A 57,671-nucleotide genomic window follows, 5' to 3' on the forward strand; every position below is an offset into this window, starting at 1 on the left:
TTTTCTACCGATTCACTCTTGGGGGCGGACTCGGCCGCCCCCGCCGCTTGGGCATCCCCCTCCGAGAGGAGTGAGGTTGGTCTGCTTATCTAAGCAAAGTTTTTGCACTTCGATTTTGAATCTTCGTACTTATAAAAAACGCGGGTAGCGAGAGTATATTTATTGAAATTTGTTAGGATTATAGGATTTTTAATGTTACTTTTGCAACCAAATACAACAATAGAATGACAATATGATGACATCGCGTCTAAATCAGCATCACCACCATCACTTTCTCCAACACTGAGGAAGCGAAGGCTTGCGGCATTTATACAGCGATGTCTGACCCGATAAGAAGCCGGCTTCCTTGATTGGAAACCGGCTTAATTTATTTTTGCAATCAAAAACAAACAACTACCATATGGAAACAAAACTCAGAATTGCAGTTCAGTCCAAAGGTCGACTTTATGACGAGACGATGGAACTACTTGGAGAATCAGGCATCAGACTCACGGCAGTAAAACGCACGCTTCTTGTGCCGGCACGCAATTTTCCGGTAGAACTTCTGTTTCTCCGCGATGACGACATACCTGAATCCGTAGCCAACGGCACAGCCGACATAGGCATAGTGGGCCTGAATGAAGTACTTGAAAAGGATAAGGAAGTGGAGATTGTAAAACGTCTCGGCTTCAGCCGCTGCCATATATCGCTCGCCATACCCCAGCATATCGAGTACAGCGGACTGTCATGGTTCAACGGACGCAAGATAGCAACCTCCTATCCCGGCATACTCGACAAATTTCTGCGGGACAATAACATAAAGGCCGATATCCATGTCATAACAGGCTCGGTTGAGATAGCTCCGGGCATAGGTCTTGCCGATGCCATATTTGACATTGTATCGTCAGGATCCACACTTGTGAGCAATAATCTTGTCGAAGTTGAGAATGTGCTTGACTCTGAAGCCGTATTGATAAAAGCGGCGGGAAACACGCTTACAGCGACCAAGCAGGACACACTTGACGAGCTTCTATTCCGCTTCAACGCGGTAAAGGCCGCCGACGGAAAAAAATACATACTTATGAATGTGCCCAAAAACAAACTTGACGAAGTACTGTCGATACTGCCCGGCATAAAGAGTCCGACGGTACTGCCCCTCGCCAACGCCGACTGGTGCTCGGTACACTCCGTACTTGAAGAAAAGCGACTTTGGGAGATTGTAGGACGCCTCAAAGCCGCCGGCGCCGAAGGTATACTTGCTCTCGACATAGAAAAGATGATACTGTAGTCATGGAAACTATAAAATATCCCGCAAAAGACTCATGGGACTCTCTGTGCCGGCGTGCTCTCGCCGATAAAGCGGCCGAGGTGACAGCTACGGTAACCGACATAATCGCCGAGGTGGAAAAGCGCGGCGACCAAGCCCTTATCGATTATGAAAAACGATTCACAGGCGCCTCACTTTCTGCACTTGAAGTGACCGCCGAAGAACTTGACCACGCCGAAACCGCCATAAGCGACGAGCTCAAAACCGCCATAAATCAGGCGGCCGAAAACATTGAGGCATTTCACAAAGCCCAGATGATGGCGCCCGTTGAGGTCGAGACATCTCCGGGAGTAAGATGCCTGCAGCGTGCCGTGCCTATAGAACGTGTCGGTCTTTACATACCCGGAGGCAACTCGCCGCTGTTCTCCACAGTGCTCATGCTCGCTATCCCGGCACGTATAGCCGGATGCCGGGAAATAATCCTGTGCACACCTCCCGGCAAAGACGGATCGGTACATCCGGCAATCCTTTATGCCGCCCGACTGGCCGGAGTAAAACATATATTCAAGACAGGCGGCGCCCAAGCCATAGCAGCAATGTCGGTAGGAACCGGAAGTGTGCCGAAAGTCGACAAAATATTCGGCCCCGGCAACCGCTTTGTCATGGAGGCAAAGCAGCAGGTAAGCCGCAGTAATGTAGCCATAGACATGCCCGCCGGCCCTTCGGAAGTGCTCGTTATAGCCGACGACACGGCCGATGCCGAATTTGTGGCGGCCGACTTTCTGTCGCAGGCCGAGCATGGTCCCGACAGCCAGTCGCTACTTCTTACCGACTCCGCCCGACTGGCCGACATACTGCCGGAGGTAATAGACAGGCTCATGTCGACACTGCCGCGTCAGGACATGATGAACCGGTCGCTCACACATAGCCGCGTGATACTGCTCCATGACACTGACGAGATTATGGCGTTCAGCAATATGTACTCGCCCGAACACCTGATCATCAACCACCGACAAGCCGACGCACTGGCTGAAAAAGTCATCAACGCCGGGTCGGTGTTCATAGGTCCATGGTCGCCGGAAAGTGCGGGAGACTATGCCTCGGGCACAAACCACACTCTGCCTACGTCGGGATATGCACGCGCCTACAGCGGTGTGAACATCGACAGTTTCATGAAAAAGATAACATTTCAGCGACTTACACCACAAGGCATAGCCTCTATAGGACGCACAGTGGAGATAATGGCCGAAAACGAAGACCTCATGGCACATAAACTCGCCATGACCCTGCGGTTAAACGCAATTAAAAAATGACACCGATTATGAATCTGCAAGAACTCGTAAGACCCAACATACTTAATCTCGCCCCTTACACCTGTGCACGAAACGAGTACAGCGGCGAGGCCAGAGCATGGCTCGACGCCAACGAAAACAGCCGCATCGAAGGACTGAACCGATATCCCGATCCTCTGCAGCTCGAAGTCAAACGACGCATAGGCACACTGCGCAGAGTAAGTCCCGACAACATTTTTCTCGGCGTAGGCAGTGACGAATGTATCGATATATGCTACAGAGTGTTCTGCCGCCCCGGCACAGACAATGTAGTAGCCATTGACCCCACTTACGGCATGTATAAAGTATGTGCTGACATAAACGACATAGAGTACCGTACCGTACCTCTCAACACCGACTACACCCTCGATGTCGAACGTCTGCTCGCCGCCACCGATGCCAAGACCAAAGTCCTATGGATATGCTCGCCCAACAATCCGACCGGCAACGCCTTTCCACGCGCACAGCTGCATGACATAGCGCACCGCTTCCACGGCATAACCGTCATTGACGAAGCTTATGTGGATTTTTCGCCGGAAGGCTCCATGCTGCCGCTTCTTGACGAGCTGCCGCGCATGATCGTCATGCAGACATTCTCCAAGTCATGGGCTTCGGCCGCCATGCGCCTCGGCATAGCATATGCCTCACCCGAGATAATCAATATATTCAATAAAGTCAAGTATCCCTACAACATAAATATACTGACACAGCACGAGGCTCTTCGTGTACTTGCCGGCATCGACCGGATAAAAGACGTAGTCAACGAACTTATAGCGGCACGCGACATGCTTGCAAACCGACTCGCGTCGCTGGCATGTGTGGTAAAAGTACACCGGTCCGACGCAAACTTCCTGCTCGTCGAGTTTACCGACGCTGATGCCATGTACCGGCGGCTGAAAGATGACGGCGTGATAGTACGAAACCGCTCGCGCGTCAATCTGTGCGGCAACTGTCTGCGCATAACCATAGGATCTGATGACGAAAATGAATTGTTAATAGAAAAAATATCACGGCATGGAGCATAAATCACGAGTATTGTTTATAGACCGCGACGGCACTCTCATATCAGAGCCGCCAATCGACTATCAGGTAGATTCTCTCGAGAAACTCGAACTCATGCCCGGTGCTCTGAGAGCCATGCACTTCATAGCATCACGACTCCCTTATAAACTTGTCATGGTAACGAATCAGGACGGTCTGGGCACCGACAGTTTTCCTGAGCACACCTTTTGGCCCGCACACAACAAGATGCTGAAAACATTTGGCAACGAGGGCGTGAAATGGGATGACATAATCATCGACCGCACATTTCCTGAAGAAAACTCGCCCACACGCAAGCCGGGCACGGCACTTTTAGGAAAATACACGGCGGGTGACCATGACCTTGCAGGCAGTTATGTGATCGGCGACCGTATTACCGACGCCATACTTGCCCGCAACCTTGGCGCAAAAGCCATACTGCTCCGCGAGCCGACCGCCGGACTGCTTGACGAGATAAAAGCCGCCGGACTTGATGATACGGTAGATGCCGTAACCCCGTCATGGGACAAGATTGTAACCATACTTCAGGGATGCACACGCAAAGCCACCGTAAAACGCCACACAGCCGAGACCCGGATAGACATAGCCGTCAATCTCGACGGAAGCGGACAAAGTGACATCAGCACCGGACTCGGATTTTTTGACCACATGCTCGATCAGATAGCACGTCACTCGGGCATAGACCTGTCGATTAAAACCTCGGGGGACCTTAATGTAGACGAGCACCATACAATAGAGGATACCGGCATAGCTTTAGGACAGGCCTTACGCGAAGCTCTCGGCGACAAGCGCGGCATAGAGCGCTACGGCTTCGTGCTGCCGATGGATGACTGTCTGTGTACAGCGGCTCTCGACTTCGGAGGACGTCCGTGGCTCGTATGGGATGCGGAGTTTCACCGCGAACGCATCGGCGACATGCCTACGGAGATGTTTTTACACTTTTTCAAGTCATTGAGCGACAACGCCATGATAAATCTATTCATACGGGCCGAGGGCACAAACGAGCACCACAAGATAGAGGGCATATTCAAGGCTTTCGCACGTGCTCTGCGGCAGGCAGTCAAGCGCGATCCGCTCCACTTCACCCTGCCGAGCACCAAGGGCATGTTATGACCGGAAATAAGCCGACATTTTCCGCCTTATGGCGGCGATATTGATCACAGTCACTACAGACACAGCCGCCACACCCACGATGACCGACACCCACGGCGACACGGGCGCCACTCCGATAGCATCGAGCGGTCCGCGCCACATGGCTCTTACACAGAACATGGTAACCAATGACGCCACAAGCACCACGGCATTTACCGCCATGACTATGACCGAATAATAACGCGACACCATGACGGGAGAGTAACCCAGCTGCATGAGGTCGTGCAGTTTCGCCCTGTTCTTCTGCAACAACAGGTATATGCTCAGCATAAGTATGAAAAAGGCGAGCAGACTTATGACCGCTCCCACACCGATGACCACTGCCGTGACGACGGCGAGAAAATAAGCGGCCTTACCGCGGTCGGCACCATCATCGGCGCTTTCATAACCGTTAGCGTCAAGATACTCCTTTATCGCCGGATCGCCGGGTCTGCTCACCTCGACGATGAGCCTAGACGGAGCAGGCTGCGCTGTATCGCCGTACAATCCGTTGGCCCAGCGCATAAACTCTTCAGGCACCGCAATTGTATTAAGACGCGACGAAAAACCGACAATGCGAGCCGGAAGCCACTGCTGGTGCCCGTTACCGCTTATCGACACCCGAAGCGGCACCAGCCCCATCATGGCCTCGCTAAGGCGCGGAAGTCCGCGTGAGGAAGCAAATCCGAAATTGTAAAGCGACAGATAGTCTTTATTTAATATTATAGGTATCTCCGGATGTTCCGGATCAAATGTCCAGTCCTGCGAAGGCACATCAAGAAACTCGTCGGGTATGGCTTCAAAAAACAGCGCGGTCGACATGCTGCCGGCACCCATATCTATCGCTGCCGATACGTTGAAAGTGGCCGGTGTGAACTCTCCCACCCGACGCACCCACGGCCGGCTCTCCATGTCGGCCACCTCATCGGAAGAAAATCCACGTGACGCACCGCTGCCTACGAGTCCGCCAAGGCCCGTGACCTTATGTGACACCACAAGATAGTCACGCGACATAAAACTGTCGTCGCGCCCCATAACCGTATTAATGTCACGATAAAACTGCAGCGCGGTAATCACTATGGCGAGTCCGGCAAAATTAGCCAGAGCATAGCCGGCAAGCTGCCCTATGCTTATGTTGCGGCGGAGAAGTCTCCATATGACATTTCCCATCATAATCATCAATCAGCGTCTGAATTATGCATTACATACCGACCGCTACAGCCTCAATGTGCGGTCAAAGTCAAGATTTATATTGTATCCTACCGAGGTAGCTATTATGCCGGCGCCCTGCACTGCCGCCTCGCCTGCTATCACGTCAGCCACGATAGAGTTGTTGCGCATGTCGAGATGACTTACCGGCTCGTCAAGGAGCAAAAAGTCAAACGGCTGACACAATGCCCTCACCACGGCCACCCTCTGCTGCTGACCTATGGAAAGCCGACGTACCGGTTCATCGGCTTTGTCAGCAATCTCCATACGCTCAAGCATCGACAAGATGTCCTTGCGTGTCTTCCACGAGGTAAGGCGATTTTTTATATCGATGTTTTCCATCACCGTAAGTTCCGGAAACAGCCGCATCTCCTGCGGCAGAAGCGACACATTGTGCACACGCATGTCACACAACCGCCCGACAGTAAACCGCCGCATGTCCTCGCCGTCGACCGTTATGCTCCCGAGGTAATCATGACGCGAGCCGTAAATAAAGCTGCACAGCGATGATTTGCCGACTCCCGACTCCGCCTCGACAAGGCATGTCTCTCCCCGACGAAACACCACTTCCTTAAGCCACACCTGCGACTCACGGCCTGATATCCCGGCAAAAACCGACGGCAGCACACCGTGTAATACTATATCCCCGATATGCTTCATCTTATGGTATCTACAGGAGTAAAGCCCATATCATCGGACACCGAGGACGGGTCGGGACTATTGTCAGGCGACATAATCAATGCCAACTGCTCCATTATAGGGGCAGCCTGACCGTTAAACATGAACTTGGCTTCAAAGTCTTTATTTAGTTCGGCCGTAAGATTGAATCCGTATCCTCCATACACGGCTTCGCCAAGTGAGTCGGGGATATTGGCCCACAATGCGAATCCGTTGCCTTTCATAGCCTTGCGTGCCGCGTCATTGCCGAGTTGCTGCAACGGACGATTAGTCAGCACGATGCAGTTGCCGTCGACGGTTTTAAGTATGACAGGAGCCATGCCGGGCACCTGTATCACATACTCTTCGCCGCGCTTCACCATAGGAGCACCGAGCATCGACAGCATATCACCGAAGTCGCGCATTGTTTTTGCCACCTCGCTCTTTTTCATCTGCACGGCCACGATAAAATTTATGTCGTTGCTGAAATCGGCTTTTGTCAAACGCTGGTCAAGAGTAGGTCCGGCGGCTATCATCAGCGTGCCGTCGATACGCTTCAGGTAAGGCACGACCATGCCTATCATCGCCCTCTGCCTGTAGTCAAGCGGCTGTACCGCCTGCACATACTGCATAAGTCCGTCCCAGTCGGTGTCGGGGCGCAGGCCCACCGCCATCACAAACACGTCGGAGGGCATCGTATAGTCCATCAGATCAAGGTCGACAGGCTCCAGATACTTGTCCATTGCCGGTTCCTTGCCATTTATATCGATATATTTGCCTTCAATATCAAGCGCACGTCCGTTATCGTCGACTTCAACCGACGCACATGTCCATCCTTTGTCACCGGCCAGATCAGTTGCTACCGCCACCCGTATTATATCGTCATTCTCATCAAGATAACGCCCTACACCTTTAAGCGACAAAACCGATGTGTTGGCGGCCCGCTGCAACTGCTCGTCAAGAAGCCCTGCATTGTCTTGCGGATTTCCGGCCATAATCCAGCCCTGACGGTTTCTGATGAAAAGAGTAGCGCCGTCAAGAGCGTAAGTATCGTAACCCTTCACTGCGTCTGCCGACGAGCACCCGAGCTGATCCAAAAGCTTCTTCTCGTCGGCTATCGTGAAGGTATACACATAATTGCCGCGCTTCATCATATCGACGACAGAAGTCCCGGATACTCCGACAGCGTATCCGGCAATGAAGCCGCGGTCCACGGCATCGGACGTAACAAGAGTTTTCAACTGCACCTTCGTCGTCTCCGAAGCATGCGACAGAAACATATCAAGAGTTTCGTCGGCAGTGAGCCGGCCGCCGTAACCGAGGCCGTTCAACGACTTCATAAGCTCACGGGTGTTGATTGTCACCACACCCGAAGCATCGGCAGGCACCGTATCGAGCAAATTGTCGTTTCCGCCACACGACGACACAATCCCCATCGTCAGGCCGCATACCATTACGGCAACCAAATTCCTTATACTCATATCTTAATCGATTAATTATTATCTAATATATAACAATTTCATTGACGCAAAGATAAAAATTTTCCCGTAAATTAATCAGTCATACGGTCACAATCAGGTCGGCGGAATAAATTTCATATACAATAAAGATGAAAACAGCAAAAATACCGGCAAGCCATGACCATGCCGGCAATGGCATCGGTATTTACGGCAAGTCTAAAAACATGTCTGCTTTATGACAACAGATTTTTCCGTTACGCGGAAAAAAACTGCACAAAACAAGAATTATTGCCATTTACACATATTAACTGTTTTAACATTTGAAATGTTAAAAACAAAGTGTTCATCAAACACTAAACTCCGTAAAATTCTGACATATAAGAAATTGCCCCCCCCTCCATTAACACTTGTTAATTAACATATTATTTGCTAATTTTTGTTGATTCTGTCAAATAATATTTATAATTTCGCAACGAATAATCATCGCAAAACGCTTGTGGTATTTACCGTTAGACTTTGAGACTCCGCATTTTTTGTACAGAGATTCAAAAGGGAGAATATACTAAATGAGGTGTGCCGAGGAATAACGGTATTCCCACAAGCCCTAATCCATCCGTAAAACATCAGGTTGCGCGCAATACCCGCCAACCCGTATGAACATATATGAACATAAGTAATTATAGTATTATAACGTAGTATTCTACTAATAACGATGAAAACAAAATTTACTATTGCCGTGATACTTCTGATACTGTTAATGCCGTTCAGAAGCGACGCGCAAGATGTGGCCCTGAAGACCAATCTTCTTTATGACGCCACACTCACCGTCAACATAGGCGGAGAGATTGCCGTAGCACCACGATGGTCAATCGACCTGTCGGGCAACTTCAACGGATGGACATTAGACGATGCGCGCCGCTGGAAGCACTGGCTTGTGCAGCCCGAATTGCGTTATTGGCTATGTTCTGCAATGGGAGGCCACTTTTTCGGAATACATGCTCTCGGCGGGCAATACAATGTAGGCCACATCCACAACTCCGTAAAGTTTCTCGGCACCGACTTCTCGGGCCTTACCGACCAAAGGTACCAAGGTTGGGCTGTAGGCGCGGGCATAGCTTACGGTTACTCATGGATGCTGGGCAAGCACTGGAATGTCGAAGCCGAAATAGGCATAGGCTATGCTTATACGAAGTTTGACGTATATGAATGTGCAGGATGCGGCAAAAAGACACAGACCGACCGTCATCACAACTACTTCGGCCCCACCAAAGCCGCGGTCAACATCATTTATGTGTTTTAACCACTACAATCACTACCGACGATGAAAAAGTTACTTTTACTCGGAACAGCCGCTTTAGCCGCTTTAGTCTGCCAAGCCGCCGACATCGACATACTTGACGGCAGCGCCAATGTCAGCAATCTCAACATAGAGCGCTCCGAAAGCTCATTGATAATAGATATGGCGATTGACGTCACCGACCTCCGTCTAAAAAGCGAACGTGAGGTGACACTCACCCCCGTACTGAAGCACAACGACATGTCGCAAGCGCTGCCCTCCGTCATAATAGCCGGACGCAACCGCTACATACGCAACCGCCGACACGACGTAGACAAGACCGCCGCTCTTTACCGCAGCGGCAAGACTTCGGTAATACCCTACCACGCCATAATACCGTATGAAGACTGGATGATGACAGCCGAGCTGTCGATAGGCGAGGACCTTTGCGGTTGTGCAGGTACAAAACTCATGACAAGCGCCGACATGCTCACCACTCTCGACTACACTCCCAAAGTGTTTGAGCCCGAATATGTCTACATCACTCCCGTGGCCGAGGCAGTCAAGATACGTGAAATACACGGCTCGGCCTATATAGACTTCCCTGTCAGCAAAACACAGATATTTCCCGACTATCGACGCAATCCTGAAGAATTAGCCAAAATACGCGCCACTATCGACGTAGTCAAAAATGACCCCGACACCCGTATCGTCGAACTGAACATAAAGGGATACGCCTCGCCGGAGGGACCATACGAGCTAAACGAGCAACTCGCCAAAGGCCGTACGGAGACACTTGCCCGCTACGTACAAAATCTGTATACACTGCCCTCCGACCTCATGAAGACGTCATGGGATGCCGAGGACTGGGCCGGGCTTATAAAATATGTACGCGGCAGTTCTATCGAAAATAAAGATGCCATACTCGCTGTGATCACAAACGAAACTCTCGCTCCCGACGCACGCGAGTGGAAACTAAAATCGACATATCCCGACCAATACCGCTTCCTGCTCTCGCAGGTGTACCCGTCACTGCGCCACTCCGACTACTCGGTGCGATACACGGTGCGAACCTATACAGAAGTATCGGAAATAATAGAGGTAATGCACACCGCACCGCAGAAACTCAGCCTGAGCGAACTCTTCCTCGTGGCACAGTCACTCCAACCGGGCACCCCCGAGTACAACGAAGTCTTCGACATAGCCGTGCTGATGTTTCCGACCGACGAAACAGCCAACCTCAATGCAGCCGTCAACGCCCTTAGACATGGCGACCTCGACAAAGCCGAGGCATATCTGCTTAAAGCCGGCAAGTCGCCCCAAGCCGACTATATACGGGGCATCATAGCCGCCAAGCGCGATGACTACCGTACGGCGTCCACACTGCTGGATGCTGCAGCCGGCTCAGGACTGCCACAGGCCGCCAAAGCCCTTGAAAGTCTGCGCGACATGAAACTCATACCATAAACCATATTGCACTACAGAGCATCAAAGAACATAAGTATTTTCAAAACACAATCTCAAAATTGCATTTCACAATGAAAAAGACTAAGTATTTCTTCGGAGCCATTGCCGTCCTCATGATGGCAAGCTGCTCATCAAACGACGAGCCTAAGCCGGAGACGCCCGACGTCAACGGCACAGACAACTACGTGACGGTCAACATACTCGCATCAGGAGCAGAAAACGGACGTGCGGCCTCGGACTTCACCGACGGCGACGATGCCGAGAGCAAAGTCATCAACGCACTGTTCATGTTTTTCGATGATACCGACCAACTGGTCGACTACTCGACCCCGGCCATAGAGTGGAAAGAAAACAGCTCGAATCCTGAAAACCCGGCCGTGACCAAAGTAGGCTCGGTTGAAATCAATCTCAAAGAAGGACTCATTTATAAGAAAGTGGTAGTGGCGCTCAATCCGTCGGCCGAAGGCATAGCCCAGCTCTACGGCGACGTGAGGACAATGGCTGACCTAAATAAATTCTACAAAGACTACGCCTCTCTTGCAAATGCCAAAAACAACGCGCAGCGCTTCGTTATGTCGACCTCGTCATACTACGCCGACGCTGCACGCAATCAACTCGTCAACGCTACTCCCATCACAAACGAAAACATCTACAAGGCCTCTGAAAAGGTTGACGGCAACCCGCCCGCCACAGCAAAAACGGTAGACATGTACGTAGAACGCACTGTAGCCAAAATCGAACTTACAAACTCTGTAAACACAGACAACTTCGAACTTAACGCCAATGACGAGACCGACAAGACAAAACTCATACTCACCGGCACCGACGGCCAGCCCAAGACCCCGATCGTAATCAAGCCCGTACTGCTCGCAATGGCTGTAAACGTAGACTGTAAAAACGCGTATCTCGTTAAAAAGATAGACAATCTCGACAACTTCGGTTACGGCAACGGCGAAGGAGGATGGAAAAACTTTGAATGGAACGACCCCGAAAACCACCGCTCATATTGGGCCAACACCATCATAGAAGGCGCTACCAAAAAGCAGCAGAATTATCTAACGTGGGCCCAATTGACAGCCGATAAGTACAAGATACATGACAATCGCCCCGTGGTGCAGTACATCAATCCCAACACCTACGACTATGCCATACGTGATGATGCAGGCACACAAAGCACCAAGGTCATGATTATGGCCCGTCTTTGCGAAGACGGAGATCCCGACAAGCCTCTCGACCTGATAAAATGCGGCGATGTCTATTATACCAAGGATGACTTCCTCACACTTGCTGCTGACAAAGTGAATGCCGCAATCAAAAATATAGAAGGCAGCCCCCGATTCACGGCCGCCGACATGAAGCTGAAACAATCGGGAGACGTCAATCCACAGACCGGCGCACACGACATGGCTTACGCGGTGAAGGTGATGCTAAAGCAGGATGTGCCTGACAAGACCGTGGCATCGGCGATAGAATCGTGTCTCAAGAGTAACTTCAACGACTTTGCTCCACGTTTCTGGAACAAAGGCAAGACATATTACTTCACAAGCATACGCCATCAGGGCTTCACAGGCTTGTCAGGCACAGGCGAAGAGTATCTGTACGGAGTAGTGCGCAACCACCACTACAAAATCAACATCAGCTCCATATCCGGACTCGGCACACCGGTATCGACCGACCCGGACGATCCCGACAACCCCGATGAACCGATCGACCCCGACCGTCCGAAAGGCGACCCGACTTACATGAAAGCCAACATAAAGATACTCAAATGGCGCATAGTCAGTCAATCGCTTAAACTCGAATAACGCACATCATACCGCCTTATGCGAGGCGAAAAGTCCGGGGATTCAGTTCTTCCATTCTTGAGTCTCCGGATTTTCACCCGCAAATAAAATATCGTGAGCCTCACTCCGTCAAGGACACATAGAGGCCTCACTCATCATCATCATTTTGCTATGAGAATTTCTTGCATAACCCGCCGGCTGCTCGCAGCAGGAGCATTATTACTTGCATTCGCATCACTTACGTCGTGCGACAACGCCATATATGACGACGAGGGCGACTGTTCAGTCACTTACCGGGTCAGGTTTCGTTACGACCGCAACATGAAATATGCCGATGCCTTCAAAGCCGAAGTCAATGCCGTATCGCTATATATCTTTGACAAGCAGGGCAGTCTCGTCTGGTCAGGCACCGAGAGCGGACCGGCCATAGGCGCCGAAGACTATGCCATGACAGTCGACGTGGCTCCGGGCACCTACGACATGGTGGCTTGGTGCCACGGCATAAAAGAACGCGCATCGGGTTTCACCCTGCGCGGCGGCGACACTCCCGCAAGCAAGAGCGACCTCGAGTGCAGCCTTGTGCGCAAGACCGACTCGGGCAACGCCTACACCGACACCGACCTCCACGGTCTTTACCACGGCGCGAAGCAGGGAGTGGTTCTCGCCGACTCCTACGGCACCCATGAAGTAACCGTCGACCTCACCAAGAACACCAATGTGGTGCGCGTTGTGCTCCAGCACATCGACGGCTCGCCGCTCGACAAAGACCTCTTTGACTTCAGCATCACCTCGGCCAACGGACTCATGGACCATAACAACAGACTTATGGCCGACGAGACTGTCACTTACAAGGCATGGGCCAAGACCTCTGGCACGGCACAGATGCCCGATAGCGAAGGCAGGGCCATAACTTCGGTGAGCGCACTGCTCGCCGAGATGACCACGGCGCGGCTGACGACCGGCACCCCGGCCACACTCACCGTGACCCGCCGCGGCGCAGGACGCCCCATAATACAGATACCGCTGACCGACTTCGTGCTCATGATCAAGGGTGAGTACAACCGCATCATGGACGATCAGGAATACCTTGACCGTCAGGACGAGTACAACTTGACTTTCTTCCTTGACGAAAACAACGACTGGCACATGACTTCAGGCATAATAATAAACTCATGGCGCATAGTACTTCAGGACACCGGCATGTGACACAGTCCATCATATCCGGGACATAAATCAACGGTAAAGCAATGACACGGTTTGCAAAATACATATACATACTGACTGCACCGATAGCCGCGGCGGCAATACTGACGGCATGCTCATCGTCAGACGACGCACCCGACAAGGGCGGCTCATCGCTGTCGGAGATATCGCTGTCGGTAGTCTTTTCGGGCAGCGAAGGCTCACGCGCCGGTGAAAACAAGTGGGAAGTCATAGACAGGCCTCACGACGCTGACGCATTCGAGACACGCATAGCTCCGGCCACAATTAAGGTAGTCGTCTACGAGAGCGACGGCCACGGCGGCTACACCCACTTCGAGACCCTCTCGGGGCCGAGAATACGCGCCCTCACTTACATAGACAGCGATACATACCGCCTCGTGGCGGCGTTTAACAAAAATATCGCCCTTCCGAGCGAAGGCACCGAAATAAAAGTCATGGTCTATGCCAACGACGACGTAGAGCCCGACGACCCAATGGCCCTGCCGGCCGAGCTGAAGGCGATACCGATGTGGGGAGTGACCACAGCACGGCTCATGCCCGGAATGACATATCAGAACATAGGCGACATAAACATGCTGCGTGCATATGCCAAAATAACCCTTGACCTCGATCCGGCTCTTCAGGACAGTTACACCATAACAGCAGCCACAGTCGAGGGAGTGAACTACGCCGGCCATACTCGCCCCAAGCATTACGAAGAGGTGGAACATACGACCGACCTTATCTATGCCCCGGCGACTTCGCCGCTATACTGCTTCAATCCGGTGAGCCCGGCGGTAAGCGGTTCGGGAGTCAATTTTAAAAAGTCGCAAGGCAAGGCGCCGCACTACTACGCCTACGCCCCCGAGACAGCCAACAGCGTCACGGAACCGATAACCCTGACCATCGACATAACGGAAACCGGCAGCGGCACATCGCACACGTTTACAGCGACCGCCGACAATGACGGCTCACCGCTTGCCGACCTCGTGCGCAACCACATCTACGACTACACCATAACATCCATCAACATCAACGCCGACGACGGCCTGCGCTTCAAGGCCACCATCCGCGACATGGAGAAAGGAGGAGAATATAACTATGAATATTAAAAACATGAACCATATAGCCGTCAGCATTGCACTTGCCATAGCGCTTATAGCTCCGTGGCTCGTGTCATGCTCCGACCAGTCGGCCGACACCCCCGACCCCGCCGCCGGCTCACTCTCGCTGCGCTTCGCTGTCGACCCCATCTCCACAGGCTCACGCGTAAGTCACGACGGTTACAAATCCTCATTTGAACCCGGCGATAAAATCGGCTGCATAATCATCGACACAAAAAAGGCAGGCGATGACCAATACATGGCAAACACCTGCTGGAGCTACAACAATGACGGCTTCCTTATACTTGAAAAAGTATTTGACAGCAGCAACGTACAACAAGATGCGGGCAGCAACACCATAATAACACCCGATGCCGACAAAGTCGACGAAGGCAATGAATGGGTTAAACTCATAGATGGAAATGCAGACTACAAATTGCTGTTTTATTATCCATATACAGGGATTGCAGAAATTAAAGAAGAATTACAAACGGCAACAGATCCATCAGACATAAGTTATCCCAACGTCATCAAGGGAGATCTAAATACAGATAACAATTTTGTTTCGCAAAATTATATCATCTTTCCGGTGGGCAAAACTGATGTTTTATGGGGTTCCGGCTTATCGCTGAGATGGAGTTGCTACCCCGCTTTTGTCAATATCGACCAATCCGACAAAGCCAAATTCAATAGAAGCGAGTTCATGTACGAGACATCAACTCCGTCGAACTCGTCAGGAACAGTCAGCCTTAAATTCAAAAAGAAAACAGCAGACATTGAAGTCGACTCCGATATTGAGCTTAGTGACGTATACTTCCAAAACGCCGCCAACGGCCTGATACGAGGACGCGCATTTGACTTCTCGTCCGACACTTTCATCCCGATTGAATATGTCCAACAATGGGAAACCCCAATATTCCGCAGGGAAATCGTTGTCATGATAAAAGACAAATTCATGCCTTATCACGACAACGGTAAATACCGTATAATACTGCCGGCTCAGGACAATTTTGATTGCGACCTCTGCTTCAACATCGGAGAAAACGCATATACCATAGCTCTTGAGCAAAACATAACCGAACTGAAAGAAAATCATCTATACATCATACACATCAATAAAGCCGGAGAGTGCACAATCAAGATCAACGACTGGCAGGATGACGGCAGCGGAGTTATCGTGGATAAGGATGAAACAAATTAAAGTCACCGCACTATGAAGCCAATTAAATTCATTATTATATTGTCAGCCCTGATTATAGCGGGCTGCAAGGATGACATCGATGTCAGTTACGGATATGACTATGACGTGGTTGACGGGGAGTATTTCGTAATTGCAGGCGAGCCCCGGCTACAGTCGCGAGTAGTTTATGACGACAACAAATCCGTGTTTGAGGACGGCGACCGCGTAGGCATGTTTGCGCTCACGGCAGAGAACACACTTATGCCCGCAACGGTAGAAAACGCATGCTATTACGTAGCATCAATAGCAAATGTAAACACAGAAAAACCCAATCGTCAGGTGCTTAAGCCTGTGGACCAAGAGAAAGCCGTGCCTAAAAATGCGGCCAAATATCTTGTATATTATCCCTATATAGACGGATTGACATTAGAACAAGCCAAAAACCTAAGCCACATCGTAAAATCAGATCAATCTTATATCGCAGACTATGAAGAGTCGGATCTGATTTGGGATGTTGCAATACCGGATCAGTCCAAGAACTGTGTCAATATAGCTTTTGACCACGCCATGGCCAATTTTATCGTTAAAATTGAGCGCGAACTGCTCGACCCGGACAAAGGCGTATACCTGTTGAGCTCGGCAACCTCTGCGAAAAGCATCGACCTCACATCATCCGATATCGGGAGCATGCTTTATACACCGGGAAATAAAACCCTCGCCGACGGCATAGCCATGTGTCCGTTCGGCTTTGCCAATAACGGCGAGCTAATATTTCGCGCTGCAGTCCCCGCGTACCAGACCCGGTTCACAAAGGACAATAACATAATAAAGATATATCGAACCGACGGTTCGGAAAAAATCTATAAACTCGCTACCGATATAGAACTGAAACCGGGTTATAATTATACACTTACAATCAGAAAAGGGTCGAATATACTGATCATACCGGAAGCCGGCGATGAAGACTCATGGGTACTCGAAGTGACCGATCCTAACGACGGCGAACTCGTAGGCTACCTATGCCGCGAATATATCTACTGGGCTCCGGCCGAATACGCGACCAACTACCGCAGCGCACCTATAGATGATCCTGATTACGTATTTACAATGTCGGAAGGAAATCTCGGAAACACAGGTCACAGTACCTATATGATTTCCACCAATCCCGCTACAGAAGATCTAATAAAACAGTTGAATGTAGACGGAGCTCCTGAAGTCACAGCCGAAGGAATGACGCAGGCTATAAATTCACAAGCATGGATATTCTATAATCTTAAACCCGGCACAAAAATTCCGGATTTAACAAAAGGGTCTATCCTACGGTTTGTATACGACATAAAAGGCGGTGGTGGCCTTCCCGGATATACTCCTTTTATCCATCCCAAATATGCAAATTTGCCGGAAGCTCGAGACATTGTTATGGCTGTATGGCCGAAACCGCATACATCCGCTTTACAGTCGGCTAATTTCCAAGGTATTTTTAAAGTAAAACACGGACACGAAAGAGTCAATACGATTGCATTAGAAGGCGGTACTACCGGATATGCTTACGACTCACCTGAATGGCTGGAGTTTTATATGCACGGAGGCACAATAACATGGAATCCACATAACAATATTGTCGATCATTTTTTCATGCCGAAAGAAAAAATCACCAACCAGATTGCGCATGATAACGGACACATTGCCATTAAAACAGAAAATGGCGTCAAAACAGCATCCATTTCATATTCAGCCATGACTTCACTGACTGAAGATGAAGACGGGAATAACGTAGGTCAACTTATTGTAAAAAATCTGTATGTAAACGGAGTTGCGTACCCGTTACGAAAAGTTGGCTTCAATCAATTCTGGTCGGCAAAATCGCTACATAATACCGCAGACAACAATGGCCATCAATTGCAGTGCTTCAACACCGATGGTGAAGTAGGCGACGTAAACTATGATCCTTGGAGCGGAGAAGCCAAACCCGCATCAAGTGACAAAATTAAGTTCAGAGCCAACCAAAAATTACCGGCGGGATATATATATCCTACCGCTAAGGGAGGAGATACATTTGAAGGTTATACTTACGATGAGGATTTTAATCCATATGCAAATGAGGCAGATAGAGCAGAAATCGCAGTACTCTATAACCTGACAGCATTTACCGAAGGAAAACTTAAGCCCAAAAATACGATTGAAGAATCATTTAGATTTCCGACATGGAAAGACATGATTCACCTAAGAAGATATGGAGGAGTATTATTTGCAGCAAAATGGATAACTGACCATATACGGACCAAAAACGCAGATGAAAGCTACCTTGAAAGTACGACAGAAGCACTTAGAGAAGGTATGCTGTTAGGCAACAGTGCTTTCTGCGCCAACATATCGGGTCTTGACTTCAGAGCTTTTGGAATGAAATGGCCGGAATACAATAATAACGGAAAAGTATCGGACTTTGGCGTCAGAAATTACTTTTTTATAGACGCAGTAAACGATAATCCATTTTATACAGGCACAGGAGACCAATGGGACTTAGAGGCTGATGTAATGAACTGGGTGGAAATATTTCGATTCAGTCCGTGGGACTGCTGGGGCTCCAATCGAATCTCAAACTACAGGCACTTCGGACATTCAATAAATGAGGCACAAAAAAATCGGCCCATAGCCCATAGCCGTATATTCGCACCTGTACGCGTAATCATGAGCTTCAATGACCCAATAGGCAACGGAGCAAGGGAAGCCGTAGCCGCACACTCACGTGCATCGTTTATGCAAACGCAGCCTACACACGGCGAGTCGCGCAACGTCTATGTACCCTTGGCCGAATGACATCCAGAACCAGACACATCTATCTGACATAAACACGCTGCCGGGAGCGGTACACTTACGGGTGGCCGCTCCCCGTATTTTTTACAAAGTTGAATTATACGAATCCCTTTTTTGAAAAGCTGCAAACCCGGTTTAGGTATAAAATGCAGCAGATTGGTAGGGCGCCAGTAGTACGGCGCCCGCGAATCCGGATGGACATAAGGAATATGGTCGGTTAGCAATGCTCGTTCAACCTGCGAGCCTGTAAAAGGCTCACGCCAAATGGTAGCCGGGCACGAAGTGTCCGGAACGGGAGGTTGTCACCAAACATATCGAGTCTGACAAGACTCGTGCTTATTGCGATTAGGCATGAGTCTTTGCAGACTCATCAATGATGGTACCGCATACCGGAGACTGCGCCGTCCGAAGGCCGGCTTGTCCCCGGCTACCGTCGGGCATGAGCCTTTGCAGTCTCTCGCAGTACCGGCACTTTTAGTTCGTTCGGTAAAAGGATAGGATACAGACCGGTAGGGGCGCCGGTAGTACGGCGCCCGCGAATCGGGATGGCCATACAGGTCGTGTGGTTGTGGATGGCCGTGCGGCATGGCGGTTGTAGAAGGCCATGCGGGGCGCAGCCAGACGCCGTGGTACCGGCGTCCCTACCGACATTGGCAGTTTAACAACCGGTTTTTTCATTGAACACTTATACGGATAGCCGTGCGGCATGGTGGTTGTAGAAGGCCGTGCGGGGCGCAGCCGGACGCCGTAGTACCGGCATCCCTACCGACATTGGCGGTTTAACAACCAGTTTTTTACATTGACCGACAAAAATCTCGCGATTTTTCGCTAATTTTGTGCATAATAATATGCTTAAAATGAAGAGACTTTTCATAGTGCCGGTAGCAGTGGCCGCCACTCTCGCCGGAAATGCTCAGGTCAATGCTCCGTCGCCGCAAGGCTATATCGAACGGGGTACATTGATGTACAGTGACCAAAATTACCAAGGTGCTATTGACCAACTTACTAAAGCACAGAGTTCTACACTTACACCTTCGCAGCGCGAAGAAGCCCGGTGGTTCACCGCCATGAGCCTTCTGCACTCGGGCGACATAACCGAGGCACGACGCATGCTCGAGGACTTCGCGGCCGACTATCCGACGTCGGCACACCGTATCGACGCTGCCATGGCTATCGCAGACTGTGATTTCTATCAGGGCCACTACCTTGAGGCGCTTGACCGCTACGAGTCAGTCGACCCGTCGGCTCTCGACCTTTATGCCGCTGAGGATTACAGCTACCGCACGGCCTACTGCATGATGATGCTTCATGACTATGACAAAGCCATGACGGGTTTCCGCTCGCTTGAAGGTGTAAAACGCTACGCCGATGCTTCAAAATTCTATCAAGGCTATATATATTACGCATCGGGCGACTATGCCGAAGCCAAACGCATGCTCACATCGGTAGACATATCGGCCGCTCCGGGCAACCGCGCCTCCTACTATCTGGCGCAAATAGCCTATATAGAGCGTGACTACAGCCGCGCCCTGTCGCTTGCCCGCACCCACATGGATGACATTGCCGAATACAGACCGGAACTGCAGCGCATAGCCGGAGAGTCGCTCTACAACCTCGGTGAAGAGAGTCAGGCCATCCCCTACCTTCAGCGCTATGTAAGTGAAGTTGCCGACCCGCAGCTGTCTACGCTCTACATACTCGGAGTGAGCCGATACAAAGAGGGCGACACCGAAGGAGCCATCAAAGACCTCACACCCGTGACGGCATGCAACGACGCCATGGGACAGTCGGCTTATCTTTATATAGGCCAGTGCTATCTTCGTCAGGGCAATGTCAACAGCGCTCTTCTCGCTCTTGAGAAGGCTTACCGCATGGACTATGACCGCAACGTACAGGAGACGGCCTTTTATAACTATGCAGTGGCCCGTATGGAGGGCGGTCGCACACCGTTTGGAAGTTCGGTCACCATGTTTGAGGACTTCCTGCGACGCTACCCCGACTCCCGCTATGCCCCCGAGGTACAGGAATATCTCGTCACCGGCTACATGACCGACAACAATTTCGAGAAGGCTCTCGCGTCGATCAACAAGATAAAACGCCCGTCAAAGGCTATACAGGCCGCCAAGCAACGCGTGCTCTACATACTCGGATCGCGCGACCTTGCCGCCGGACGTGTCAATCAGGCCCTCGACCGCTTCAAGGCATCCAAGACCCTTGCCGACAACAACCGCGCTATAGCCAACGAGTGCGACCTCTGGATAGGCGACTGCTACTACCGTCTCGGCGACTATGCACGCGCCTCGTCATCGCTCAACTCATATCTTAAGAATTGCGGCGCCACAGCCGCCAACCGCCCGTTGGCCTACTATGACCTCGGCTACTCACGGTTTGCCGAAAAGCGCTATGCCGATGCCCGCACCGATTTTGAGCGCGTGGTCAAGACTCCCGGCGACCTCGGCGACCAGCTCGTGGCCGACGCCTACAACCGCATCGGCGACTGCTACTATTACTCATCTGACTTCGGCAAGGCGGCTGCAAACTACGACCGGGCCTACGACCTGAATCCATCGGCCGGCGACTATGCACTGTTCCAAAAGGCCATGATGCGCGGACTTACCCGCGACCATAAAGCCAAGCTCCAGCTCATCGACGACATGATGGCCCGCTACCCCGGCTCAGGATTGCTACCCGCCGCGCTTCTCGAAAAAGCGGAGAGCTATGTGGCCCTTAACCGCGATGCCGAAGCGATAGACACCTACGAAACTCTCGTCAAACGCTATCCGTCGACCTCACAGGGCCGCAACGGATATCTGCAGCTTGCCATAACCCTCATCGGTCAAGGCAACAAGTCGCAGGGCATCAACGCCTACAAGACCGTGATAAAGGACTATCCTACCAGCGAGGAAGCGCGAGTGGCCTCTGACGACCTCAAGCGGCTGCTCGCCGACGAAGGACGACTGAACGAATACACCAAATTCATAGCATCCGTGCCCAACGCTCCCAAACTCGAAACCTCAGAGCTTGACGAACTGACGTTCAACGCGGCCGAAAAAGCATATCTCAATGACCACAGCAAGACCGACCGTCTAAAAGACTACGTGGCACAATACTCCGGCGGACGCTTCGAAAGCCAAGCATTAGGCTACCTTACGGAAGCATCGGCTGCCGAAGGCAATGAAGCCGACGCACTCCGTTACGCATCGGCCATCGTAGAACGCTATCCCGACTCTGAAAACGCAGAGGACGCTCTTGCCGTAAAGGGCAACATAGAGTTTAACCGCGGCGAAGGAGAGAAAGCGCTCTCGACATTCCGCTCTCTCGAGAAGCGCGCGTCGGCATCGCGCAACATACATGCCGCCCGCGTAGGCATAATGAGAGTATCACGCGAACTCGGACACTACGATGACGTCATAGCCGAAGCCGACCGCATGCTCGCCTCGACCGTCATACCGGCCGCCGACAAAAATGAGATAATCTATTCGCGCGCCTACGCCATGTCGATGACCGGCAAACCGGCAGAGGCAGTGAAAGCATGGGAGACTCTCGCCAAAGACACCGACGACCTGTATGGAGCAAAGTCGGCATTCTACCTTGCCCAGCACTACTACGACGCTGACCAGCTCAAGAAAGCCCGCACCTCAGTAGAGAAACTGATTGACTCCAATACTCCTCATAACTACTGGCTCGCACGAGGTTATATACTCCTCAGCGACATATGCCGCAAACAAGGCGAGACTTTCGAAGCCAACGAGTATCTCAAAAGTCTTAAAGAGAACTACCCCGGCACTGAAAGCGACATATTCATGATGATTGACGAGCGTCTTAAATAAACCCTTTAACGCATCCACATGACAATGAAACGATTTGTATATATCACCATATTGGGCGCAGCTCTCGCCATGCCGGGAGCCATGACCGCCGACGACCTCAACAAAGAGATTACCGTCGAAAAAGACATTGTGCCGCAGGAGCGCGAAGCATCGCGCCTGAACAGGTTGCCGCAACTTTCTCTGTCACCGGTACAGGCTAAAAAGCTCTCTTGGACTGACCGGGCCATAGCAGCACCCGTCACAAACGATATTTCGGTGCTCGCTCCGGCATCATACGCAGCATCGATAGCACGCAGCCCATACCGCGGCTACATCGACTTGGGCTACTTCCCCGCCATGCAACTCGGCCTGTCGGCCGGCTACCGCTTCATAGACAGCGACGCCACACGACTCGGGGCTTGGCTGCAATACGACGGCAGTCAGTACAAACGTGAGAATGTGCTCGGCAACAAACTCTCATACCGCGACCATAGCGGCGCGCTCGGACTCAGTCTGACCAATGACTTCGAGGATATAGGCACGCTCAAAGCCCGTCTAAGCTATGGAATGTCGACATTCAACTTCCCCACTCTTGAAGACAAAGGACTGTCGCAAAGCACCAACCGCGTGGACTTCGGTCTTGGCTGGCACAGCACTCTCGGAGCATTTTCATACAATATCGGTCTTGATTACGACTACTTCGGGTTCTCTAAAGCGGTCAACGACGAACTGCCCGGGCTGAAAGCGCTCAACGAAAACACAGCGCGATTGTCGCTGGGTGGCCTCTACAGCTTTGATGAGTTCAACAATGTCGGTCTCGACCTCATTGGAGCCGTAAACGGCGTCAATGACTTTGCCGGCATCGGCTCACATACATTCGCTTACATACAGGCGTCACCTTACTATCTCAATCGCGGCAAAAACTACTCGGTGCGTCTCGGCATAGAGTTTGACTACATAAAAGGACTTGAGAACAAGACCCGCATTTACCCCGACGTTCGCCTCGACTGGTCGCCGTCATCAAGTTTCGCTCTCTATGCCCGTTTTTACGGCGGCAACCCGAATCTCAATTCGGCATCGGAACTTTTTGACCAGAACCACTACATCAACCCCTCAATGAGTTTCGGCCCATCGTGGGACAAATACACCGGACGTCTGGGCTTTATCGTAGGCCCGTTTGCCGGAGCCTCGTTTGAAATATGGGGCGGCTATGGAAAAGTATCATCGCTTCCGCTACCGGCACTCGTCGATGAAAACACATCCATCTCTGCCATGGGTTACTACGCCACTTTCAATATGACTTCCGTCAATTACGGCATAGCATTCAATTACACATACCGTGACCTCGCCAAACTGCGGCTGTCATACGAAGGGGCCCCGCAGGACATCGACAAGGGCTATGCACTATGGCTTGACCGGGCACGCAATGTGTTCGACGCCACAGTCACCGTAACCCCCGTAAAAGCACTTGATCTTGAACTTGCATATCGGCTTCGCTCCGGTCGTTCGGTCTATGCGCTTGACCTGTCCGAGGAAAATCCGTTTGATCATATCGCATACACCAAAGTCGGGCTCGGAAACGCCGGTTCACTTGACTTCGGGGCCGCTTACCGTATAACCCCGCAGTTCAGCGTATGGGCACGCGGTGAAAATCTGCTCAACGGCAAGTGGCAGGAAGTATACGGCATACCCAATAAAGGCATAACCGGCCTCATAGGTATCGGCTACAAATTCTAAAATACCTAAATACAAACAACTTAAATGAAACTATCTAAATTTATAGCCTGCGCGGCTGTTTGCGCATTCTCTCTTCAGGCAAGTGCCGTCGAGCCGGTCATACCGCGCGACGACGCCATGGAAAAACGCATTGACCAACTGCTCAAAACACTTACACTCGAAGAAAAGATAGGCCAGATGACCGAGTTGACCCTCGGAGTGCTCGACGGGCCTTACGACCCTGCCCAGCGCGACAATCTCACCATACCTCCCGCCGCGCTCGAACGTGTCATAGGCCAGCACAAGGTCGGCTCCATACTTAATGTAGCCGACATAGCTCTCACACCCGAGCAATGGTACGAGATCGTATCGCAAATTCAGGACTATTCGATGAAGACCATCGGCGTACCCTGCATATACGGCCTTGACATGAACCATGGTGCAAGCTATACGCTCGGAGCCACCCTCTTTCCCCAAAACATAAATATGGGAGCTACATTTAACCGCGACCTCGCACACCGAGGAGGCGAAATAACAGCTTACGAGACACGTGCCAGCGATGTACCGTGGACCTACAACCCCACGGTAGACCTCGGTCGCGATCCACGTTGGCCGCGTATCTGGGAAAACTACGGTGAAGACGCCTACCTGAGCGCACAGATGGGAAGCGCAACCGTGCTCGGCATGCAGGGTCCCGATCCCAACCGCATTGACCGCTTCCACATTGCCGCCAATCTCAAGCACTTCATGGGCTACGGTGTTCCGGTAAGCGGCAAAGACCGCACCCACTCGTCAATCGGCGAGCAGGAGATGCGCGAAAAGCACTTCGCCCCCTATCTCGAAGCCATAACGAACGGCAAGGCTCTATCGATAATGGTCAACTCCACTACCAACAATGGTGTGCCCTTCCATGCCAACGCCCGCTACCTGACCCAATGGCTAAAAGATGAACTCAACTGGGACGGCCTTATCGTGACCGACTGGGCCGACATCAACAATCTCTACCAGCGTGAATACGTGGCTACCGACAAGAAAGACGCCATACGCATAGCCATAAACGCCGGCATAGACATGGCCATGGAGCCTTATGATGTCGACTTCTGCACTCTGCTCAAAGAACTGGTAGAAGAAGGCGAGGTGTCGATGAGCCGCATAGATGACGCTTGTGCCCGCGTGCTTCGCATGAAGATGCGTCTCGGCCTGTTTGAATACCCCAACACCGTTTATACCGACTACCCGCTGTTCGGCTCTGAAGAATTCGCCGCCGCATCCCGGCTGGCGGCCGAAGAGTCAATGGTGCTTTTGAAAAACGACAACGGCATCCTGCCCATAAAATCAGGCACAAAAATACTTGTCACAGGACCCAACGCCAACTCGATGCGTTCGCTCAACGGCGGATGGACCTACACATGGCAGGGTCAGTTTACCGACGCCATAGCCGACCGATACAACACCATCTATGAGGCTCTTGTAAACAAGTACGGCGCACAAAACATAATCTTCGAGCCCGGAGTAAAATACCTTGACTACCAATGGGGAGGCAATTTCGGTCCTGAAGACGCCTCAGGCATACCGGCAGCAGTAGAAAAAGCCAAGGATGCCGACATAATAGTGGCCTGCATCGGCGAAACAAGCTACTGCGAGACTCCCGGCAACATCAACGACCTAAACCTGTCAATAAATCAGACAGCACTTGTAAAACGTCTTGCCGCAACCGGCAAACCTGTCGTACTCATACTCAACGAAGGCCGTCCGCGACTGATCAACGACATAGTACCGCTGGCTGACGCCATTGTCGACATAATGCTGCCGGGCAACTACGGCGGTGACGCACTGGCCGACCTTCTTGCCGGCGACGCCAACTTCAGCGGACGCCTGCCCATCACATACCCCAAGCACAGCGCCGGCCTCATCACCTACGATTTCAAAAAAGGCGAGAGCAGCCAGACAATGTCGGGAGCATATAACTATGACGCAGTGGTTGACGTTCAATGGCTCTTCGGCACCGGCATGAGCTACACCACGTTCAAGTACGGCAACCTGCGCGTAAACAAACCCGAATTCAAAGCCGGCGACCAACTGATATTCAACGTCGAAGTCACAAACACCGGAAAGGTAGCCGGCAAAGAGAGCGTGTTGCTCTTCTCAAGCGACGTGGTGGCATCGACTTCTCCTGACGTGCGCCGCTTGCGACAGTTCGAGAAAATCGACCTGCAGCCCGGCGAAACCAAGACCGTCAGCCTTAAAGTACCGGCCAACGATCTTGCCTTTGTAGGCTACGACGAAAAGTGGATTCTCGAAAAAGGCGACTTCCGCATTCAGGTAGGCGACCAAGTCATCACAGTCCGCGCAACCGAGACCAAAAAGTGGGACACCCCCAACCGCAACTGACCAAGCCATACAGCGGCAATGCAAAGGCCGGCTGAACCGTTAAACACAGTCTTTCCCTGATTACGGGTCGCAGTCAGACGCCGTGATACTGGCGTCCCCACCACAAACACAGCCGCATATACAATAAAGAACAGGCTCATGAAGCAACTTTCATGAGCCTGTTCTTTATATATACTTTAGCCTTTAGAGCCGGTCAACAGATCGTACATCCTGCCATAAGCGGCGGCATGCAACAGTGTCAGCAAAGCGTCCCTTTCAACAGGAATGTGTCCGCGCCTTGCATCCCAGTATGTAGATATATCAGGATAATCACCATACATTGTTCTGACTGACTCACTTATTATATTTATACAGTCGTTTACGGCAGAGTCTGATTCGCCAAGATGATCATCGGCTATCTCCAGCTTATCGGCAGGGACATCATCATATATAACTGCATTAGGATCGATTTTTAAATCCAGATACTTCCTCACCGTTTCAATATCATAATGAAGCACACTCTTGTACAGCTCAACTTCCGCTCTGTCATAGCCTAAAGCCACTATGTCGTCTACGACATCCATTTTATCATAACGTACCGACATCGCATCCACATCAAAAAAATCGCCCATATAAGGAGCGAAATCAAAATCGGCTAAATCATAGCCGTATTCAGATGACCAAAAATCGGCAAGCTCGCGACACTGCTTAAGATTATCCTTATAAACACAGTCATCCAAAGGCAAGAAACCGCCACACTTGTCAAGCAATATCAAATTACAGGCCGTAACGGCGTAAAGAGGCAGAGGCACTGAACAAAATCCTACATTTTCCAGTATAGCCTTATCGAACCGCCCGTCGCGTAAAACCTCAATCGCACGCTTTGAAAGATTCTGCATCACATATGACATCAACCAGCCCGTGTTGTTGACTATGTATCGCTCTTTTCTTGTCATGACACAACTTACATCACTTCCGTGGGGATATTGTGCCCTTCACCGTTATCGCGCGATGTTTAACAATTGCAGATTATCGAGCACCGTCTGCTGCGCCACCTGCTGCAGGTATTCAGCCAATTCAGCGTCAAGTCCGGCAAAATAGGAGCTTTGATAAGGACACTGCACGATTGTCGTGTAAATTACATTTGCGGCCAGATAGCTGCCCGCTTTGGACGGATGAGAGCCATCAGGCCAGTAAAGCGTGGTGTAAGGCCTCTCCTTGCGAACCCTCATCCAAGCCAGTCCGACCGGAGCACACCATGCGTCATTTTCATAAGCCATTTCCAGATAACTTGTAGCAAGCCGATGCTGCATTCCTTCGTAAGTATCTATTATGGGGTAATTTTTAATCCGGTGCAGAGTCCCGTATTTATGGCCCCATGTCATATAGAATATGACTTTCGCATCAGGGTTATAACGCTTCACAATGCTGTCGAGGCGTGCGGCATCGAGATAGGTATTTTCAGCGACTACACGGGTAGGGCCGGCAGGAGCCGTACTTTGTTCCTGAAGTATGACATAATCCCAGTTACCACGCTCAATGGCCTTCACAAGTTCGCCATTCTGCAGATGCCTTTTAAGCGTACATCCCCCGGGTGCAAAAACAGTGGGAGATATCGCTATCTTCTGATCCTGACCGACATGAGCGGCTATTTCACGGACCATATTGTACATCTCGCGGTAATACGTATAACTGTTACCTATAAAAAGCACCTGCAATGAATCGGGTTTCTGATTGGCCGAAAGCGATAGATTGACCAGTACTATGGCAAAAAACAAAAAAACTCTCTTTCCCATAATCAATTTTATCATATACAAATATAAAGATTAAAAATCATTCTATCTGAAAAATTGTTATCAAAGGAAATGTTATTTGCAAAATAGGCGCATTGTCGTTATCTTTGACAAAGTCTTAGATACTCCCGCTCGGCAAAACCCAAATAAATTTGGTTTTGCGCTCGGCTTGTTCGTATCTTTGACAAAGTCTTAGATACTTTCGCTCGGCAAAACTCAAATAAATTTGGTTTTGCGCTCGGCTTATTCGTATCTTTGCTCATAATGCTTTATGCACTTTAAATTTTAATTTAATCTCTTTGTACTCATGGGAACATTAGCCATCATCAAGAATGACCCTTGGTTAAAACCGTTTGCCGCCGCCATTGAAGGACGACATCAGGACGCAATCAATAAGGAACGGGAACTGATTGCCGCCGAAGGCTCGCTGAAAGCGTTTGCCAACGCTTACAATTATTTCGGGCTTCACCGTACCGACACAGGATGGGTATTTCGCGAATGGGCGCCAAACGCCACAGGCATCACCCTTGTAGGCGACTTCTCAGGATGGAAAGAATACCGTAAGTACGCCCTTAAACCCAAAGCCGGAGGCGTATGGGAGATTAAACTGAAAAAAGATGACCTGCACCACGGCGACCTATATAAAATGGTCGTATGCTGGGAAGGAGGATGCGGAGAGCGCATACCGGCCTATGCCACCCGCGTCGTGCAGGACGAACAGAGCAAAATCTTCTCCGCCCAAGTATGGGCACCAGAAACACCCTACAAGTGGAAAGTCAAAAAATTCACTCCCGATACCAAGCCCCTGCTTATATACGAGTGTCACATAGGCATGGCACAGGAGCGCGAGGGAGTGGGTTCGTACACGGAATTTAGAGAAAAAGTGTTGCCGCGCGTAGTAGCCGACGGCTACAACACCATACAGATAATGGCCATACAGGAGCACCCCTATTATGGCTCGTTCGGCTATCATGTGTCGAGTTTTTATGCTCCGTCAAGTCGCTTCGGTACACCCGAGGAGCTGAAAGCCCTTATCGATGCGGCCCACGAAGCCGGCATAGCCGTAATCATGGACATCGTACACTCTCACGCCGTTAAAAATGAAGTCGAAGGCCTCGGACGCCTTGACGGAAGCTACGACCAGTACTTTTACGGCGACAGCCGCCGCGAGCATCCGGCTTGGGATTCATTGTGCTTCGACTACGGCAAAAATCAGGTGATTCACTTCCTGCTGTCCAACTGCAAGTACTGGCTCGAAGAATTCAAGTTTGACGGCTTCCGATTCGACGGCGTCACGTCCATGTTGTATTACAGCCACGGACTCGGACAGGCATTCGGCTCTTATGACGACTACTACAACGGGGGTCAGGACACAAATGCCATAACCTACCTGACACTCGCCAACAAACTCATACATGAAGTAAACCGCCGCGCCATAACCATAGCAGAGGAGATGAGCGGCATGCCCGGCCTCGCGACTCCGTTCAAAGCGGGCGGCATAGGCTTCGACTACCGCATGGCTATGGGCATACCTGACTACTGGATCAAGATGCTCAAAGAGAAAAAGGACGAGGACTGGCATCCGACATCCATATACTGGGAGCTCACCAACCGACGGGCCGACGAAAAGACCATCAGCTACGTAGAGAGCCACGACCAAGCCCTTGTAGGCGACAAGACGGTAATATTCCGCCTTATAGACGACCAGATGTACTGGCACATGACCAAAGGCGATGACAACGCCACCGTAAACCGCGGCATAGCCATGCACAAGATGATACGCCTCGTCACCCTCGCCACCATAAACGGCGGCTATCTTAACTTCATGGGCAACGAATTCGGTCATCCGGAGTGGATTGACTTCCCCCGCGAAGGCAACGGCTGGAGCTACAAGTATGCCCGCCGCCAGTGGGATCTCGTAGACCGCAAAGAATTGCGTTATTGCGAGCTCAACGACTTCGACAACGCCATGATACGACTTGTGGGCGATGTATACGACTTCCAAGCACTCCCTGTTGAAAAACTGTGGGACAAAGATGACGACCAAGTACTTGCGTTCAAACGCGGTGACCTCGTATTTGTATTCAACTGGGCTCCGTTCAAGTCCTACGACGGCTACGGGTTCCTTGCTCCGGAAGGTGAATATGAGGTAGTATTGTCAAGCGACAGCAAAGAGTTTGGCGGCTTCGGCAACATTGACGAAGGCATACACCACTTCACACAGCCCGACCCGCTATATTCCCCCGACAGCAAAGGATGGCTCAAGCTATACCTGCCCGCACGCACGTGTCAGGTACTCCGCCTTATAAGTCACAAAAAATAACAATTAATTAACGATGGACCGACGTCACTTCCTTAAAAGCACGGCTCTCGCCGCCGTTGCCATGGCCACTCCGCGATGGCTGATATCGGCTCCTTCGTCACCTACCAAAGAACGTAATTTCACAGGCCGGCTACAACTTTCGTTTGTTCCCTATGAACTGAAATTGCGCCATTCATTCAATCTTGCACGTTCAAGCCGCACCACAACGCCCGACGTTCTGGTGCGGCTCCAATACGACGGAGTCACCGGTTACGGTGAGGCCTCCATGCCTCCTTATCTCGGCGAGAGCGTCAAGTCGGTCACTGATTATCTGGCGTCACTCGACCTTTCGCAGTTCAACGATCCGTTTCGAATGGATGATATACACGAATATCTCGATTCGGTAGCTCCCGACAACCGTGCCGCCAAAGCTTCGGTCGACATAGCGCTACACGACCTTGTAGGCAAACTTGTCGGCGCGCCGTGGTATAAACTGTGGGGACTGTCGCCCGAAAAAGCTCCTGACACCTCTTTTACAATAGGCATCGACATCCCCGATATAGTAAGAGTAAAGATATCGGAAGCCGCCCCTTACAACATATTAAAGGTAAAAATGGGGCTTGACCGCGACATGGAGACAGTAGAGATAATACGTGAAAGCACCGACAGGCCCATATGCGTGGATGTAAATCAAGGATGGACCGACAAACACAAGGCTCTCGAGATGTGTAACTGGCTTGCCGAACGCAACTGCCTTTTCGTAGAACAGCCCATGCCCAAAGAAATGATCGACCAGACGGCATGGCTGCGCGAACGCTCGCCGCTGCCCATCGTGGCCGACGAGTTTCTGCAACGTCTTGACGACGTACGTCGTGCTTACGGAGTATATGACGCCATAAATATCAAGCTTATGAAGAGCACAGGCATGCGCGAGGCAAAACAGATGGCCGAGCTGGCCCGGGCTCTCGGCATGGACGTCATGCTCGGATGCATGACCGAGACATCATGCGCCATCTCGGCCGCATCACAACTGGCGCCTCTTGCCAAGTGGGCCGACCTCGACGGCAACCTCCTCATAACCAACGACTGCTTCGACGGCGCCAAAATCATCAACGGCAAAGTCACCATCCCCGCCGACCGCCCCGGCATCGGCGCTCTTCCCGTCTGAATTGACGCTCCAAACCGACCGAGAAGAAATGCAATTGCCGAATGTAAGGTGGCCAAATTGCCGAATAGAAAGCAGCCAACTTGCCGAACAGAAAACGGCCAACTTGCCGAACAGAAAGCAGCCAACTTGCCGAACAGAAAGCAGCCAACTTGCCGAACAGAAAGCAGCCAACTTGTCGAATAGAAAGCAGCCAACTTGCCGAATTGGAAAATATTCATTACCTTTATGCCAGATAATATTCAGAGATATGGGAACTTACAAACCTCGGATAGCCGATAAAATATTAGCTGACAAATTAGAGTCAGCCGGCGGCGTACTTATACAAGGGCCGAAATGGTGTGGCAAAACCACGACCGCCGAACAGCACGCACAAAGCGTGCTTTACATGTCCGATATCGAGAATATGGAGATGGCTCAGGTCGGAGTCAAAAACCTGCTACAAGGAGCGACTCCGCGTCTCGTAGACGAGTGGCAGGTAGCGCCACAATTGTGGGATGCGGCACGCCATGAAATCGATCACCGCCACGAAGAAGGACAATTCATATTCACGGGCTCGGCCGTTCCTGCCGATTCATCTAAAATAGTACACACCGGGACAGGACGATTTTCCCGTATGAATATGCGCACCATGAGCCTCTTTGAATCAGGCGACTCCAACGGCGGTATATCGCTTGAACAACTGTTTGATAACGCTGGAGAAGACATTTTCGCACAGACTGACATTGACATAAACCGGCTCGCCTATCTTACTTGCCGAGGCGGTTGGCCATCGTCAATAAAGATGACCGAGCGCAACTCTCTTACCCAAGCTTATGACTACGTAGATGCTGTAATATCGTCAGATATAAGCCGGGTTGACGGGGTAAACCGTGATCCGGCCAAAGCGAGCCGCATACTGCGCTCTCTGGCCCGTAATCAGGGTTGCCCGTTATCAATCAGCTCAATACGCGACGACATAAAAGGCAATGAGACATCAACTATCAGCGATGACACGATAGCCTCTTATATAAATGCGCTCAAAGAGATATTTGTCGTGGACGACGTGCGCGCATGGAATCCCAACCTCCGTTCACGGACGGCAATACGCACTTCCGACACCCGATATTTCGTTGATCCGTCGATAGCCACAGCCGCCCTCGGCATAGGCCCAAAGGCACTGCTGAAAGACCTGAGCACATTCGGCCTGATACTGGAAACATTGTGCATAAGAGACCTGCGCGTATATGCGTCGGTGATGAACGGGGAAGTGTATCACTACCGCGACAAATCAGGACTTGAATGTGACGCGGTGGTTCATCTTCGCGACGGACGCTACGGCCTTGTCGAGATAAAACTCGGCGGCGAGAACGCCATAGAATACGGGGCATCTACATTGAAAAATCTATGTGCGAAAATCGACACCGACAAGATGTCGGCTCCGGCATTTGCAATGATACTTGTCGGAGTGGGCAAATATGCCTACCGGCGTCTCGACGGAATATTGGTAGTGCCTGTCGGCACTCTGCGCGAATAGGTTTTTCATGCCGTAACTGCATGCAGTTAACATCAGCTACTATAATTTGTTACAATCGTTCATCCACGACATTGAGAAAATGCGATAACTTTGCATCAGAATTAACAAATTACGTAATTAACCAAGACCTGAAAACCAATGAAAAAGTTTTTATTAGCCGTCGTGGCGGCTATGGTTATCGGCTCTAATGCCGATGCCTTGATACTGCGCACGACAGTAACACAAGGTGAGATTGAGGGAGTAGAGCATGAAGGAGCGGCTCTATACAAAAAAATCCCATATGCAGAGGCTCCCGTAGGAAATCTGCGCTGGAAAGCACCTGTACCCAAAAAGCCGTGGGAAGGCGTGTATAAATCAGATTCATGGGGCAATCGTCCGCCACAGCACACCGATCCAAACCAAAGCGGCGGCGACATACCCATGAGCGAGGACTGCCTGTACCTGAGCGTGACGACACCGGCAAAAAGCAAAGACGAAAAACTTCCGGTATTTGTAATGATACATGGCGGAGGCTTTGTAAGCGGTTCATATATCGGCACACAGGAGAGTTTTGTCAACGAAGGCATAATCTATGTGAGCATCGAATACCGTCTCGGAGCGCTCGGCTTCATGAGCCATCCCGAACTCGGTAAAGAATCAGGCAACGGTCTGTCGGGCAACTACGGCATACTCGACCAGATAACCGCACTCAAGTGGATACATGAAAATATCGGTGCATTTGGCGGCGACCCGGAAAAAGTCACCATAGCCGGCGAGTCGGCCGGAGGCATATCGGTCAGCATACTGTGTGGATCGCCTCTGTGCAAAGGCCTGTTCAGGGGCGCCATCTGTGAGAGCGGAAGCTCGTTCTGGCCCGTGGCCGAAGAGCGCAACGGCAACACGGCCATGTGCACTCTTGCAGGAGCTGAAAAAGCCGGAGTGGAGTTTCAGAAACGTTTCGGCAAGAAAAACATCAAACAGATGAGATCGGTCGACGCACAAAGCATAGTCGACAGCACAAAGATGGAAGACTTCTGGCCTATAGTCGACGGATATGTCATAACCGACGATCAGTACAAGCTCTATGAAGCCGGCAAGTACAATGACGTAAACGTCATAGTGGGCAGTAACTCCGACGAGGGCTCGATATTTGCCTTCCCCATGCCTGTTGAGTACTATCAAAACCGCATACGCTCTATATACGGCGACTGGGCCGACAGACTTCTCAGCCTATACCCCGCTACCAATCCCGAAGAGGTGTACTTCGCACAGTCCGACATATTCCGCGACGGGTCGTTTGCATGGGGCACCTATGCGTGGGCCAATCTTCAGAGCCGTACCGGTAAAGGCAAAGTATATGTATACTACTTCGATCAAGACTCCGAAAACACCATAATGCGCAGCCGACGCGGCGGAGCAAGCCATGTAGCCGAAATGCCGTTTATATACGGCTACACATTCCGCGGCAAGATGAGCGAAATCGACAACCACATGCTACAGATTATGTCGCGCTACTGGATAAACTTCACAAAAACGGGAAATCCCAACTCCGAGGCACTCCCCTACTGGACTCCTTACGAGCAAGACAAGAGCACGGTCATGATCATGCGCAACGGCTTCTACCTCGACCAAGTACCCAACAGACCGCAGATAGACTTCTTCGAGGAATTCTTTAAGAGCAAGCGCAAATAATAATACTGCGTTACCATAAAAAGATGTCCGGCACATCGCGTTTGCGATATGCCGGACACTTTTTTATACTTCGGTGCAGATCACCGTTTAGGCATAGTCTTGGAAAGGGGCTTCTCGTGGCGCAACATGCGTGCCGCCTCACCCGTGAGCCATAGATAGTGGTCGCTCGGCTTGCCGTCCATGCCGACAAACTCAATCTCCTTGCCTACCGGAGGATTGTCGGAGCACTTAAATATAGCGGTGCCCTCGTTGACCTCGTCAAACATGGCCACATACAGCATCGTGGCGCCGGCATTGAGCGCCGTGTATATCTGTTGCCAGTAGAAGCGTCCGCCCTGACGCGGTATAGAACCGGATGGCTTCACATCATCAGGAAACTCGAAGCGGCTCAGATTATGCCAGCTGAAACCGGGAGTAACAACAGGCACATATCCTATACCACGCTCGGCGCACCACTTCATATCGCCCATTATTACGTCGCGATAGCGGTCCATATCATTATGCAGCAGCGGAGTGAATCGCTGAACCATCCACGGCAGAACAATGTCGCACTTGGCAATGAGTTCATGCAGGTAGGGGTCGTTGACGCAATCGGCATTAAGGTCGCGCCAAAATGTAGGCACACCCACCATGACACTGCAACCGCCGTACTCAGGGTCATTTTTCAAGAAATCAATAAACCGTTCAAGTCCTATATTGCGTATGTTGTAGGGACGGTCGGGGAAACCGACACCCCATATGGTCACCAACGGCTTGCCGTTGTAAAACACGTATGTATTGTCGCCGTCAGGATTTGTGACACGCAAAGAGTCGACAAGATACTTCCAGTCATCGACAAGCATGGAGCAGTTGTCGGTGGCGGGGTTCAGTCCCGACAGGTCATACATGACACCTATTGCCCGGTCATATTTGCGGGCCGCCTCCATAGCATTGGCCAGTACATGGCTGCGCTTACGCGCATCAGGCTTTGCCGCACCCCAGAAACGCTGCATGAACACACCGTCGAGCCCATAGTCTTTCATCCATTTGAAGTGCAGGTCCACGGTACTTTTGTCATCAGACGAGAAAAAACGCGCACCGCTACCATCGGCATGCTTCAGCCCGGTAGGATATGTCTTCTCATATTCGCTGACATCAGGCCACATGTCGATGCGCACCTGTTTCTCATCTCCGAACCAAGTGCCTTTCTTAGGCTGATGAAACCAGCCTTGATAACCGGCCATAACAAGCCCGTCATATGACGGATACTTGGTTGTCCGGGAATGTTTGGTGCCGGCACAAAGTCCGGCCACAAACAACATCCCCATAAATAATGCGATTGCTCTCTTTATATTCATTTGCCTGTACGTTTTTCAGTTTCGAAACTCAATGTGAAATTCTCTATTGATATATCGCCGCGTTTTACGCGAAGTTCAAGGAAATGCTCTCCTGCCTGAAGAGGCAGCTCGAGCACCATATCCTGCCAACCGGTGGATGCCTTGTCGGGAAGATACTCGCCACGCATCGAGGTAAGATACTCTGCATCCTCCATCACGGCCAACCGCGAATTGGGTATACTCTGACGCAGCCTTATGCTGACTTTATATGTGCCGCGCTTCTCGACATTAATGCTGAAACGCAACCACTCTTCGGCGCCGAGTGTAACAAAATCGGCATCACGGGCCGGAGCCTTCTTGGAACAGGTGAAATAGCCCTTTGAATTCTTGCCTCTGTTATAATTGACCGCCGGCACAGTCAACGGAGCCGAAGCCAAAAGCGTGATAGGCGTCGACAGATAAGGTTCGCCCCATGTATTGACCATGGCTATGGACCCGTCGGGGTTATAAACAAGTTCGTCGAAGCACACCGAGCGCAGATTGCCGCGTCCGGAATAGTCGGCAGTATGGTAGAACTGGTACCACTTGTCTTTAAACTTGACTATAGACCCGTGGGTGGTATCGTGACCGTGGGCAAGCATATACACACCTTTGGGAGTGTAAGGTCCGAGAGGATCGTCGGCCACAGAATAGCGCAGATGATTGTTCTCGAAGTTATTGTCGGAATGGCTGAGATAATACTTGCCGTTGTACTTGTGTACCCACGGCGCCTCATGGAAGTCTTCAAACGCGCCGAGCTGTTTCATTTCACCGTCAAGCTTGGTCCAGTCATCTCTGCGCAGTTTACCTCCCCAACAGCCTTTGCCGCCACCGCCTACATATATATAGGGCTGACCGTCATCGTCGACAAACAGACAGGGGTCTATGACCGAGGGCACACCTTTGATGTAGCCTTTCGGATCAAAGGGTCCGGCCGGAGTGCGCGATGTAGCCACAAATATGCCCCATACATCCTCTACGTTTGACAGTTTGTGAGGATAGATGAAGTAATACAGACTGTCGGCAGGATTGTATCCGCAGTCGGGAGCCCACATAAAGCCGTCGGAACCGATGCCGGTAACGGCGTTGGATGTGGCAGCGTTCATGACCTCGCCGTGATCAGTCCAGTTGACAAGATCTTCAGTCGAGAAGATATGATAACGGTCCATGTAGTCGCATCCGCGCGGCGGCTCAAGGTCATGCGATGCATAGACATAAAGTACGTCGCGTCCGTCGATGTTCCATACCCGGGCCGACGGATCGGCAGTATAGAGCGCTCCTACAAGACCGCAGTCCTTCATAGGCGACGTGAAGTCAAGAAACAGCGGATTGTCGGTATACACCGATGTGCGCGGATAGTCAAATGACAGAGCCGAAGCAGGCTTTTTGTAGTCACCTACGCGTTCGAGAGCAAACCAATCGAAATTGATACCGCCCGCGGGCACCCACTTTATGACATGACGGCCCTTTGTCAGATATACGCCGTCGGTTGTATCGAGCGTATATGTATCCCATCCGTTGCCAGTGGCATAGAGCATCGAGCCGGCGGCATTGCCGTCAACCTCGAAATAGTATGGCGACCGGTCGTCAGACGCCGTACTTGCCGAAATACGGTACTCTCCCGGCTGAGCCACGTCTACCGTATAGCACAGCCAGTCTTTACCGGCCGAGACATTGCCTACAGACCATCCGTCGGCGGTCTTGCTGACCGACACGGCGACCTTGTCGCGGCGATACTCGTTGTCGCCGCCGTTGTTGAACGAATAAGCCTTACCGGCAGCTCCGCCGTCGAAGTCCTCGGCCTGAATTTTGGTCAGACCGCTTTTCATCACTTTCGGCACACCATTATAAGCCTTACCGGTATAACTTTTCAGAAATTTTCCGGGAGTCGTGCCGGAGTCGTAATAATCGTAGATGTATCCGTCGGGCACGGCACAAAAGCCTCCGAGAGACAATGACAAGGCCACTGCCGACAGCACTGTACGTTTTATTTTCATTGTATTTTAAATTTTATGGTTAAGTCTAAGATTGATTTATCGTGATTCGGGATTCACATAAGCCGCATTGAGCAGAGGCATGAAGTCGGCACGGTTATCGCAGTAGAAGAAGCCGTAGAAGTCATTGTTAAGATCATCGCGACGTACTTTGACGGTTATCTTGTTCCACCCCGATTTAAGCGGCAGTTCATGGAAACGGGCCTCGTTAAGGGCCTGCTTTACAGCCACCGGCCTGTCATTCACAGCAAGCTCGGCTTTTTTGCTCTTGACCTCAAAACTCAGTTTAGGCACATTAGGCTCAATCAGCAGATCATCGAGCGGACGCGGACTATAGGCATAGAACACGAGTTCTGCCATATCACCGCCGTTTTTGGCGAAATGCTCCTTGGCAGAAGCAGGCAACATGACCTTGCCGTCGCGGTGGAAGAAAACGTCGTTGGCATCAATCTCGCGCTGACGACACTGCACTCCGGCGTTGCCAAGCAGACGCGAAAGAGTATTGAAGCCCTTTTCAGAGTTGGCAAACTCAGTAAGCGTACTTACGTACATATCGGAAGTTTTGCCGGGATAACGTACGAAGACTGCCGTAGCTTCGGGACACTCGTTCTCGCTGCGCAGTACCGACGCCGTCTTGAGTTCCTCAGCGCGCTTGTTCCATTTGCGCCAGTCGGTACGGCAAGCGTCAAGAAGCACCTCTCCGTTATCGACAAACCGGCCCGACAAAGCATTGCGTGACACATCGCCGACCTGAACCTCGCAGAAGTAGAAGTCGCTGTTGTTGAAGCCGCGGAGCCATGAACTCTGCACGGGTATAAACGACGAGCGCACGAGCGGAGTCACTTCAAGACGGTCAGGCAACAACGCCGACAGCGATTTGACAGCCTCCGGAGTCACGCCCCACAACCATACATCGGCGCCTTTGGCTTCCAGCCCCTTGATTTTCGCGATGTCATCAGCAGACACTGCCGACGATGCATCTACTATCACAAGAGCCGAAGCAGGCTTCTTGATGCGTGCACTCCATATAACACCCTGTTCGTCAAGAGTACGCTTGACATTGCCGTCGGCATCACCGAAAAACATCACCTCGCCATAAGGCTTGGCGGCATTGGCGGCCGGTGCCTCATAAACAGACTTATCAACTTCGGCCCACTCGCTCCATGCCGGAGCTCCGGGAGCATTGGCAGCACGCAATGCCGCAAAAAGCGGCCACTCCTCATACAAGGGCAGACTTGGGTCATAACCGGGATTGAAAGTTGTGCAGTAAGGGCCTACGCGCTCGGGCTGAACACCGGGAACACCCTCGACATATTCACCGAAGAATATACCGTCATCCTCAAGCGACGGAGCCACAGTTATGTCGCGTTTGCCGAGAGGGAGCGGCTTTAGACCGTACCACGCCATATTGAATATGGTGCTGAAACTTGCTCCCATATTGCGTTGGTCAGCTATAAGATTATAACACTCGTTGGCAAGACCCTCCATGCGTCCGAGCTGCGATTCATATGCGCGTTCGCCATTGTATTTCGACACCTGCTCGGGAGTACCGTAATAGGCCATACTGTGCTCACCCATACCCCACGGCTTACCGATAGCCTTCCATCCGTTCATTGAATTTGTGTCTCCATAATGACCGACTGTCACAGGAAGTATGCCGTCGCCGTCATCTTCACCGTCTGACGAAATCCACGGACGCGTAGGGTCTATGTCGCGTACTATGTCGCGCCACTCCTCCCATGCCTTGACCTGCAACGGCATAAGGTCGGGACGGTTGTATACATAAAGTATTACGGGCTTGTTTTCGTTGCTGACCGACCAACCGAATACCGACGCATGGTTACGGTCGCGCTTCACGAAGCGTGACAGGTGATCCTTCGAGTGTTCCCAGAACTTGTCAGAGTCGAGTTTCGGACCTCCGTCAGAAGCCCAGTTGGCTGTCTCGTCGAGCACACATATGCCCATTTCATCAGCCATATCGAGATAAAAACGCGGATAGACCTGTGCATGAGGGCGCACAGCATTGCCGTTCATGTCCTTTATGGCCTTAAACCAAGCCCACGCGTAACGGCGCGTCATCTGGGGTATGCCTTGGAAGTGCCATGAGTCACTACGTAGAGCATACGGTTTGCCGTTAAGACACTGCTTGTCGCCTGCCAACGTCCACTGTCGCCATCCGAAACGCTCGTACTTTTTGTCAATGACATTCTTTTTGTCAGCCACATCGAGCACAAGGCCATACAGGTTAGGATGCTCGGGACTCCATAAGTTGAGCCTGCCGTCAACTTTCACCGACAGCGTGGTCTTTACCGAAGAGCCTGCCGGTACTGACACTTTAACGGGAGTTATCGCAAGGGCGCTTGCTCCGAGCATAGACTTGGGTTCGGGAGCCGAGTTTACGTCATTGCCGGCAAGATTGATCCACTGCCGCACATCACCGCCCAATGTCACATCGGCTTTCTTGGCCGTATTATTGGTAAGTTCAACTTCGACTTCCAGCAGATCTTTGTCAACAAGAGGTTTTACAAATACGTCACTCACCTGTATCTTGGGCATGGCAAGCAGATATACATCCTGCCATATACCGTTTATATGGTAGCCCCACATAGAGCCTGCCGGCACAATACGCCGGCCCACGGTCGAGTTGTCCTCAAAGAGCTTCTGGCTCCTCACACCTACAAGTACCTCGGCTTTCTCGCCGGGAGTGACTATGTCGGTCACGTCAAACGAGAACGGGAGAAACAGGTCAAAGTTCTCGCCTACTTTATGTCCGTTGACATACACCACAGCCTCTCCGGCAACGGCCTCGAAATACAACTTTATATCCTCTCCCGCCCAGTCGGCCGGCACGGTAAAGTCTTTTTTCAGCCATCCCATCAGTATGTCGTCCCACTCTGCGGGATATGACGGATAGTTGCGGTGGTCGGGGCCTTCAAGGTCGCGGTTGGCAAAACTGTTGATGTTCCACGGCGAAGGTATCTTTATCGGAGTCTTGCTCCATCCTGACGATACCGGAGCCGGCAGCTCCGGAGCCACTCCGGCCCCTTGCCTGTAGTCGGAGGGAGTCTTCACCGGTTGAAAATCCCAGTAACCGTTAAGACACAATTCCTGACGATAAGGTTGTTCCGCCTCGTTCACTATCCCTGTCGAAGGTGCAAACCGGAAGGGATAGGTGGTCTTCGCCACTGCGGAAACTGTGGAGAAGACCAGTGCGATAATGATTGAAATCGTTACTTTATTCTTTTTCATGATTGAAATAATGTTTGGTCTGTTTTTTTCGCAAAAGTCAGTTTACGCCCTTAATACTATATTAAATATTAAGTTAATTCATAAGAAAAGTCCCGTTTCATGCTGTTAAACATAAAACGGGACTCGTTTATAAAGCTATTGTTATTATTTTTTCAAGGTAAAGCTGAGTTTTTTCAGTAAAGCGTCATCGGAAGTGCCTCCATAAAGTATCTCATAATCGCCGGGCTTAACTTTCATTACTTCCTCCTCCCGGTCAAAAAACTCAAACGCAGCCGACGGCAAAGCAAACTCAACGCCTACAGTCTCGCCGGCACGTGTGGCTACGCGACGGAAGGCGCGCAACGATTTTTTAGGACCGTAAGGGTCCTGTAGATTTCTCACATAAACCTGCACAATCTCGTCGCCGTCCATCTGCCCGGCGTTAGTCACCGGCACGTTAAGCACAGCCACCGCTTCACCACCGTCAGCCAACGGCTTTATCGTGGCATCGCCATAGCTGAACTCGGAGTAGCCCAGTCCGTGACCGAAGGGGAACAGAGGCTTGCCCTCAAAGTAACGGTAAGTGCGGTTGTCCATATAATAATCCTCGAAGTCGGGAAGATCGCTTGTCGAAGCATAGAACGTCACAGGCAGACGACCTGACGGATTGCAGTCGCCGGCCAGCACATCGGCGATAGCCGTTCCGCCGGCCTCTCCGGGATAAAAGGCAGTGAGCACAGCATCGCAGTTTTCAGCGGCCCAAGGCATGGCCACAGCACTGCCCGAACACATGACAAACACCACAGGACGACCTGTCGCTTTAAGTGCCTGAAGCAAACGGTCCTGAACTGCAGGTAGCTCTATGGCCGTACGGTCGCCACCACGGAAGCCGTCAAGATGCACTCCCATCTCCTCTCCTTCAAGATGAGGCGAAAGACCGCCCACAAATATTATAGCGTCGGCATCGGCCACTTGCGAGGCCACACTCTTATAATCAAGGGGCACCCGCTCTCCGAGGTCAAATTTAAGGTCGGCCGAACCGTAAGCCTGATAATATTCAAGTACTATGTCATAACCGCGTCCTTTCTTGGCATCAAGCACATAAGTTATGTCGGACTTATGGCCTTCGCCCCACTCGTCTATCACGGGCTTGCCGTCAATCAACAGGCGGAAGCCGTCATCGCCTTCGACATGAAATGTGACCTCGCCCGACTCAGCCGGTACATAACGGCCCTCGAAACGCGCGCTGAAATTCACCACAGGTACATCGGGAGCAAAGGCGGTCTCACCGTTGTTGGTCAGGTTGAGCGGCTCACCGAAATAGGTAACACGCATAGGATCGCCATCAAGCGTTCTATTGTTCCAGAACGAAGCCTTCATGCCCTTGCGTCCGTCAGCCGACATCTTGTCAAACTCGCTAAGGGTTACCGTCTCGTCCACATAGTCACATCCTTTAAGATACACCACCTCTGTTTCGGGAAACTTGGAGCGTATGCCGTCAAGTATCGTCACAGATGACTTCGGGAAACCGTTGTAATTGCCCCACATCATAACAGAGTCATTGGCGTTTGGACCGAGAACCGCAATTTTTTTAATCCCGCGGTCAAGCGGAAGTGTGTTGTTGCGGTTGGTCATCATGACTATACTCTTGCGTGCCATCTCCAGCGCCTTGGCACGATGAGAGTCGCAGGCCACGAGAGAATCTGAAAGGCTCCACCACGGCGTAAGTTCGTCATCAAACAGATTGCCAAGCTGAAAACGTGCGCGCAACAGACGGAATACAGAACGGTCAAGGTCAGCCTCGTTCATAAGTCCGGCTTCGATACTACTCTTTATATCGGGATAGGCTCTGTCGCCGCACTCAAGGTCGTTGCCAGAAAGGAGAGCATCGGCGGCAGTCTCGAGCTTTGACTTGTGAGTGCCGTGACCGTAAGGCTCGCGGGTGAAAAAATCGCCGAGAGCGCCACAGTCCGATACCACCACGTCGTCATATCCCCAATCGTCACGCAATATTTTTTTCAACAATTTTTTATTTGAGCAGCAAGGTTCGTCCTCATACCGGTTGTAAGCACACATGACCTCCTTCACATGTCCGTCGACGACAGCCGCCTTAAAAGCCGGCAGGTAAGTCTCCCACAGATCTTCGACCGGTATATTGGTGGCGTTGTATGTATGGCGGTTCCACTCCGGACCGCTGTGGACAGCAAAGTGCTTGGCGCAGGCATGCAGTTTATCGTATTTGCCCGTGCCGTCGCCTTGAAGTCCGCGTATCACAGCCAGCCCCATACGAGAAGTAAGGTACGGGTCCTCGCCGTAGGTCTCCTGCCCGCGTCCCCATCTCGGATCACGGAATATATTTATATTCGGGGTCCAGTAAGTAAGTCCGCGATATTGTCCGCGCCGATTGTTGCGAACCGACTGGTTGTATTTTACACGCGCCTCGTCCGATACCATGTCGAATACTTCAGCCACCGCACCGTCATCAAACGTTGCGGCAAGAGCTATCGCCTGAGGAAACACAGTGGCGGTACCTGCACGGCCCACTCCGTGCAATGCCTCGTTCCACCAGTTGTACTCAGGTATGCCGAGACGCTCTATAGCAGGTGAATGATTGGTCATCATACTTATCTTCTCGTCAAGCGTAAGCCGCGAAAGCAGGTCGCGGGCACGCTCGTCGGCCGAGAGATCGGGATTTCGGTAAGGCTCGGTCTGTCCGGTCGCGTATTGCGCCGCAACCGCAAGCCCGAGAAACAAGATCGGTCTTACTAAATATTTAAACATACAATTGAATTTTGGTTTCTACAAATATAGTCATAATATTTCGAATCAATACAGTGTTTTAATAGCGTCAATGTAAAAATCATGCAGTCTAACGGACTCCCATGCATGTAAACGGAGTGCATTGCGGTGCCGCCTGTTATTGAAAACTGTGTCGCAAAAGCAAAATCACGGATATACCATGAACAGCCTTTGCGACACATTACAGAATACTATGACTTATCTACTTTCTCTGTTCAACGACCTTTATTGTACCGTCAGGGTTATGATACAACTTATCGACGCAGATGGAGCGCAACCAGTCGTGGCCCGAAAGCTTGCTGTTGTGGTAGAAAGCAAACCACTGGCCCTTGAAGTTGACGATCGAGCCGTGATTGGTATAGCTGTCGGTTGGTTCCATGTAGATACCCATGTAGGTCCAAGGGCCGAGCGGAGAGTCACTGACAGCGTAACGCATGCGGTTGTCACCGGCCACTCCGTCATTCCATCCGTCATCATGGTTATCGGAATAAGAAAGATAATAGCGTCCGTTGTACTTGTGTATCCAAGTAGCTTCATGGGTGCACAAATACAACGGCAAGTACTACCTGTCATATGCCGACAACCATGTAGAGGATGGCCGTGGAGCCAACCGTCTGTGCTATGCCATGAGCGACTCGCCGCTCGGTCCTTGGGAATACAAAGGCGTGTATCTCGAACCTACAGGCTGCGACACCAGCCACGGCTCTATCGTGAAATACAACGGCGAGTGGTATGCATTCTACCACAATCAGGATCTGTCGGGACAGGGCAATCTGCGCTCCATCTGCGTCGACAAGCTGGAATACAACCCCGACGGCACTATAAAAGTAGTTCAGCAGACAAAAGGAAACAGCGATAAATAATCGACCTGTAAAGTGTATCATGGGAAACGGTGTCGGCCGAGAGGTCCGACGCCGTTTTTTATTTAACGTGAGGTCTACATAAGCTATAAATACCGTTCTCATACCTCTAAGGAGGTCATGGATATGCTGATTGGCCAAAAGGGATATCGGATAGATGGCATTGCCAATCTGCCTTACTTTGAGTGAGATAAATATAAACAGCACCAATGCAAAGAGCGCAAGCGTTAGAGCCTCTATGCTATCCTTGTATATACTTTTGAACCTTGTCATCCAGTCGTTGTCCCGCTCTATTGTCCAGTCATATTCGATTCAAGTCCACGTCCGACATGCAGAATTTTCTCACTTTGAGTTGCTGATTCAGAAATAATTACTATCTTTGTGGAGCAGACCGCATAAAAGCCCCGGTCAAGGGTATGAGGGCGGCGAGCAGACATTTTGAAAAGCGTTTATCCACGCTGATTCTTGACGAATCGAAATTCTCGCAAAGTTTCATATTACAGTCAAGGATTGAGCAACGGTAGATGTCGTGCGGATATGTATATCAGCAACAGCCGAAACTCTGTGAGGGAGTTTGGGCTGTAGTTACTTTACATATATAAGCGTAGGGCTTCTTCGTTGCCGTCCAACTGTAATAGGGCAATGCGAGAAGCCTCGATTCGTAGGATGGCAACAGATACAGATTCCTACGCTTTAATTATATGAACCAATCACCGCCAACGAGAGGATGACCGCGGCACAGCACACCCAATGAAAACACGATTCAAAATGAATATGGACTACGATGACGACCTCAACGCAGCGCGCCGCTTCCTAAACTCCATACAGACACGTCCACACATCAACGACATACTTCCCGGAGTATGGGTATCGGAGGATATATGCGAACAAAAATCCATATTTAACGGCGTTAAGAACGAGGACAGACTCATAGAGGGCCTTGCAATATTACGTATCAGAGACTTCAACAAAATTCTTGCGTATGACGAATCGGGTGGCGGAAAACATCTATCAGGCCGACAATATCACCGACATGGCCCTGTCGCCCATCGGAGTCATAATTGGCACAACGGAAGGCATCTACTGGCTTACCGGCCCGGACAAGGGAGCAAAGATCATAAAGGAGCCGGTGGAAGGAGTGTGGTGGGATAACTCCGATGCACTCTATTACCTTACTGACACCGGCGACCTTCTGGTAGTGACCGGCATGCAGGCGGCCTTCAACCAACGAACACCGTAAAGTAGTCAACTCCCGAAGTCCTCGCGGAAGATGCATCCGGATTTCCGAAAGTATCACAGCTTGTAGGTGAGCATCAGACGGGCGGCTATTGAGGAGGATGTAACATGCGGATAGTCGCGGTAGTGGGTAGAGCGGAGGTAGTGGGAGAAAGAAAAAGTCATATAGAGTTTGCGCCAAAGCTTCATGTCGGCGCGCAGTTCGGTGACGTTGAAAGAAGCGGCGCTGTGGTCGCCCTGCACGTCGAGAGTACGCGGATCGCTGTCGGCAAGGTCGGTATTCTTATGATAGCCCTTCCATGTAAAGAGGCGGTAGTACTCATGAGTAATACCTACGGAGAAACGGCTCTTGTCAAACACCATGTTGGCACCTCCTTTTATTGAGAAGCCGCTCGCAAGATTGTAATTGCGGCAGTCAACAGCATAATAATCTGACAGTACAGAGCCGAGTATGACCGCATTGGCATGGGCGAAGGCGTCAAACACCCACCGGTGGCGCTCTATGTCGCGGAACATGACGCCGCAGCCGAGGCTTGCCGGGATACCGAGTTTGTAGGGCACTTTGGCCGAGCGCGCCGATATAGTATCGGAATCATAAAAATCGAAGTGCTGATACAGGCCCACGCTAAGGCGGTATTTACGGTTCTCAAGCAGTTCACGCGCCATAAGGCGACCCTTTATCTCCAGCTGGCTTAAAAACGGCTGCCCCTTCATGACATTAAGACACCCGCGGAAAGTAAAATAGTCATATGGCACCGAGCTCTTTATCTCGAAGCGGTCGCCATACTCTATATTGATTTCGGCCGTGGCGCCGGCACTGATGTCATGTATCTCGTGACGATACTGAAGCAGACGTGTACCGAGCGAAAACTCCACGGCAAGCTTCGGTATGCCGAACACCCGTCCCGAGGTAGGACGCACACGCCACGCGTCGCCTGTAAGTATACGCGTAAGGCCCCTCATCGGCGATATAATGAACGCAGCGGCCTCACGGCCGAAGCGCTCCGAACCCTGCGCGCGGTCATCAAGTACAAGATCGGAAGCGCGGTAGCATACCTCACCTATGCCCATACCGCCTATAGGAGTGGCTATAATGTCATTGGTCGACGGATACTCGCATTCCATAAACAGCTCCCACATGGCGCTCCCGGCGATGGCAAAGAGCCCCGAGCGCCAGTAGTTGTAGCCATTAGAGCGTGCCGCATTATAGTAAAGGCTCCCGTTGTAAGGGTGCAGAAACATGTTGGTGCCGAGCTTGTCGTTGTCCCATTTGAAGCCCTTCTTGAAATTTTCTTTTATCGAGTGGAGCGATATGTAAGCGAAATCGCCGTGCTGTATGTAGCGGTCAAAGGCCCACAGCCCGATATTGAAGCCAAACGTCTCGCCGGCGGCACGCCAGAAGTGAGTGCGTCCGTAGTAAGCTACATCGGCCGAGTCGGGCGCCACCTCCGGCACCACCGACAACTTTATTGGCATCTGCCCCCATACCGCCACAGACGACACAATACACAAAATGCTAAAGGCCACACGGCCCAACCATCCTCTCATAATCCACACAAACTATGCAATGTCATAAAAACACTTGCAGGCGCTGATGTGTTCTTATTGCGGAATTTATGCCATGCCTGCTTCTTGCAAACGACTTTCTATATGGCGGAAAATCTTCTTATACGCCGTACATAAAAAAGTCTTGGACTTGAAATCTCCACTCCTTAAAAATCCGTCATGTAAACATCCGCCATGACATAAATCATAGTACCAGCATTCGTAGCATCCACTTTTCTTAATAAATTCAGACCGCCTATATATCAGGGATTTTTTGCGTCTTTGAAGAATAACGGCTAAAGACTCTTCATTTATATTTCCATAAGAATAACGTGTATCGGTCTCGCAGAATCTGCCACATGGAAATATATCGCCTCTTGGTGATATTGCCACAATGTCATCCTGACAATTTTGAGAGAACATGCATCCTGCACTTTTTTTCTTCGTAGATACAAAGTAGCTTGCAATGTCAGTAAATGTTGATTCTTTCAAATGATTATCTCGGTCAAAGAACCACAGGTCAAACAAATGGTTGGACATATCAGCATACTCTATCGGTGTAACTGAAATCGCGTCCGCCCTTGTCGCCTCACCCGACAAAAACAACGGATTAAACTTAAAATTCAAACGGTGCATACACAGAAACTCGTATATCTCAGCAATTCGGCCTTTAATCAATCGACTTCCTACCACTATCGCTCCAATATTTAACCCTCTCTCGCGGCACAATCTCATTTTTGGCATTAACAGGTCAAATGTACCGTCTCCATTCATATCCAATCGAAGATTATCATTTATATCTCTGACACCGTCTATTGAAAAACCGACCCTGACATCGTATGACTTAAAAAGCTCTATATAGTTATCATTAATTAAGGAAAGATTGGTCTGGATGCCATGTCTTACAAGTAAAGGCGCATCAAGTCCGGCGGTATATTCAAAGACGTGTCTGAATTTATCGTTTCCCCACAACAAGGGTTCTCCGCCATGCCAAATGAGAGTCAATTTCTTGCGATGGTTAAGACAACAATAATCAATTGCCTGCTTTACTATTGATTTGGCAACCTCAACATCCATCATAAAATCATCAGCCTTTATATCGTTGGCAAGATAACAATATAGACAGCGAAAATTACAATTGAATGTCGGTTTTATTATAATGGTCATAGTTCGTTGAAATTATCCTGACAGGTTACTTTATTATATACACCGACGCCCTCACTTTTCTCCTGACCATTGAACCAGCCTTTTTATCTCTTATTTCTCTTTCCTCTTCACATATTTTCAAACTGATATCGTCACTTACCGCTACGCGAGGACAATAAGTATGGTAACGGATATACCATGTGGCAACAGACACCAAAATACCCGATATTATCCCCGAAATAATTCCTAAAAGCAGTTCAGCCATCGGTTATTCCGCGTCATAGTAATCGCCGTGACAATCATTATAGTCGTCATAGCTTTCATTATATTCACTCCAGTTATCAAGAAATTGAGAGTCTGAAGCATCTTTCCGTTTAGCCATCTCAATTATCAGTTTTTGTGCCGGGGTCATTTCACTCTTCAATATTGAGACTCTATCTTTGTTCATAATATCATTTTTTTAGTATTATAAATGGCGGATATATTACACACTTATACATTATAATTTAAGATTCCGGTAATGGGAATACTGGGCGAAATGCATAGATATCTGTTTTAGAAAACATGAATGTCCCCCCACCAAAAAAATAAAATACAGTCCCTTTTTCATAACTTCCTTCACATGTCCAACTATAGCCGACGCCTTCTCCAGCAAATGCATTCAGTGCAGCATTAAGGGGATCAAAATATTTACAAATTAATTTACACTGCCATAAACGCGGTGCGTTATTATTACACGCATAATACCAGTCACCAGATACAGCATCACGCATCGACACAAGGAAGCCTTCTCCGTCTTCTATAATGCATACACCTTTTTTAGTATAGTCCAATTTATTGTCATCAGGTACTTTACTCCATTGCTCAACGGTCAGATAATTAACCTTCCCTTTTTTATCGACCACGCAAAGCGAAAGATGCTTTGGCCGGTCAGTGTCAACCGATGGTGTGTAAACTCCTTTCAACAGGCCATCGGCAACTTTCAGAGATAATTCAACCAACTGCGACATCGATTCTGCCGGGCCGTTTATGTCAAAAGCCCGTTCGACAAGACCGCTCTCGACATCGATCATACGTGTTGCGATAAAATACTCCGAAAATAGTTCACTTACATCGGCCACCACAACATATCTCACTCCGAATTTCTGACCCAGACGTGCAATCTGGCTGTCACGCACCTCTCCGGAAGTCTGGTAATCGTTTTCAGCCGACAATGCAGCAAGAAAGTCAGCGGTACGCTCTACCGCAGCATATTCTCCACTCGCAGTTATCGCACTTACAAGTTTTGCCCCGATAACTTTTTTATACGCATCATCAATACTTGCTCCGGTCATGTAGACCGCTACTTTCTTTTTAACTTGCTCCTGTGCATAAACCGACAGGCATCCTCCGACACCCAGAATCAAAAGCAACACAATACTAAATAACCTTTTCATATTGTAACTACTTTGATTTCTTGTTTAGTAAACGATACGCAACATTATTAGCCATTGCAGACAATACATCATGAGCATCGTACTCACGTTTCAGGCTAACCGATTTAAGGATTTTAGCGGATTCAAGTTCAATAAGACGTGCCGACATCATACACTGCCTGTCAGCAGATATGATGACATTCACCACTATCACATAGTCAACTCCGAGACGTGCACCCACCTCACGAATCTCCTTTTCGGGCACCTCGCCGGCAAGTTGATAATCTTGTTCTTTATCAAGAGTCTTGATAAAAGCTCCGTTGCGCTCAAAGGCGGTATACTCTTTATTTCCGGACATGCGCGCAAGCACCGCATCACTTACTATAGACTTATCATCGCCAATAATATCACCAACAACATAAACAGCCACTTTCTTACTTTCGGCAAATAATTGGGATGGAAAAGCCATGCATGTAAAAAACACTAAGACTAAAAATGCTAATCTTTTCATTTTAATATAAACACCGCAGGGCTCACAACATTGGCATATGATTGGTTTATACATAAAAGCGTGAGAGCCGTACTGTTGCCCGTTCCACGTTCTGAGGCCTTCGCATTGCCCACCGTAGTTGAACGAGCAAACATGCAGAAGCCTCACGCAGAATATGACACTACACCAACTGTCAACACTCACGCGCTCACAATTGGAAAAATTACATATCCACAAGGCATCTACCGTTTGCTGCATCCTTGACTACGGTTGAAATTTGCGAAGTTTCAGAACATCAAGAAAGAGCGTCAAGTAAACGCTTTTAACTATGTCTGCCGACCCGCCCGCATTTCCCTTGCAACCATAGGTTTAGAAAATCCGCACCGATGGCTTTCAGTCTTCTGCGTAATGAGGTCTGCGACTGCAAAGTTATAATTTATTTTCAATTAAACAATAGCACAGAATTTTTTAAATACGTACAACATCGAATCGACAAAACACTTGCAGGCGCTGATGTGTTCTTACTTCGAGTATCGGAAGATGATGGACACATTTATCGACATACTGAGGCAATATCCGGCGATAGCCCTGTTTCTTACAGTAGGAACGGGCTTTCTTATAGGGAAGATCAGGTACCGCTCCTTCTCCATAGGGAGTGTGACGGCGGTATTGCTTACGGGAGTGCTTGTAGGACAGCTTAGGATATCTATGTCAGGGCCTATGAAGACGGTGTTTTTCATGATGTTTCTGTTTTCGATAGGCTACAGCGTGGGACCGCAGTTTTTCAGGTCATTACGGGGAGCCGGCCTTAAGCAGGTATTATTTGCCGTAATCATGAGTTCGAGCTGCTTCGGAGTGACACTGCTGATAGCGCTATTGCTGTCGTATAGCCCGGGCGAGACAGTGGGGCTCTTCTCCGGCTCACAGACCTGTTCGGCCCTCATGGGAGTAGGCGGTGACGCCATAAGCCGGCTGCCACTGGCCGATGCGATAAAAGACCGCGAGCTGTCCATAATACCGGTGTGCTACGCAGTAACCTACATCTACGGCACACTCGGCACTGTCATAATACTCGCCAACTTCGGCCCCAAGCTGCTCGGAGGTCTTGAGAAAATAAGACGGCAGACGAAAGAGCTCGAGGCCAAACTTGACGAAAACTCATGGGAGAGCGACCCGGCATGCGTCAATGCTCTGCGTGTGGCGGCATACCGCGCCTATAGAGTCGAAAACGAGTTTTTCAAAGACGGAAAAACCGTAAAAGAAACCGAGGCCGAGCTAAAGTCACAGGGTCTGCCGCTCTACGTAGACCGCATAAAATCGGGCAAGCGGATATATGCCGCCAATGCCGACCGCATAATACACAAAGGCGACACAGCAGTGCTATGCGGCCGACGCGAATACATAGTGCAGGACCACGGGCTGATAGGACCGGAGGTATCGGACGAGAAACTGCTGTCATATCCGCTTGAAAAGATACCGGTACTTGTGACAAAACGCAGCGTCACAGGCAAAACCGCATCGGCATTAAGCGGACAACGATACATGCACGGCATAATAATCAACTCCATCACACGTCACGGGAGCAACGTCGAGATATCGGACGACACGACAATCGAGAAGGGCGACGTGCTACTGCTGACCGGACACCACAGCCGGTTGAAATCGGCAGCAGTGCATATAGGTCACATGGACCGCCCGACGACAAGCAGCGACCTGATGTTTGTCGGGCTTGCCATCTTCATCGGCGGAGTCATAGGAGCCGTCACCATAATGTTCGGCGACATACCGGTCAGCTTCGGTACAAGCGGAGGGGCACTTATAGCGGGGCTCGTGTTTGGCTGGCTGCGGTCAAAACGACCGACATTCGGTCATATACCCGACTCGGCGCTATGGATCATGAACAACCTCGGGCTTAACGTTTTTGTAGCGGTCATCGGCATCGAAGCCGCCCCGTCGTTCATATCCGGGATAAAAGAGGTAGGGCCAATGCTGCTTGTAGTCGGAGCCATAGGCACTTCACTACCGCTGTTGTTCGGGCTATGGCTCGGCCACAAGATATTCAAGTTTCATCCGGCCATCACTCTCGGCTGCTGCGCCGGGACACGCACCTGCACAGCGGCGCTCGGAGCCGTACAGGAAACCCTTGGCAGCTCGCTTCCGGCAATGGGCTACACGATAACTTACGCCGTAAGCAACATACTGCTGGTCATATGGGGTATGATAGCAGTACTGATTGTATCGTAGACCCTGCTTATAGGGCAATGGGCACCGGCCATACCAATATCAGAGCGCACGGAGCCGGAGCGTAGCGGGCTTAAGACCGGGAGAGGCAGCCTTGACGGTTATGGAGCCGGGGGTGCCGTCATTGCGTACTATCAACAATGCCTTTCCTGCCAGAGCCTTGCGTCGGTCAGACTTGAAACGCTCAAGCGATATGGGACTGCCGTTGTCGACGCCCTCATTGCGTCCGGCTCCGGTCACTTCAAAGGTCACTTCGTTATCGGCCCCGGGGCATATGTTGCCGTCCTTGTCGAGGATCTCCACGGTCACGAAGCTGAGGTCGCTTCCGTCGGCCTTTATACAATCGCGGTCAGGCACAAGGCGTATCCGAGCCGGCGCACCGGCTGTATTTATGGTCTGTTCGGCCACCACTTTGCCGTTCTTGCGGCTTACGGCCTTCACCGTACCCGGCTCGAAAGGCACACGCCACATGACATGGAAATCGTCGGGCCCCTTGCTCCGCACCCCCTGCGACCTGCCATTGACAAACAGTTCCACCTCATCGGCATTGTTGTAGTATGCCCACATGTCGACATCCTGTCCCGGCTTCCAATTCCAGTGCGGGAAGAGGTGCAACACGGTCTTGTCAGGGCGCCATTCGCTCTGATACATATAATAGACATCTTTCGGGAACCCGGCAAGATCGACGATACCGAAATAGGAGCTGCGCGCCGGCCAACCATAAGGTGTGGGCTCACCGATATAGTCAAAGCCTGTCCATATGAACTGCCCCATCACATAATCGCGGTCGCGTACCTGACGCAACGAGTTTTCATGCGTCGTGCCCCACGGCACATGATGATTATCATAAGAAGAGCAGGCAAATGACGGATCGCTCCAAGGTATATCCCATCGCAACGGAGATATCGTCATGGAGTCACTCGGCATTTTATAGTGTCCTCGGGTCATAAGAGCGGATACGGTCTCGGTGCCAAGAAAAGGCTTGCCGGGGAAGTTTTCAGGCACACCGTCGTACCATGCGTCATGGTAGTTGAAGCCTATTATGTCAAGAGCGCCGGACTTAAACAGGTGATTGCCCGGATCAGGCTCATTGTTTCCGGTGGTTATAGGACGAGTAGGGTCAAGACGGCGCACAATATCGGCCAGACGGCGTGTAAGCAGCGAATTGACCGACATCGAGTCAGACTCCTGCGCCAGCTGCTCCTTGCCGTGTCCGAAATTAAGAATAAGATTGGCCTCTTCAAGGCTCAAGGTATCGGCAGCGGCATCGCTCCACTGCTCAAGCACCTCGTTGCCGATGCTCCACATTATTATCGATGGATGATTGCGGTCACGCACTACAAGGTCGGTAAGATCGCGCTCATACCACTCGTCAAAAAAGCGTGCATAGTCACGCTCGGTCTTGCGCCGGCGCCACATGTCAAAAGCCTCATCCATCACGAGTATGCCCATGCTGTCGCACAAAGCAAGCACTTCGGGAGCCGGCGGATTATGTGAGGCGCGATAAGCGTTCACACCCATATCTTTAAGAATTTCGAGCTGCCTCTGAACAGCGCGTGTATTGACAGCCGCGCCAAGCGCGCCAAGATCGTGGTGCATGCACACACCGTTGATCTTAATATTTTCTCCGTTCAGGAAAAATCCTTTTTCAGCATCAAACGCTATCGAGCGCAGACCGGTCACGGTTTCGTAGCTGTCCACCACCTTTCCGTCCTCGACAACGTCGGTCACCACCTTGTAAAGGGCCGGATCGGTCAATGTCCATAACCGCGGGGAGTCGATGCGAAGCTGCTGGGTCAGCACCTCCGAAGAGCCGGCGGCAACAGAGAGAGGTGCCGACGAAGAAGCCACAACCGCACCGGTGCCGTCAAGAACCCGGGTATCGAGCCGGAGCGACACCGCACCGGCCGACGTATTGTCGACAGTAGTGCTGACCGAAAGGTCAGACGACTCAGATGTGACATTGCGTGGCACCACATAACTGCCCCACTGCGCCACATGCACCGGCGACAGCTCACGCAGCCACACATTGCGGTATATGCCGCAGCCGGAATACCAGCGTGAATTGGGCTGGTCGGAGTTGTCCACCCTGACAGCAATAACATTTTCACCGTCTCTTTTTAAATAAGGTGTAAGGTCGTAGCTGAACGATGCATAGCCGTAGGGACGTGTGCCCAGCTCATGGCCGTTTATGTATACCGTGGTGTTCATGTATGCGCCGTCGAAATCGACGTATACGCGCGAGTCTTTGTCAGCCCCGGGAAGGGTGAATGTCTTGCGGTACCACCCTACTCCACCCGGAAGCGCTCCACCGCCTGTTCCCGAGGGGTTGTCCTCACTGAAATCGCCCTCGACAGCCCAGTCGTGCGGCAGATCAAGACGACGCCATGAAGCATCATCAAAACCGGGTGATGACATGGCCGGGGAGTCGCCAAGCATAAACCGCCATCCGTCGTTGAAACTCACAGCCCGACTGTCGGCCGCACTGAGCGACAGTGACACCACGGCGGCAAAAACCGCCATAAGCAAGAATTTTTTCATATCTGTGTTTACTCTCAATTTTTAGTTGGTTATCAATAGGTATTTTAGGTTATACAAATTTAGCAAGTATTTTTTTAAGAGGCTGTATATAGGGCTGTAGCAATGTTGTCAATGTGGGTACCATATGTTAATCAGCTGATAAATCAGCGCAGCCCGCATCAGGAAACGGCCATACCAAATGCTTCGTATTTTCGGCATTAAGCGTCATTTTGACGCAAAAACATTGCATAACTGAAATATTAGATTTACATTTGCACAATTAAACAACACAATGACACAAGAAATGAGTCTTATCATCCCAGCCAAATACAAGCAGAAACTGCTCCCGGAGACAACGGAGATAGCAATCAAGACCATCAAGGAAGGCTTTCAGACCGAACTCGCATCGGCGCTCAATCTGCGACGCGTCACAGCCCCGCTTTTCGTGCTTTCGGGCACCGGTCTTAACGATGACCTCAACGGAGTAGAGCATGCCGTAAGCTTTACCATAAGCGACATGAACGATGCCAAAGCGGAAGTGGTGCACTCACTGGCCAAGTGGAAGCGTGCCAAACTCGGCGCCTACGATATAGCGCCGGGCTTCGGACTGTATACCGACATGAACGCCATACGCACATTTGAAGAGCTCGACAACCTCCACTCGCTCTACGTGGACCAATGGGACTGGGAAAAGACCATCACCGAGGCCGACCGCAATCTCGACTACCTTAAGACGACAGCCGAGAAGATATACAATGTGGTCCGCGAGATCGAGAAGCGCATATACCGTCAGTTTCCCCACATAACTCCCGTGCTACCCGAGAAACTCACGTTTATCCACAGTGAAGAACTGCTGCAGCGTTATCCCGACCTTACCTCACGTGAGCGCGAGGCCAAAGCCGCCAAAGAATACGGAGCCATATTTCTAATCGGTATCGGCGCACCGTTAAGCAACGGCGAGCCGCACGACGGACGCGCTCCAGACTACGACGACTGGATCACACCCAACTCCGACGGATACACGGGGCTTAACGGCGACCTGATATTCTGGGACCCTGTGCTTGAGACCTCGTTTGAGCTATCATCCATGGGCATACGCGTAAGCCCGGAGTCGTTGCAGAAGCAGCTCGAACAGCGCGGTTGCACCGAACGCAGCAAGCTTAAATTTCATAAAGCGCTGCTCGAAAACCGGTTGCCGCTGTCGATAGGCGGCGGCATAGGACAGAGCCGTCTGTGTATGTTCATACTGCAAAAAGCCCACATAGGCGAGGTTCAGGCCTCGATATGGCCGGAGGAACAGGTAGAGGCATGCAGGGCCGCCGGCATCAACCTGTTGTAATCATAACAATGACCATTAAGACCATAGCTTGTTGAATATCAGTTTAGAGTCAGGGATTTAAGGATGTCAGGATGCAGCAGTAACACATCCGCCGCCTTAAACCCCGAACTTTAAACTTTTTTTATGTATCAGGGGGAGCAGGGAATCACAGTTGCAGGGCACGGTTCAAGTGTTAGGCAACCGCGTTTTTTAATTGATTCCGCTTTACTGATTAAAGCTGATGCACAGAAGGGCCAGAGGCGCCGGTTAACAATTGGGT

37 protein-coding genes and 2 pseudogenes are annotated in these 57,671 nt (G+C 50.8%); 22 read left to right on the forward strand and 17 right to left on the reverse strand.

What is annotated here, in order from left to right:
• Nucleotides 1-400 precede the first annotated feature (400 nt).
• From hisG to hisB, 4 genes are read left to right on the forward strand one after another with little or no spacing between them, the layout of a single operon-like run.
• The gene (gene hisG, locus FW767_RS06185) at nucleotides 401-1,267 is read left to right on the forward strand and encodes an ATP phosphoribosyltransferase (RefSeq protein ID WP_121698512.1); all 867 of its coding nucleotides are present in this window, start codon (nucleotides 401-403) and stop codon (nucleotides 1,265-1,267) included.
• Between the two features lie 2 nt (nucleotides 1,268-1,269).
• Nucleotides 1,270-2,559, forward strand: a complete 1,290-nt coding sequence (gene hisD / locus FW767_RS06190; RefSeq protein ID WP_121698511.1) for a histidinol dehydrogenase — start codon at nucleotides 1,270-1,272, stop codon at nucleotides 2,557-2,559.
• A gap of 5 nt (nucleotides 2,560-2,564) precedes the next feature.
• Complete coding sequence (hisC, locus tag FW767_RS06195) at nucleotides 2,565-3,602, forward strand: histidinol-phosphate transaminase (RefSeq protein ID WP_205523842.1); 1,038 nt, start codon at nucleotides 2,565-2,567, stop codon at nucleotides 3,600-3,602.
• Nucleotides 3,592-4,731, forward strand: coding sequence for a bifunctional histidinol-phosphatase/imidazoleglycerol-phosphate dehydratase HisB (gene hisB, locus FW767_RS06200; RefSeq protein WP_121698510.1), 1,140 nt, complete (start codon nucleotides 3,592-3,594; stop codon nucleotides 4,729-4,731). The genes hisC and hisB overlap by 11 nt, the downstream gene beginning before the upstream one ends.
• Here the strand turns inward: hisB and FW767_RS06205 are convergent.
• From FW767_RS06205 to FW767_RS06215, 3 genes are read right to left on the reverse strand one after another with little or no spacing between them, the layout of a single operon-like run.
• Complete coding sequence (locus FW767_RS06205) at nucleotides 4,726-5,928, reverse strand: ABC transporter permease (RefSeq protein WP_147438716.1); 1,203 nt, start codon at nucleotides 5,926-5,928, stop codon at nucleotides 4,726-4,728. The two genes, hisB and FW767_RS06205, sit on opposite strands and share 6 nt — an antisense overlap.
• Nucleotides 5,929-5,964: 36 nt before the next feature.
• The gene (locus FW767_RS06210; protein WP_369863232.1) at nucleotides 5,965-6,609 is read right to left on the reverse strand and encodes an ATP-binding cassette domain-containing protein; all 645 of its coding nucleotides are present in this window, start codon (nucleotides 6,607-6,609) and stop codon (nucleotides 5,965-5,967) included.
• Nucleotides 6,610-6,614: 5 nt separating this feature from the next.
• The gene (locus tag FW767_RS06215; RefSeq protein ID WP_147438715.1) at nucleotides 6,615-8,096 is read right to left on the reverse strand and encodes a hypothetical protein; all 1,482 of its coding nucleotides are present in this window, start codon (nucleotides 8,094-8,096) and stop codon (nucleotides 6,615-6,617) included.
• Between the two features lie 691 nt (nucleotides 8,097-8,787).
• On the opposite strand from FW767_RS06215, the gene FW767_RS06220 reads away from it, so the two are divergent.
• The 10 genes from FW767_RS06220 to FW767_RS06265 all read left to right on the forward strand — a co-directional run bounded on the left by FW767_RS06220 (nucleotide 8,788) and on the right by FW767_RS06265 (nucleotide 26,818).
• Entirely contained in the window at nucleotides 8,788-9,375 is a 588-nt protein-coding gene (locus FW767_RS06220) for a DUF3575 domain-containing protein (protein WP_121698506.1), read from the forward strand.
• Nucleotides 9,376-9,396: 21 nt separating this feature from the next.
• Nucleotides 9,397-10,818, forward strand: a complete 1,422-nt coding sequence (locus FW767_RS06225) for a DUF3868 domain-containing protein (protein WP_121698505.1) — start codon at nucleotides 9,397-9,399, stop codon at nucleotides 10,816-10,818.
• Between the two features lie 71 nt (nucleotides 10,819-10,889).
• Nucleotides 10,890-12,623, forward strand: a complete 1,734-nt coding sequence (locus FW767_RS06230; RefSeq protein ID WP_121698504.1) for an Mfa1 family fimbria major subunit — start codon at nucleotides 10,890-10,892, stop codon at nucleotides 12,621-12,623.
• Between the two features lie 150 nt (nucleotides 12,624-12,773).
• The gene (locus tag FW767_RS06235) at nucleotides 12,774-13,808 is read left to right on the forward strand and encodes a FimB/Mfa2 family fimbrial subunit (RefSeq protein ID WP_121698503.1); all 1,035 of its coding nucleotides are present in this window, start codon (nucleotides 12,774-12,776) and stop codon (nucleotides 13,806-13,808) included.
• Nucleotides 13,809-13,849: 41 nt separating this feature from the next.
• Complete coding sequence (locus FW767_RS06240; protein WP_121698502.1) at nucleotides 13,850-14,917, forward strand: hypothetical protein; 1,068 nt, start codon at nucleotides 13,850-13,852, stop codon at nucleotides 14,915-14,917.
• Nucleotides 14,907-16,109 carry a fimbrillin family protein gene (locus FW767_RS06245; RefSeq protein WP_121698501.1) on the forward strand — a complete coding sequence of 401 codons (1,203 nt, stop codon included), beginning with the start codon at nucleotides 14,907-14,909 and terminating at the stop codon, nucleotides 16,107-16,109. The genes FW767_RS06240 and FW767_RS06245 overlap by 11 nt, the downstream gene beginning before the upstream one ends.
• 12 nt (nucleotides 16,110-16,121) lie before the next feature.
• Nucleotides 16,122-18,905 (forward strand): fimbrillin family protein, encoded by a 2,784-nt coding sequence (locus FW767_RS06250; protein WP_121698500.1) that lies wholly within the window; start codon nucleotides 16,122-16,124, stop codon nucleotides 18,903-18,905.
• 854 nt (nucleotides 18,906-19,759) lie between these two features.
• Nucleotides 19,760-22,732: a tetratricopeptide repeat protein gene (locus tag FW767_RS06255; RefSeq protein ID WP_205523839.1), complete on the forward strand. Its 2,973-nt coding sequence runs from the start codon at nucleotides 19,760-19,762 to the stop codon at nucleotides 22,730-22,732.
• Nucleotides 22,733-22,756: 24 nt separating this feature from the next.
• Nucleotides 22,757-24,448, forward strand: coding sequence for a TonB-dependent receptor (locus tag FW767_RS06260; protein ID WP_147438714.1), 1,692 nt, complete (start codon nucleotides 22,757-22,759; stop codon nucleotides 24,446-24,448).
• A gap of 24 nt (nucleotides 24,449-24,472) precedes the next feature.
• Nucleotides 24,473-26,818 (forward strand): glycoside hydrolase family 3 N-terminal domain-containing protein, encoded by a 2,346-nt coding sequence (locus tag FW767_RS06265; protein WP_121698497.1) that lies wholly within the window; start codon nucleotides 24,473-24,475, stop codon nucleotides 26,816-26,818.
• Between the two features lie 176 nt (nucleotides 26,819-26,994).
• Here FW767_RS06265 and FW767_RS06270 read toward each other — a convergent pair whose 3' ends face one another.
• A complete protein-coding gene (locus tag FW767_RS06270; protein WP_121698496.1) occupies nucleotides 26,995-27,753 on the reverse strand; it encodes a hypothetical protein in 759 nt (252 codons plus the stop codon).
• A 45-nt stretch (nucleotides 27,754-27,798) separates the two neighbouring features.
• Entirely contained in the window at nucleotides 27,799-28,593 is a 795-nt protein-coding gene (locus FW767_RS06275) for a DUF4886 domain-containing protein (protein ID WP_150980411.1), read from the reverse strand.
• Between the two features lie 304 nt (nucleotides 28,594-28,897).
• Between FW767_RS06275 and FW767_RS06280 the strand changes: the two genes are divergently transcribed.
• The 4 genes from FW767_RS06280 (at nucleotide 28,898) to FW767_RS06295 (ending at nucleotide 35,244) form a co-directional block, all read left to right on the forward strand.
• The gene (locus FW767_RS06280; protein ID WP_121698495.1) at nucleotides 28,898-30,913 is read left to right on the forward strand and encodes an alpha amylase C-terminal domain-containing protein; all 2,016 of its coding nucleotides are present in this window, start codon (nucleotides 28,898-28,900) and stop codon (nucleotides 30,911-30,913) included.
• Between the two features lie 13 nt (nucleotides 30,914-30,926).
• Nucleotides 30,927-32,060: a dipeptide epimerase gene (locus tag FW767_RS06285; RefSeq protein ID WP_121698494.1), complete on the forward strand. Its 1,134-nt coding sequence runs from the start codon at nucleotides 30,927-30,929 to the stop codon at nucleotides 32,058-32,060.
• 247 nt (nucleotides 32,061-32,307) lie between these two features.
• On the forward strand, nucleotides 32,308-33,573 hold the full coding sequence (locus FW767_RS06290) for an ATP-binding protein (RefSeq protein WP_121698493.1): 1,266 nt from the start codon (nucleotides 32,308-32,310) through the stop codon (nucleotides 33,571-33,573).
• A gap of 138 nt (nucleotides 33,574-33,711) precedes the next feature.
• The gene (locus FW767_RS06295) at nucleotides 33,712-35,244 is read left to right on the forward strand and encodes a carboxylesterase/lipase family protein (RefSeq protein ID WP_121698492.1); all 1,533 of its coding nucleotides are present in this window, start codon (nucleotides 33,712-33,714) and stop codon (nucleotides 35,242-35,244) included.
• A gap of 80 nt (nucleotides 35,245-35,324) precedes the next feature.
• Here the strand turns inward: FW767_RS06295 and FW767_RS06300 are convergent, their stop codons facing one another.
• From FW767_RS06300 to FW767_RS06320, 5 genes and pseudogenes are all read right to left on the reverse strand, one after another.
• On the reverse strand, nucleotides 35,325-36,581 hold the full coding sequence (locus FW767_RS06300) for a glycoside hydrolase family 71/99-like protein (protein ID WP_121698491.1): 1,257 nt from the start codon (nucleotides 36,579-36,581) through the stop codon (nucleotides 35,325-35,327).
• Nucleotides 36,578-38,596 carry a family 43 glycosylhydrolase gene (locus FW767_RS06305; protein WP_121698490.1) on the reverse strand — a complete coding sequence of 673 codons (2,019 nt, stop codon included), beginning with the start codon at nucleotides 38,594-38,596 and terminating at the stop codon, nucleotides 36,578-36,580. The genes FW767_RS06300 and FW767_RS06305 overlap by 4 nt, the downstream gene beginning before the upstream one ends.
• Nucleotides 38,597-38,632: 36 nt before the next feature.
• Complete coding sequence (locus FW767_RS06310) at nucleotides 38,633-41,842, reverse strand: glycoside hydrolase family 2 protein (RefSeq protein WP_121698489.1); 3,210 nt, start codon at nucleotides 41,840-41,842, stop codon at nucleotides 38,633-38,635.
• A gap of 144 nt (nucleotides 41,843-41,986) precedes the next feature.
• Nucleotides 41,987-44,602, reverse strand: coding sequence for a xylan 1,4-beta-xylosidase (gene xyl3A / locus FW767_RS06315; protein WP_121698488.1), 2,616 nt, complete (start codon nucleotides 44,600-44,602; stop codon nucleotides 41,987-41,989).
• Nucleotides 44,603-44,822: 220 nt separating this feature from the next.
• Nucleotides 44,823-45,158, reverse strand: a pseudogene (locus tag FW767_RS06320) (family 43 glycosylhydrolase); the annotation flags it as partial.
• Between FW767_RS06320 and FW767_RS06325 the strand changes: the two are divergent.
• Both FW767_RS06325 and FW767_RS06330 read left to right on the forward strand, forming a co-directional pair.
• Nucleotides 45,151-45,483: pseudogene (locus FW767_RS06325) on the forward strand (family 43 glycosylhydrolase); the annotation flags it as partial. The pseudogenes FW767_RS06320 and FW767_RS06325 overlap by 8 nt on opposite strands.
• A 979-nt stretch (nucleotides 45,484-46,462) precedes the next feature.
• Nucleotides 46,463-46,720 (forward strand): hypothetical protein, encoded by a 258-nt coding sequence (locus FW767_RS06330; protein WP_121698476.1) that lies wholly within the window; start codon nucleotides 46,463-46,465, stop codon nucleotides 46,718-46,720.
• 53 nt (nucleotides 46,721-46,773) lie between these two features.
• Here FW767_RS06330 and FW767_RS06335 read toward each other — a convergent pair whose 3' ends face one another.
• The 6 genes from FW767_RS06335 to FW767_RS06360 all read right to left on the reverse strand — a co-directional run bounded on the left by FW767_RS06335 (nucleotide 46,774) and on the right by FW767_RS06360 (nucleotide 51,333).
• Nucleotides 46,774-48,264, reverse strand: coding sequence for a DUF3943 domain-containing protein (locus FW767_RS06335; protein ID WP_205523840.1), 1,491 nt, complete (start codon nucleotides 48,262-48,264; stop codon nucleotides 46,774-46,776).
• Nucleotides 48,265-48,330: 66 nt separating this feature from the next.
• Nucleotides 48,331-49,428, reverse strand: coding sequence for a radical SAM/SPASM domain-containing protein (locus tag FW767_RS06340; protein ID WP_121698474.1), 1,098 nt, complete (start codon nucleotides 49,426-49,428; stop codon nucleotides 48,331-48,333).
• Nucleotides 49,429-49,453: 25 nt separating this feature from the next.
• Nucleotides 49,454-49,672, reverse strand: a complete 219-nt coding sequence (locus FW767_RS06345) for a hypothetical protein (protein WP_121698473.1) — start codon at nucleotides 49,670-49,672, stop codon at nucleotides 49,454-49,456.
• Nucleotides 49,673-49,675: 3 nt separating this feature from the next.
• On the reverse strand, nucleotides 49,676-49,855 hold the full coding sequence (locus tag FW767_RS06350; RefSeq protein WP_121698472.1) for a hypothetical protein: 180 nt from the start codon (nucleotides 49,853-49,855) through the stop codon (nucleotides 49,676-49,678).
• Nucleotides 49,856-49,913: 58 nt separating this feature from the next.
• On the reverse strand, nucleotides 49,914-50,843 hold the full coding sequence (locus FW767_RS06355) for a hypothetical protein (RefSeq protein WP_121698471.1): 930 nt from the start codon (nucleotides 50,841-50,843) through the stop codon (nucleotides 49,914-49,916).
• 7 nt (nucleotides 50,844-50,850) lie between these two features.
• The gene (locus FW767_RS06360) at nucleotides 50,851-51,333 is read right to left on the reverse strand and encodes a hypothetical protein (RefSeq protein WP_147438712.1); all 483 of its coding nucleotides are present in this window, start codon (nucleotides 51,331-51,333) and stop codon (nucleotides 50,851-50,853) included.
• 522 nt (nucleotides 51,334-51,855) lie between these two features.
• Here FW767_RS06360 and aspT point away from each other — a divergent pair.
• Nucleotides 51,856-53,556, forward strand: coding sequence for an aspartate-alanine antiporter (aspT, locus tag FW767_RS06365; RefSeq protein ID WP_121698515.1), 1,701 nt, complete (start codon nucleotides 51,856-51,858; stop codon nucleotides 53,554-53,556).
• Between the two features lie 39 nt (nucleotides 53,557-53,595).
• Here the strand turns inward: aspT and FW767_RS06370 are convergent, their stop codons facing one another.
• Nucleotides 53,596-56,094 carry a glycoside hydrolase family 2 TIM barrel-domain containing protein gene (locus FW767_RS06370; RefSeq protein ID WP_121698514.1) on the reverse strand — a complete coding sequence of 833 codons (2,499 nt, stop codon included), beginning with the start codon at nucleotides 56,092-56,094 and terminating at the stop codon, nucleotides 53,596-53,598.
• Nucleotides 56,095-56,377: 283 nt separating this feature from the next.
• Here FW767_RS06370 and asnA point away from each other — a divergent pair, with 283 nt between their 5' ends.
• Complete coding sequence (gene asnA, locus FW767_RS06375; RefSeq protein WP_121698469.1) at nucleotides 56,378-57,412, forward strand: aspartate--ammonia ligase; 1,035 nt, start codon at nucleotides 56,378-56,380, stop codon at nucleotides 57,410-57,412.
• The last annotated feature ends 259 nt before the right edge of the window (nucleotides 57,413-57,671 follow it).

This window comes from Heminiphilus faecis (assembly GCF_008728965.1).
GTDB lineage: Bacteria > Bacteroidota > Bacteroidia > Bacteroidales > Muribaculaceae > Muribaculum > Muribaculum faecis.

Coding starts and splice junctions, on each gene's coding strand:
- FW767_RS06305 (WP_121698490.1), bottom strand. CDS start 38,596: ATGAAAATAAAACGTACAGTGCTGTCGGCAGTGGCCTTGTCATTGTCT.
- FW767_RS06255 (WP_205523839.1), top strand. CDS start 19,760: ATGAAGAGACTTTTCATAGTGCCGGTAGCAGTGGCCGCCACTCTCGCC.
- FW767_RS06235 (WP_121698503.1), top strand. CDS start 12,774: ATGAGAATTTCTTGCATAACCCGCCGGCTGCTCGCAGCAGGAGCATTA.
- FW767_RS06350 (WP_121698472.1), bottom strand. CDS start 49,855: ATGAACAAAGATAGAGTCTCAATATTGAAGAGTGAAATGACCCCGGCA.
- hisD (WP_121698511.1), top strand. CDS start 1,270: ATGGAAACTATAAAATATCCCGCAAAAGACTCATGGGACTCTCTGTGC.
- FW767_RS06295 (WP_121698492.1), top strand. CDS start 33,712: ATGAAAAAGTTTTTATTAGCCGTCGTGGCGGCTATGGTTATCGGCTCT.
- FW767_RS06215 (WP_147438715.1), bottom strand. CDS start 8,096: ATGAGTATAAGGAATTTGGTTGCCGTAATGGTATGCGGCCTGACGATG.
- FW767_RS06370 (WP_121698514.1), bottom strand. CDS start 56,094: ATGAAAAAATTCTTGCTTATGGCGGTTTTTGCCGCCGTGGTGTCACTG.
- FW767_RS06225 (WP_121698505.1), top strand. CDS start 9,397: ATGAAAAAGTTACTTTTACTCGGAACAGCCGCTTTAGCCGCTTTAGTC.
- FW767_RS06340 (WP_121698474.1), bottom strand. CDS start 49,428: ATGACCATTATAATAAAACCGACATTCAATTGTAATTTTCGCTGTCTA.
- FW767_RS06205 (WP_147438716.1), bottom strand. CDS start 5,928: ATGATTATGATGGGAAATGTCATATGGAGACTTCTCCGCCGCAACATA.
- FW767_RS06275 (WP_150980411.1), bottom strand. CDS start 28,593: ATGGGAAAGAGAGTTTTTTTGTTTTTTGCCATAGTACTGGTCAATCTA.
- FW767_RS06265 (WP_121698497.1), top strand. CDS start 24,473: ATGAAACTATCTAAATTTATAGCCTGCGCGGCTGTTTGCGCATTCTCT.
- hisG (WP_121698512.1), top strand. CDS start 401: ATGGAAACAAAACTCAGAATTGCAGTTCAGTCCAAAGGTCGACTTTAT.
- FW767_RS06285 (WP_121698494.1), top strand. CDS start 30,927: ATGGACCGACGTCACTTCCTTAAAAGCACGGCTCTCGCCGCCGTTGCC.
- asnA (WP_121698469.1), top strand. CDS start 56,378: ATGAGTCTTATCATCCCAGCCAAATACAAGCAGAAACTGCTCCCGGAG.
- FW767_RS06360 (WP_147438712.1), bottom strand. CDS start 51,333: ATGAAAAGATTAGCATTTTTAGTCTTAGTGTTTTTTACATGCATGGCT.
- FW767_RS06310 (WP_121698489.1), bottom strand. CDS start 41,842: ATGAAAAAGAATAAAGTAACGATTTCAATCATTATCGCACTGGTCTTC.
- FW767_RS06335 (WP_205523840.1), bottom strand. CDS start 48,264: ATGAGAGGATGGTTGGGCCGTGTGGCCTTTAGCATTTTGTGTATTGTG.
- FW767_RS06345 (WP_121698473.1), bottom strand. CDS start 49,672: ATGGCTGAACTGCTTTTAGGAATTATTTCGGGGATAATATCGGGTATT.
- FW767_RS06260 (WP_147438714.1), top strand. CDS start 22,757: ATGAAACGATTTGTATATATCACCATATTGGGCGCAGCTCTCGCCATG.
- FW767_RS06245 (WP_121698501.1), top strand. CDS start 14,907: ATGAATATTAAAAACATGAACCATATAGCCGTCAGCATTGCACTTGCC.
- hisB (WP_121698510.1), top strand. CDS start 3,592: ATGGAGCATAAATCACGAGTATTGTTTATAGACCGCGACGGCACTCTC.
- FW767_RS06270 (WP_121698496.1), bottom strand. CDS start 27,753: ATGACAAGAAAAGAGCGATACATAGTCAACAACACGGGCTGGTTGATG.
- FW767_RS06240 (WP_121698502.1), top strand. CDS start 13,850: ATGACACGGTTTGCAAAATACATATACATACTGACTGCACCGATAGCC.
- xyl3A (WP_121698488.1), bottom strand. CDS start 44,602: ATGTTTAAATATTTAGTAAGACCGATCTTGTTTCTCGGGCTTGCGGTT.
- FW767_RS06250 (WP_121698500.1), top strand. CDS start 16,122: ATGAAGCCAATTAAATTCATTATTATATTGTCAGCCCTGATTATAGCG.
- FW767_RS06230 (WP_121698504.1), top strand. CDS start 10,890: ATGAAAAAGACTAAGTATTTCTTCGGAGCCATTGCCGTCCTCATGATG.
- aspT (WP_121698515.1), top strand. CDS start 51,856: ATGGACACATTTATCGACATACTGAGGCAATATCCGGCGATAGCCCTG.
- FW767_RS06220 (WP_121698506.1), top strand. CDS start 8,788: ATGAAAACAAAATTTACTATTGCCGTGATACTTCTGATACTGTTAATG.
- FW767_RS06330 (WP_121698476.1), top strand. CDS start 46,463: ATGACGAATCGGGTGGCGGAAAACATCTATCAGGCCGACAATATCACC.
- FW767_RS06300 (WP_121698491.1), bottom strand. CDS start 36,581: ATGAATATAAAGAGAGCAATCGCATTATTTATGGGGATGTTGTTTGTG.
- FW767_RS06280 (WP_121698495.1), top strand. CDS start 28,898: ATGGGAACATTAGCCATCATCAAGAATGACCCTTGGTTAAAACCGTTT.
- FW767_RS06355 (WP_121698471.1), bottom strand. CDS start 50,843: ATGAAAAGGTTATTTAGTATTGTGTTGCTTTTGATTCTGGGTGTCGGA.
- FW767_RS06290 (WP_121698493.1), top strand. CDS start 32,308: ATGGGAACTTACAAACCTCGGATAGCCGATAAAATATTAGCTGACAAA.